Below are 55,754 nucleotides of genomic sequence, written 5' to 3' on the forward strand. Positions count from 1 at the left end.
GGCCGCCCCAAGGCGGCCTGCGGCCCCCTCGGGGGGCAGGGAGCGACACGCAGTGCGCAACCGTGGGGGCCTCAATGTTCTTCGTGGGCGATTTGTTGGCGGCTGGCGTAGCGCTGGGCCAGCACGGCACACACCATCAGCTGCATCTGGTGGAACAGCATCAGCGGCAGCACGATGGCCCCCACCGTGCCCGAGGCGAACAGCACCTTGGCCATGGGCACGCCGCTGGCCAGGCTCTTCTTGGAGCCGCAGAACACGATGGTGATCTCGTCTTCTTTCGAAAAGCCCAGCTTGCGCGCCAGCAAGGTGGTGCAGACCAGGGCCAGCGCCAGGATCACGGCACACACCAGCAGCAGACCCAGGAGCGAGGTGATGGGCATGTCCTTCCAGAGGCCCTGGATCACGGCTGCGCTGAAGGCCGTGTAGACCACCAGCAGGATGGAACCCTGGTCCACGTACTTGAGCAGGGCGGCGCGCCGCTTCACGAAGTCGCCGATCCAGGGGCGCAGCAGGTGGCCGGCCAGAAAAGGCACCAGCAGTTGCAGCATGATGTGGCCGATGGCGGCCAGCGGATCGCCGCCCGCCGCGTGGCGCTGCAGCAGCAGACCCACCAGCAGCGGGGTGATGAAAATGCCCATCAAGGTGGAGGCCGAGGCGCTGCAGATGGCGGCCGGCATGTTGCCGCGCGCCACCGCCGTGAAGGCGATGGCCGACTGCACGGTGGCCGGCAGGGCGCACAGGAACAGCACGCCCAGGTACAGATCAGGGGTCACCAGCGGCTGCAGCACGGGCCGCAGGGCCCAGCCCAGCAGCGGAAACAGCACGAAGGTGCTGGCCACCACCACCAGGTGCAGGCGCCAGTGGCTGATGCCGGCCAGCACCGCATCGCGCGAAAGCTTGGCCCCGTGCAGAAAGAACAGCAGGCTGACGGCGGCCACGGTGAGCCACTCGAAGCCCTGGGCCACCTGGCCCGAGGCGGGCAGCACGCTGGCCAGCACCACGGTGCCCAGGATGGCGAAGGTGTAGTTGTCGGGAATGAATCGGGAACGCGCCATGCGGCCTCCAAAGGGGTGGGCCCCGCGCCATGCCGGGCCCAGGTGGGCGATTAAGCCTCAGCCCGATTCAAAAGTGAAATGCATTTCACTGATGGATTTATTATTCGACCTCATGAATGTCACCCTGCGCCAACTGGAGGTGTTCCGCTCCGTGGCCCTCACCCGCAACTTCAGCCGCAGCGGCCAGCTGATCGGCCTGACCCAGCCCGCGGTGAGCCGCTGCATCACCGAACTGGAGGGCCAGCTCGGCCTGAAGTTGCTCAACCGCACCACGCGCGAGGTCGAACTGACCGAGGCCGGCCGCAAGCTGGCCGCCCGCCTGGAACGCGTGCTGGAGGAGCTGGACAACACCTTGCTCGACGTGCAGGGCATGGCCACCGAACGCCGGGGCCGGGTGCGCGTGGCCAGCAGCCCCACGCTGTCGGCCAACCTGATGCCAGAATGCATCGCGCTGTGCCGGCGCCAGTGGCCCGGCCTGCAACTGACCCTGCTGGACCGCATCCAGCACGACGTGCTGGACAGCGTGCGCTCGGGCGAGGTCGACTTCGGGGTGGTGATCGACCCCGGCGAGCGCGAAGACCTGCATTGCGAGCCCATCCTGTCCGAGCCCTTCTGCCTGGTGTGCCCGCCCGGGCACGCCCTGGCGCAGCAGGCCCAGGTGCACTGGCGCGATCTGGCGGGCGAATCCCTGGTGTTGCTGGACCACGCCTCGGGCAGCCGGCGCCTGATCGACCGGGCCCTGGAGGCCCAGGGGGTGGTGGCCGAAAACGCGCAGGACGTGGGCCACCCCACCACCATCTTCCGCATGGTCGAGGCCGGCCTGGGCCTGTCGGTGGTGCCCGACCTGGCCCTGCCCCCCGAGGGCCTGAACGGCCTGGCCGTGCGCCCTCTGCTGCCCCGGGTGGACCGCGACATCATGCTGGTGCACCGGCGCAACCGGGCCCTGTCGCCCCTGGCCCAGGCCGCCTGGGAGCTGATCCGCGACGTGGCCCGGCAGCGCCAGGCCGACACCGGGGGCTGAGCGGCGATACTTCCGGCATCATTCCCCCAGGCACCGCCCCCCATGCCACGCACCCTCTACCCCGCCATCGAACCCTATGAAACCGGCCTGCTCGACGTGGGCGACGGCCACCGCATCTATTACGAGCGCGTGGGCACGCCGGGCGCCAAGCCAGCGGTGTTTCTGCATGGCGGCCCGGGCGGCGGCATCTCGCCTGAGCACAGGCGCCTGTTCGACCCAACCCGCTACGACCTGCTGCTGTTCGACCAACGCGGCTGCGGCCGCTCCACCCCGCATGCGGGCCTGGAGGCCAACACCACCTGGCACCTGGTGGATGACATCGAGGCCCTGCGGCAGCTGCGGCCCGGTACCAAGCGCTGGCTGGTGTTCGGCGGTTCCTGGGGTTCGACCCTGGCGCTGGCCTATGCACAAAAGCACCCGCAACGCGTGAGCGAGCTGGTGCTGCGCGGCGTCTACACCGTGACCCGGGCCGAGCTGGACTGGTACTACCAATACGGGGTGTCGGAGATGTTTCCCGAGAAGTGGGCGCGCTTCCAGGCCCCGGTGCCCGAGGCCGAGCGCGGCCAGATGATGGCGGCCTACCACCGCCTGCTGACCGGCCCGGACCTGGCCCGCCAACAGGAGGCGGCCCTGGCCTGGAGCCTGTGGGAGGGCGAAACCATCACCTTGCTGCCCAGCCCCGGCAACCACGACCAGCATGCCGACCCCCACTTTGCGCTGGCCTTCGCCCGGCTGGAGAACCACTACTTCATGCACGGCGCCTGGCTGGAAGACGGCCAGTTGCTGCGCGAGGCCCATCGCCTGGCCGGCATTCCGGGCGTGATCGTGCATGGTCGCTACGACATGCCCTGCCCGGTGCGCTACGCGCACGCCCTGCACCAGGCCTGGCCAGGGTCGGAGTTCCACCTGATCGAGGGGGCCGGCCATGCCTGGACCGAGCCCGGCATCCTGGACCAGTTGCTGGCCGCCACCGACCGCTTCGCGGGGCTCTAAAGCCCCAGGCTGGCGGCAATGATCAGGCTGGCTTCCAGGGTGAATTCACCCGCCGCCACCCGCCTGAGCAGCTCTTCGCGGGTGAGCAGGGCAAACTGGGCCACCTCGCCATCCTGGTTCTCGGGCGGCCGACCGTCCGGCACCTCGCAGACAAACCAGTCGATGCGCTCGACCATGTAGCCACAGCCGCCGCCCTCGGCACTGGGGCGGGCAAATTCGACATGGCCGCCATGGCTCAAGGCGGTCATCTGCTCGACGTGCAGGCCGGCCTCTTCCCAGGTTTCGCGGGCCAGGGCTTCGTGCAGGGTGTCGGCCGCCGAGACCATGCCGCCCATCAGCGTGTCCCACAAGCCGGGGTCGTTGGGTTTGTCGTGGGCGCGCTGCTGCACCCAGTGACGCCCATCGGGCGCCAGGCCCACCAGGTGCACCGCCTGGGTGGCCAGGCCCAGCACACGCACCGCGCCGCGCTCGATGGTGCCCAGGCGCTGCCCTTGGGCACCGACCACGGCCAGTTGCTCGTTGCGCCAGGGGCCGCAACGGCCGGCGGCCCGCAAGGCCAGGGCCAGCGGCTGGAAAGCGGCGGTGACGCCCGCCTCGGAGGGGTCGGCCAGCAGGTGCCAGCTCGGGCCCCGCTCATCGAGTTGGCGTGACAAGCCCAGGGCGGATGCGCCGGGCAGGCGGCCCAGCACATCGTCCTCCACCGAGCCCAGGGTATGGCCCGCCACCACCAGCGGCAGGCGCGGACGGCGCGGCGCCTGCCGGGCCTGCGCGCGCAAGGCCGGCAACCAGGCCGTACTCAGGGGGGTGTCGTGGTTCACAGCGTGAGGATGGTGCAGCCCGTGGTCTTGCGGGCTTCCAGGTCGCGGTGCGCCTGCTGCACGTCTTCGAGGCGGTAGCGCTGCTCGATGTGGATCTTCACCTGACCGCTGCGCACCACCTCGAACAGGTCATCGGCCATGGCCTGGTTGCTCTCCCGCGTGGCGATGTGGGTGAACAGGGTCTGGCGCGTGACATACAGCGAGCCCTTGGCGCCCAGCATGCCGGGGGCGAAGGGCGGCACCGGGCCGGAGGCGTTGCCGAAGCTGGCCATCAGGCCGAAGGGGCGCAGGCAGTCGAGGGATTTGTCCCAGGTGTCCTTGCCCACCGAGTCGTACACCACCTTGACGCCCTGGCCGCCGGTGATCTCCTTGACGCGGGCCGCGAAATCCTCGGTGCTGTAGTTGATCACGTGGGCCGCGCCATTCGCCTTGGCCAGCGCGCACTTGGCGTCCGAGCCCGCGGTGCCGATCAGCTGCAGGCCCAGGGCCTTGGCCCATTGGCAGGCGATCAGGCCGACGCCGCCGGCCGCGGCATGGAACAGCACGAAGTCGCCGGGCTGCAGGCCTTCCACCGGGCGGGTCTTCTTGAGCAGGTACTGGGCGGTGAGGCCCTTGAGCATCATGGCCGCGCCGGTCTCGAACGAGATGTCGTCGGGCAGCTTGCACACATTGCGCGCCGGCATCACGCGCACTTCAGAGTAGCTGCCCGGCGGGTTGGCGGCATAGGCGGCACGGTCGCCGGCGCGCAGGTGGGTCACGCCCTCGCCCACCGACTCGACCACGCCCGAGCCTTCCATGCCCAGCTGCAGCGGCATGGGGAAGGGGTAGAGGCCGGTGCGCTGGTACACGTCGATGTAGTTCAGGCCCACCGCATGGTGGCGGATGCGGATCTCGCCAGGGCCGGGCTGGCCCACTTCCACATCAACGATCTTGAGTTGTTCGGGACCACCAGGCTGGTCAATGCATACGGCGCGGGTCATGTCATGTCTCCGGTTGCGGGGGGCGAAGGGAACGAAGTGGGGGACGGACTCTGCATCCAGCAGCTGCGGCGCAGGCCAAACCGGGCGAAATGGTGCCACGAATTGGCGGGCCGTGCTGGTATCTCGGCGCAAGGCCAGCGGCCGCACTGTAAAGTGCGCCCCCATGCAACACCGACTCAGCCCCTCGACCATCGCCCTGCTCACTCTGCCGCCCCTGCTGTGGGCGGGCAATGCCGTGGTGGGCCGCCTGGTGCATGAGCTGGTGCCACCCATGACGCTGAACTTCCTGCGCTGGGCGATCGCTTTCGCCTTGCTGCTGCCGCTGGCGGGCCGCACCCTGCGCCGCGACAGCCCCCTGTGGGCCCATTGGCGGCGCTACAGCCTGCTGGGCCTGCTGGGCGTGGGCTGCTACAACGCCTTGCAGTACCTGGCGCTGCAGACCTCCACCCCGATCAACGCCACGCTGGTGGGCTCGAGCATGCCGGTGTGGATGCTGAGCGTGGGCGCGCTGTTTTTCGGCGTGCCGGTGGCACGCCAGCAGTTGCTGGGCGCCCTGCTGTCCATCGTGGGCGTGGTGCTGGTGCTGAGCCGCGGCGAATGGGCCCAGCTGATGGCCTTCAAGCTGGTGGCGGGTGACCTGTTCATGCTGCTGGCCACGATCGCCTGGTCGTTCTACAGCTGGCTGCTGGTGCGCACCACCGAGCCCCCGGGCCTGCGCCAGGACTGGTCGGGTTTTCTGATTGCGCAGATGGTGTTCGGCCTGGGCTGGTCGGGCCTGTTCGCCGGCGGCGAATGGCTGTTGACCCCTGCCCACATCAGTTGGGGCTGGCCGCTCCTGGCCGCGCTGGCCTTCATCGCCGTGGGCCCGGCCCTGCTGGCCTACCGCTGCTGGGGCAGCGGCGTGCAGCAGGCCGGCCCTGGGGTGGCGGGCTTCTTCATCAACCTCACGCCCTTGTTTGCCGCGCTGATGTCCACGCTGTTCCTGGGCGAGCACCCGCACCTGTACCACGCGGTGGCGTTTGGCTTCATCGTGGGCGGTATCGTGGTGTCGGCCCGGCGTTGACCCAACAAAAACGCCCTGCAACCGTGGGCTGCAGGGCGTTGGGCAGGCGGGGGCCCGAAGGCCCCCCAACCCTGCGTGGGATCAATGACGGAAGTGGCGTACGCCGCTGAAGACCATGGCCACGCCGCGCTCGTTGGCGGCGTCGATCACCTCCTGGTCGCGCATCGAGCCGCCCGGCTGGATGACGCAGGTGGCACCGGCGTCCACCACCACATCGAGGCCGTCGCGGAACGGGAAGAAGGCATCGCTGGCCACGGCCGTGCCTTGCAGGCTCAGGTTGGCGTGGCCGGCCTTGATGCTGGCGATGCGGGCCGAGTCGAGGCGGCTCATCTGGCCGGCGCCCACACCCATGGTCATGCCGCCCTTGCAGAAGACGATGGCATTGCTCTTGACGAACTTGGCCACCTTCCAGGCAAACAGCAGGTCTTGCAGTTCTTCGGCCGTGGGTTGCTTGGTGGTGACGACCTTGAGGTCGGCCAGTTGCAGCTCGTGGTTGTCGGCGCTCTGGATCAGCAGGCCCGAGCCGATGCGCTTCACGTCCATCAGGTTCTGGCCCTTGTCCCAGGCAGTGGCGCCACCGGCGGGCAGCGCGATCTTCAGGATGCGCACATTGACCTTGGTCTTGAAGACTTCCAGGGCTTCAGGCGTGAAATCGGGCGCCATCAGCACCTCGACGAACTGCTTGCTGACCTGCTGGGCCGCGGCCGCATCCAGCGTGCGGTTGAAGGCGATGATGCCGCCGAAGGCCGAGGTCGGATCGGTCTGGAAGGCCTTGCTGTAGGCCTCGAGCGGGCCGCTGCCCACGGCCACGCCGCAGGGGTTGGCGTGCTTGACGATCACGCAGGCCGGCACGTCGAAGCTCTTGACGCATTCCCAGGCGGCGTCGGCGTCGGCGATGTTGTTGTAGCTGAGCTCCTTGCCCTGCAGTTGCTCGGCCGTGACCAGCGAGCCCGGTGCGGGGTACAGGTCGCGGTAGAAGGCGGCCTGCTGGTGCGGGTTCTCGCCGTAGCGCAGGTCTTGCAGCTTGATGAAGCGGCCATTGCTCTGGGCCGGGAACAGCTGCTTGGAGGGGGTGTTGTTGCCTTCTTCGAAGTTCAGCGCCGACAGGTAGTCGCTGATGGCGCCGTCGTAGTTGCTGATGCGGTTGAAGGCGGCCACCGACAGGCCGAAGCGGGTCTTGTCGCTGAGCTTGTTGCCGTTGGCCTTGAGCTCGGCCACCACGCCAGCGTACTGCGAGGCGTCGGTCAGCACACCCACGTCCTTCCAGTTCTTGGCGGCGCTGCGCACCATGGCCGGGCCGCCGATGTCGATGTTCTCGATCGCGTCTTCCAGGGTGCAGCCGGGCTTGGCCACGGTGGCTTCAAACGGGTACAGGTTGACCACCAGCAGGTCGATGGTGTCGATGCCATGTGCGGCCAGCGCGGCCATGTGCTCGGGCAGGTCGCGGCGGGCCAGCAGGCCGCCGTGCACCTTGGGGTGCAGGGTCTTGACGCGGCCGTCCAGCATCTCGGGGAAGGCCGTGACCTCGGCCACCTCGGTGACCGGCAGGCCTTGTTCGGCCAGCAGCTTGGCGGTGCCGCCGGTGGAGATCAGTTTGATGCCGAGGGCGTGCAGTTCCCGGGCCAATTCGACGATGCCGGTCTTGTCGGAAACAGAAAGAAGTGCGTTCATGCGAGGGTCTTCAGTTTTGGATTTGGATTTGGAAAAGGGGTCGGTCGTCACTTGAGCAGTTCGTGCTCGATCAGCTTCTTGCGCAAGGTGTTGCGGTTCAGGCCCAGCCATTCGGCCGCGCGCGACTGGTTGTGCTCGGCCTGGGCCATCACCACCTCCAGCAGCGGCTTCTCGACCAGGCGGATCAGCATCTCGTGCATGCCGTGGGGCTCTTCGCCGTGCAGGTCGCGGAAATACTCCAGCAGGTTGTCACGGACGCAGTCTTCGATGTTCTTGTTGCTCATGCAGCGGTTTCCAGGGGTTCTTCGTCCTCACCGGCCAGGGGGGCTGCCGGGCTGTCCGGCAAGCGCTCCATGCGGTCTCCCAGGGCGTCGAAATAATCAGCAACAGCGGCCGTCTGGGCGGCGCTGTCTTCCAAGCCGTTGATGCGGGTGCGGAAGGCCTCGCCGTCGGGCAGGCCTTTCACGTACCAGCCGATGTGCTTGCGGGCCGAGCGCACGCCGGTGAACTCACCATACAGCGCGTAGTGGTCTTGCAAGTGCTCCAGCAGCAGTCGGCGCACCTCGGCCACCAGGGGTGGGGCCAACAGGGTGCCGGTGCTCAGGTAGTGGCCGATCTCGCGGAAGATCCAGGGGCGGCCTTGGGCGGCGCGCCCGATCATCAGGGCATCAGCCCCGGTGTAGGCCAGCACCTCGGCGGCCTTGTGTGGGCTGTCGATGTCGCCATTGGCCACCACCGGCACCCGCACCGCGGCCTTGACGGCGGCGATGGTGTCGTACTCGGCCTGGCCCTTGTAGCCCTGCTCGCGGGTGCGGCCGTGCACGGTCAGCATCTGGATGCCGGCCGACTCGAAGGCCCGGGCCAGCACCACGGCGTTCTTGTGCGTCTGGCACCAGCCGGTGCGCATCTTGAGGGTGACCGGCACACGGTGCGGCAGGCAGGCCTGCACCACGGCCTCGGCGATGGACAGGGCCAGGGCTTCATCCTGCATCAGGGCTGAGCCAGCCCATTTGTTGCACACCTTCTTGGCCGGGCAGCCCATGTTGATGTCGATGACCTGGGCGCCACGCTCGATGTTGTAGACCGCGGCATCGGCCATCATCTGCGGCTCGGTGCCCGCGATCTGCACGGCAATCGGCTCTTTCTCGCCCTCGTGATTGGCGCGGCGGGACGTCTTCAGGGAGTTCCACAAATCACGGCGCGAGGTCACCATCTCGCTCACCGCGTAGCCCGCGCCCAGCGATTTGCACAGCTGTCGGAAAGGCCGGTCCGTCACCCCCGCCATGGGGGCGACAAACAGCGTATTTTCAAGCGACAGGTGTCCGATCTGCATGGGGAAAGCAGGGTGGGCGGGTGAGAGGAGGATGGGGGGCCGTCGGCAACGGCATGCTGAAAAATGAGGCACGATTGTAGCTGCTCAAAATTTCAGCAATTGAAATGGGCCTCATTGACGCCCGCTGACACCGGTCTGCCAGGGCCGGTCTGCCTATACTGGGCCACCATGCAAGCCTGGCTCGACTCTCTGCTCGCCCTTCTGGCGTTGCCCCAATACGGACTGGGCACGCTGTTTGTGGTCTCGTTCATCTCGGCCACCTTGCTGCCCCTGGGCTCGGAGCCGGCGCTGTTCGGCCTGCTCAAGCTCAACCCCGATCTGTTCTGGCCCGCCATCGCGGTGGCCACCCTGGGCAACACCCTGGGCGGGGCGCTGGACTGGTGGATGGGCTATGGCGCCCACCGGGTGGCCGACCACTACCACCGATCGCCCCACCACCTGCGCGTGCTGGGCTGGCTGCAGCGCCTGGGCCCCAAGGCCTGCCTGCTGAGCTGGCTGCCCCTGCTGGGTGACCCGCTGTGCGCGGTGGCCGGCTGGCTGCGCCTGCCCTTCTGGCCGTGCGTGGGCTGGATGCTGGTGGGCAAGGGCCTGCGTTACCTGGCCATGACCACGGTGCTGATGAAGCTGTTTCCGGGCTGACATGCAAGCCCCTGCAGAAGCAATCGCCTGGGTTACAGTGCCGATCTGAACTGAACTCTTCTCCCTCCTCCAAGAGCGACCTGTCCATGCTGCGTTTCTTCTCGATCTTCCTGGTGCTGTTGGTGGTGCTGTTCGTGGGCGAACTGACCCCACCGGTGCAACAGTGGCTGATCGTGCCCTGGACGAGCTTTCTGGCCTCTGCCAGCGCCTTTCTGGTACAGGCCGTGGACACCAACGTGGTCTCTTACGGCAAGGTGCTGCAAAACGCCAAGACGGGCATGGGGGTGTCGATCGAGGCCGGCTGCAATGGCGTGGAGGCCTGCCTGATCCTGCTGGCGGCCCTGACGGCCTACCCGGCGCGCTGGCGCTACAAGCTGGTCGGCATCGGCATCGGCTTTGTGGCCATCCAGTTGGTGAACCTGGTGCGCATCATCACCTTGTTCTACCTCGCGGGCTGGAACGCCCAGGCCTTCGAATTTGCCCACCTGTATTTGTGGCAGGCCCTGATCATGCTGGACGTGGTGGTGGTGTGGCTGGTCTGGATGCGCTGGGTGGCGCGCCAGGACTTCCGCCGCGAACACCTGCAGGCCCATGCCGGGACCGCTAGCGGGGCCGCCTCATGAAGCGGGCTTCGCACAGCGTCATCAGCGGCTTTTTTCTGCGCGCCATCCTGTGGCTGGTGCCCTGCCTGGCGCTTTGGTACCTGGGCCGCAACTACGTGGCTGTGGCACCGGCCTGGCTGGCCGAATGGGCCATGAAAGCCGTGTTTCCGTTCTGGGCCCATGGCTCGGAGCTGCATGGCACCCAGCAGGTGCTGCTGACCGGGCTCACGGTGAAGATGCCCGGCGGCCGACTGGCCGATGTGGCGCCCGAGGCCAACGTGCTGACCTATGCCTATGGCATTCCGCTGCTGGCGGCCTTGTTCCTGGCCGTGCGGGCCAAGGGCTGGTGGTGGAAGATCCCGGTGGGCGCTGTGGCCCTGCTGCCCTTTCAGGCCTGGGGGGTGTGCTTCACCTGGCTGCTGCAGGTGGCGGTGCAGGCCGGCGAGGCCACACGCGCCCAGACCCGGTTTGATGCCTTCGATGTGAACCTGATCGGCGCGGCCTACCAGATCGGCTTTCTGCTGCTGCCCACGCTGGCGCCCATCCTGGTCTGGCTGGCGCTGGACCGGCGCCTGATCCAGCAAGTGCTGGTGGAAGGCGCCTTGAGTGCAGGCGACCAGGACTGAAGGCCGCCTGGTCTGCGCCCTTCGTCCTTATTTGGGCAGCAGGCTGAGCTTGTCGTTCTGCATCGATTGGTACAGCGACAGCATGCGCGTGGCGGCCGTCTGACGCACCTGCTCCTGCGAGAAGCTTGAGGCCGCCTGGGCCAGGTCGGCGTCGCTGAGGCTGGCATTGGAAGACGCCAAGGCCCCCGACTGTGCACTGAGCTGATCGAAATTGGCCTGCAGCCCCGACTGAGAGGCGCCCACCCCCGCTTGTTGATCATTCACCTGCTGCATGGCCTGGCTGATGGCCTGCATGGCGCTGGCCTGCCCGCTGCTGCTGGTGAGATCGACGCTGCCCAGCCCCAGGGCGTTGGCCGACACGCTGCCCAGGCTCAGGCTTTGCGTGTCGCCCGCATTGGGCCCCGTCTGCAGACTGGCGCTGAAGCTGCCATCCAGCAGGTTCTGGCCGTTGAACTGGGTGTTGCCCGAAATCTGATTCAGGTTCTGGGTGAGCTGGCTGGCCTGCGCCTGCAAAGCCTGCCGGTCGCTGGCAGAGAGACTGCCATTGCCGGCCTGCACCGCCAGATCATTGAGTTGCTGCAGGTTGGCGCTGACCTCACCCAAGGCCCCCGAGGCCGTCTGCAACAGAGAGCTGCCATCCTGCAAGCCCTGCATGGCCACGGCCGTGCTCGACAGCTGCACGCTGAACGAACTGGACTGGGCCAAGCCTGCCGCGTTGTCCAGCGCCGAGTTGATCGCCCGGCCCGACGACAGCTTCTGCCCCAGCGACTGCAGCCGCGTGAGCGATGAGGCCTGGGCGGCGAGCAAACCGTTGGGGGTGGAGGAATTGATGGAGTAGCTCATGGCGACCTCGCGAAGGACAGCCGGTTTATTTGGCGGAATTATCGGACTTTGCCCCTCAAAACACCACCAGAGCCCCCAAAGTCAGGAGCGAAGCGCCCATCGGACGACCGTCGGACGCCCTAGCGCCCATGAAAAAGCCGCGCCAAGGCGCGGCTTTGAGGGCATTCCCAACGCCTGGTCAATGGACACAGACGCGCAGTGAATGGCCGGGAATGCTCAGACGTTGAACAGGAAGTTCATCACGTCGCCGTCTTTGACCACGTATTCCTTGCCTTCGGCGCGCATCTTGCCGGCATCCTTGGCGCCCTGCTCGCCCTTGAAGGCGATGAAGTCATCAAACGCGATGGTCTGGGCGCGGATGAAGCCGCGCTCGAAGTCGCCGTGGATCACGCCGGCCGCCTGGGGGGCGGTGTCGCCGACGTGGATGGTCCAGGCGCGCACTTCCTTGACGCCGGCGGTGAAGTAGGTCTGCAGACCCAGCAGCCTGAAGCCGGCGCGGATCAGGCGGTTCAGGCCCGGTTCGTCCTGGCCCAGCTCGGCCAGGAACATGGCGCGGTCTTCGTCGCTCATGTCGGCCATGTCGGCTTCCATCTTGGCGCAGATGGCGACCACCGGGGCGTTCTGGCCGGCGGCGTATTCCTTCAGGCGGTCGAGCAGGGGGTTGTTCTCGAAGCCGTCTTCGCTGACGTTGCCCACGAACATGGCCGGCTTGGCGGTGATCAGGCACAGGGGCTTGATCACCAGCAGGTCTTCCTTGCTCAGGTCCAGGGTGCGCACCGGCTTGCCCTCGTCGAGGGTGGCCTGCACGCGGGTCAGCACCTGCACCAGCTTGGCGGCTTCCTTGTCGTTGCCCGACTTGGCGGCCTTGATCGAGCGCTGCAGGGTCTTCTCGACCGTGCCCAGGTCGGCCAGGCACAGCTCGGTCTGGATGACTTCGATGTCGGCGATCGGATCGACGCGGCCGGCCACGTGGATCACGTTGTCGTCTTCAAAGCAACGCACCACGTTGACGATGGCGTCGGTTTCGCGGATGTGGGCCAAAAACTGGTTGCCCAGACCTTCACCCTGGCTGGCACCGGCCACCAGGCCGGCGATGTCGACAAACTCGACGATGGCCGGGACGATGCGCTCGGGGGTGATGATTTCGGCCAGCTGGTCCAGACGCGGATCCGGCACCTCGACCGTGCCCACATTGGGCTCGATGGTGCAGAAGGGGTAGTTCTCGGCCGCGATGCCGGCCTTGGTCAGGGCGTTGAAAAGAGTGGACTTGCCGACGTTGGGCAGGCCCACGATGCCGCATTTGAGGCTCATGGAGGTTGCTTTCTTGGTGATGGTTCCCTGGCACGGCGGTGCGACCGACACGGCCACGCGCGAATCCGGCCCGCTGCGACCTGATCCATCGACCGCTGGCCTTGCCCGGGGAAATTGGCGCTGATTGTACTGATCAGCGCCGGCTCAATCGAAGCGGTAGCGCCCCTGCACCACCTGCCCGACGCGCAACACGCGCTCAGCGCCTTCGATCACGATGGCGTTCATGCCAAAGGTGATGCCGCCGCCCACGCGGTCATCCCGCCGGAAGGTGCGCAAGGTGTCGCCCACTTCGGGGCTGCTGACGGCAGTGGCGGGGTCGATGTCGGGGATGGGGCAGCGGGTGCAGGGCTTGACCGGGCGCAGCACGACGGCACCGTCGTCGGCCCGGATCACGATGTCTTCCAGGCGGTCTTCGTCAAAGGACTCGACCCCGGCCAGCACCACGTTGGCGCGAAAGCGCTCCACGCCCACCGGCGCATGGCCGGCCTGGCCCAGGCGCTGGTTGAGTTCATCCACCGAGGCCTCGCTGCAGACCAGCACGGGAAAGCCGTCACTGAACTGGTTGGGGGCCTCCAGGCCCGACGTCCACTGCAGGCTGGACAGGCGGCGTTGCTCGGGGTCAAAGCGCACCAGTCGCAGGGGGCGCCCCAGAAAGTCGCTGAACCACTGGGCCGCCAGGTTGCCCATGTCATAGGCCTTGACGGTGTCTTTCCAGACCCGGGCGGTGCAAGGCGCCTCGACCCCATCGATGGCCAGGTGCAGGGCCAGCATGCCCGGGGCGCGCAGCACCATCTCGAAGGTTTTGAGCTGGGGGCGGATCAGGGCCATGCGCGGCAGCTCGCGCTGACTCACGAACACGCCCTCGGGGTCGACCACCATCCAGGCCCGGTCCAGATCCAGCCCGGTGTCGGTCAGCACGGCCTCCTGCACCTCGACGGCGGCACAGGATTTGATGGGGTGCACAAACAGGCGCGCCACCGTGCCTTGAACGTCAAAATCAGCCTCTGTGTCCCATGTCATGGCCTGCTCACTCCTGCTTTGCTGCGATACCCACCGACAAAATCACCCCTGCACGGCCGAATGGCGCTTGCGCAAGGTCAGGGCGCGATTGTGCCTGCCTCCTACAATCAGCCCCCATGACGCAAGCCTTTGATGTGTGTATCCGTGGTGCCGGCGTGGTCGGCCAGACCCTGGCCCTGTTGCTGGCCCGTGAACGCCTGCGGGTGGCCCTGGTGACCCCGCCCCGCCCCGCCCAGACCGAGCCCCCCGCCCTGGATGTGCGTGCCTATGCGCTGAACAACGCATCGCAGCAGTTGCTGGACTCGCTGCGTTGCTGGCCCGAGGGCGATGCCGTCACGGCGGTCACCGGCATGCAGGTGCTGGGCGATCAGGGTGGAGAGGTGGTGTTCTCGGCCCGTGAGCAAAACACCCCGGCGCTGACCTGGATCGTCGATGTGCCTGCGCTGGAGGCCCGGCTGACCGAGGCGGTGCGTTACCAACCCCAGATCGAACGGGTTGACAGCCCGCGCGATGCCGCCCTGACGGTGGTCTGCGAAGGCCGCGCCAGCCGCACCCGCGAAGAGTTCGGTGTGCATTACGACACCACGCCTTACCCGCACACGGCCATCGCGGCCCGCCTGCAGGCCAACCAGCCCCATGGGCAACTGGCGCACCAGTGGTTTCTGCCCGGTCAGGTGATGGCTTTTTTGCCTTTGGGTGGCGATCAAGGGAACTCCATCGCGCTGGTTTGGTCTGTGCCTCATGCCGAGGTTGCCGAACTGATGTCCCTGCCCCCCCAAGAATTTGCCGATCGCGTGGCCGCCCAGGCCGGCTGGCCTGCGGGCTCGCTGAGCCTGAGCAGCGAGCGCGCCAGTTGGTCGCTGCAGCAGTCGCGGGCCGACCGCTGGGTGGGTGCCATGCCCGGCCAGCCCCCGGCTGGCCAGGTGCGCAGTTTTGCCTTGGCAGGAGACGCCGCCCATGCGGTGCACCCGCTGGCCGGCCAGGGACTGAACCTGGGCCTGGGCGATGTCGAAGCCCTGGCCCGCGTGCTGCGCGAGCGCGACTACTGGCGCAGCGTGGGTGACCCCAAGCTGTTGCGCCGCTACGAGCGCGAGCGCAAGGCCGGCATCTGGGCCCTGGGCCTGGCCAGCGACGGGCTGCAAAGGCTGTTCGACCACACGCTGCCCACGGTGCAGAACGCCCGCAACTGGGGCATGAACCAGTTCAACCGCAGCGGCCCCCTCAAGAGCTGGGTGACCCGCCTGGCCATGGGCCTGGCCTGATCCCGGCCCTTTTTCACCTTTTGCCCTCACACCCCAGACCCCACACCATGAAAACAGCCATCCTCCCCCGCCTGCTGCTGGCGGCGCTGCCCCTGCTCAGCCTGGGCGCCATCGCCCAGGAGGCGGTGATCAAAAAGGCCCTGGCGGCCCGCATTCCGCAATTGCAGAACATCGACGAAGTGCGCAAGACGCCCATGAACGGCCTGTATGAGGTGCGCGTGGGCAATGACCTGTTCTACACCGACGCCAAGGGCAACTACCTGATCCAGGGCGAACTGATCGACACCGCCCAGCAACGCAACCTGACGGAAGAACGCGTGGCCAAGATCACGGCGGTCGACTTCAGCACCCTGCCCATGGGGGATGCGTTCACCATCGTGCGCGGCAACGGCCAGCGCAAGATCGCGGTCTTCGAAGACCCCAACTGCGGCTACTGCAAGCGCTTCGAGAAAGACCTGTCCAAGGTGGACAACGTGACGGTCTACATGTTCCTGTACCCCATCCTGGGCCCGGATTCGGCCGACAAGGCGCGCAACCACTGGTGCGCCAAGGACAAGAGCGGCGCCTGGCTTGACTGGATGGTGCGCGAGAAGGCCGCCCCCAATGCCAGCTGCGACGTGGCAGCGATTGCCCGAAACGTGGACTTCGGGCGCAAGTACAAGATCACCGGCACGCCGACCATCATCTTCTCGGACGGCAGTCGGGTGCCCGGCGCACTCAACACCCAGCAGATCGAACAGCGCATCGCCCAGGCGGCCAGCCCCGCCAAAGAGTGACGCGACAGCACCGCAGGTGGGCCTGAGTGCGTCGTCCGCGCCACACTCAGACCACCGGATTGCCCTGGCCCGCGGCTGGGGCTCGCAAACCCGGCCACAATCCGGGGCATGAACACCTCCGTCCCGACACCCCATCCGGCTGGGGCCCCTTTGTCCCTCGTGATCGAGCGCCTGGGTTATGCCGGCCTGGCGCCCTTTGTGTTGCTGGCCCTGCTGATGTGGCTGGTCACACCCGACCTGATGCCTTTCGTGGCCCTGGCCCTGATGGCCTATGCGGCCACCGTGGCCTCTTTCTTGGGCGGCATCCATTGGGGCATCGCCTTTCAACAGGGCGAGGCCGCCCCGCGCATCCATCTGGTGTGGGGCGTGATCCCGCCCATCGTGGCCTGGATTGCCGTGGTGATGCCGATCTATGCCGGCCTGCCGTTGCTGGGCCTGCTGCTGGTGGTTTGTTATTTGGTGGACCGCAAGACCTGGACCTCGCCGCAATTGAGGCCCTGGCTCACGCTGCGCTTCAGGCTCACCGTGGTGGCCACCCTGAGCTGCCTGCTGGGCGCCGCCAACACCTGATCGCCGCCGCCAACGCCGCTCACACCCAGCGGCCAAGCACACCGCCTACCGCCCACACCGGCCCGTATGAAGCAACACCCCAGCACACCGCACTACCGCATCGACGCCCGTCAACGCCACGCCCACCTCTACGAGGTGACGCTGACCATCCCCGCCCCAGCCGCCCAGCAAGAGGTCTCGCTGCCGGTGTGGATCCCGGGCAGCTATCTGGTGCGCGAGTTCTCCAAAAACCTGCAGCAACTGCAGGCCCGGCAAAAAGGCCGGCGCGTGGCCATTCAGCAACTGGACAAATGCCGCTGGCAGGTGGCCAGCCAGGCGGGCAGCGCGCTGGAGCTGCGCTATGAGGTCTATGCCTTCGACAATTCGGTGCGCACGGCCTGGCTGGACAGCCAGCGCGGCTTTTTCAATGGCACGAGCCTGTGCCTGCGGGTGCACGGCCAGGAGGATCAGCCCCACCAGATCACGGTGGAATCGCCCGACGACAGCTGGCGCGCAGCCACGGCCCTGACCGCCCTGAAGACCGACCGACGTGGCTTTGGCCTGTACCAGGCGGCCGACTACGACGAGCTGGTGGACAGCCCTTTCGAGTTGGGTGACTTCTGGCAGGCCAGCTTCAGCGCCTGCGCCATTGAACACCAGATCGTGGTGGCCGGGGCCCCGGCGTCCTTTGATTCGGCCCGGCTGCTGCGCGACACCCAGCAGATCTGCGAAACCGCCATCCGCTTCTGGCACCCCGAGGTCGACCCCGCCAAGCCGGCTGCCAGCGGCGTGCCCCATCCGCGCTATGTCTTCATGCTCAATGTGGTGGACGACAACTATGGCGGGCTGGAGCACCGGGCCAGCACTGCGCTGATCTGCGGGCGCCGCGATCTGCCACGCCTGGGCGAAACCCGCACGCCCGAGGGCTACACCACCCTGCTGGGCCTGATCTGCCACGAGTACTTCCACACCTGGAACGTGAAGCGCCTGCGCCCCGCAGAACTGGCCCGCTACGATTACACCCAAGAGAACTACACCCGCCTGCTGTGGTTCTTCGAGGGCTTCACCAGCTACTACGACGACCTGCTGCTGCGCCGCGCCGGCCTGATCGACGATGCCGCCTACCTGCGCCTGCTCAACAAGGCCCTGAACCAGGTGTTGCAGGCCCCGGGGCGCCTGGTGCAGAGCGTGGCTGAAGCCAGCTTTGACGCTTGGGTGAAGTACTACCGGCAAGACGAAAACACCGCCAACGCCACCATCAGCTACTACACCAAGGGCTCGCTGGTGGCCCTGTGCCTGGACCTGACGCTGCGCGCCCAGGGCAAGAGCCTGGACCAGGCCCTGCGTGCCGTGTGGCAGCGCTGCAGCGGCGGCCCCATGAGCGAGGCCGACTTTGCCCAGGTGCTGAACGAGGTCTCGGGCCGCGATTTCGGGCCCGAGCTCAAGGCCTGGGTTCATGGTGTGGCCGACCTGCCCGTGCAGCCCTTGCTGGAGAAGGCCGGCGTGCGCTGGCACGATGACCCGGCCCAGCCGGCACAGGCTCTGGGCCTGCGGGTGACGGAAAACGGCAGCATTCAGATCAAGGCCGTGCTGCGCGGCGGCTTGGCCGAGAAAGCAGGCCTGGCCGCCGGTGATGAATGGCTGGGATTGGAAGTGGGCGAACAGGCCTGGCGCCTGAGCAAGCTGGACGACCTGGCGCTCTACGCCGGCCCGGCCAAACGCGCGACCGCCCTGGTGGCACGCGACCGGCGCCTGCTGCGCCTGCCACTGAAGCTGCCGGCCCAGGCCACCACCGTGCGCCTGGCCATTGAGCAGGCGGCCTTGGTCAAGGCCTGGCTGGGGGGTGACCCGACGCCAGGCCCGGCATCAGGTGCCGTGCCTGCCGTCGCCCCCGAAGCCAAGGCCCAAGGGCCTCAATCGCCTCAGTCGCCCCGGAAAACCGGCGCACGCTTGGCCAAGAAGGCCTCCACGCCCTCAAAGTAATCGTAGGTGCGGCCCATGGCGGACTGGGCATCACGCTCGGCCAGCAACTGGGCGTCCAGCTCACGTGTGGTGGATTCACGCAACAGGCGGCGGGTGGCCACCAAGGCGGCCGTGGGCATGGCCGCCAGACGGCGGGCCAGCGTCAGCGTGGTGTCCAGACAATCGTCGGCCACATCCCAGATCAGGCCCCACTCCCGCGCCTGCTGGGCACCCAGCTTGTCGCCCGTCAGCGCCAGCCCCAGCGCACGTGTCAGCCCCACGCGGCGCGGCAGCAACCAGGTGCTGCCCGCGTCCGGCACCAGCCCGATCTTGCTGAAGGCCTGGATGAAGCTGGCCTGGGGCGCGGCAATCGCCAGATCACAACTCATCACCAGCGACATGCCGGCCCCGGCGGCCACGCCATTCACAGCCGCCAGCACCGGCATGCGCAAGGCCTGCAGACGGCGAGCGGTGGGGTTGAAGGCCTGATCGATCACCGGCCCCGGGTCGGCACGGCGTACTCGGTCGGCTCCGGGCGCAAAGTCGAAGGCCGACAGATCGGCCCCCGCGCAAAAACCTCGACCCGCCCCGGTCAGCACCACGGCACGCACCTTCTCGTCGGCCTCGGCGGCATCCAGGGCCGCCCACAGGGCGCGGTGCATGGTCAGGTCAAAACTGTTGAGCGTCTGCGGCCGGTTGAAGGTGATCAAGGCCACCGCACCGGCGCTGGCGTCGTCGGTGGCATACAGAACAGCGGGCTGGGCGTCATCGGTCATGGCGTGTCTCCTTGTGGGCATCTGGGATGGGAACTGGCATTCTGCCCAAGCCCCTCAGCACGCATTGCAACCCGTTTGACAGCCTGGCGACAAATCGCTTGGGTATAGTCCCGGCAACCCCTACTGACGGAGATAAAGGCTTATGGCTTACGAAACCATCGAAGTGCGCGTCGAGGCTGACCAGGTCGGCATCATCACCCTGAACCGCCCCAAACAGCTCAACGCCCTGAACGACCAACTGATGACCGAACTGGGCAGCGCCCTGCGTGAGTTCGATGCCGACGCCAAGATCGGCTGCATCATCGTCACAGGCAGCGAGCGCGCCTTTGCCGCTGGGGCCGACATCGCCGCCATGGCCAAGTTCAGCTTCCAGGATGTGTACAAGGGTGACTTCATCTCGCGCAACTGGGAAACCATCCGCAGCATCCGCAAACCCGTGATTGCCGCCGTGGCCGGTTTTGCCCTGGGCGGCGGTTGTGAGCTGGCGATGATGTGCGACTTCATCATCGCCGCCGACAACGCCAAGTTCGGCCAACCTGAGATCAAGATCGGCGTCATCCCCGGTGCGGGCGGCACCCAGCGGCTGCCACGGGCCGTCGGCAAGTCCAAGGCCATGGACATGGCCCTGACGGCACGGATGATGGACGTGACCGAAGCCGAACGCTCGGGCCTGGTGAGCCGGGTCGTTCCGGTGGACAAATTGATGGAAGAGGCCCTGGGTGCTGCGCTGGTGATCTGCTCTTACTCGCAGATCGCGGTCATGGCCGCCAAGGAGTCAGTCAACCGCGCCTTCGAAGGCACGCTGTCTGACGGCGTGATGTTCGAGCGCCGACTGTTCCACTCGCTGTTCGCAACCCAGGACCAGAAGGAAGGCATGGACGCGTTTTTGAACAAGCGCAGCCCAAATTTCACGCACCAGTGATTGCGCCCCAAATTTTGTGTCTATAATTGAGGGCTCAGACGAAATGAGTCTGAAACAAAAGCCTCAATCGCAAGGCTTTTGAAAAGTTGGCGCTTTAGCTCAGTCGGTTAGAGCGATGGAATCATAATCCACAGGTCCGCGGTTCGAATCCGTGAAGCGCCACCAAAATTTCTTCAAGTGCGACAAGCACTTGAGCGCAGAAGCCACCTTCGGGTGGCTTTTTTGTTTGCACTGCGGCAACAAAAACACCGCACACTCCCTGATCTCTCGACAAGCACCGGCGTCCAACGACCTGCAAGTCGGCCGTTGCCCACATTCAGGTTCACCCCAGGAGGGCCCCATGAACCCACTGACCCAACTGGGCATCGAACTGCCCAGCCTCAGCTACCTGATCGGATCGGTGATCTTTGGCCTGGTGGGCCTGGTGGCCTGGCGCCATGGCCGACGCACCGAGCGCCCTGTCGTCAAATGGAGCGGGCTTGCCCTGATGCTCTACCCCTACGCGGTCTCGGAGACCTGGATGCTGTGGGCCATCGGCGCCATTCTGTGCGCCTGGCTTTGGATACAGTGGAACGACTGAGGACCAGATCCCCTCGCCTCACGGGGGCACATGTCCCGCCAATCAAGCACCACGCTCACAAACGTGGCGACAGCACGGCCGCCGAATCGACAGCACTTTCAGGCTCCAGGCTTTCGGCCTCCGGATGGGCCAGAGCATGCAACTCATAGCCGATCCACAACAGGGCGAGCACCTGGACCATCCTCAGGACACGATCAAACACTTTGTTCTCCAGTTCGAAGCTGGCCACATTGGAACAGAACGCGGGCATCGCTCGATTCCGGGTCGCCAGCCAACGGCTTCATTCCTGGTTTTTATGAAAAATAGGTCCGGAATCTGGCAGATATGTCACGCAGATCAAGACATCCAGGGGCAAGGGTGATTGACAATCCGGACTCCACCACGCCCGCCAGCATCATGGAAGTCTTTGTCAACAGCGTACTCGAGCGAGCCAAGGGCCCGTCCTTCGACCTGAGCACGGCCATTCACCTCATCGAAGAGCACGACAGCCTGCTGGCCTTGGAGTTCCTGGATTCGGCTTTTCAGCAGTTGGGGCCAGCCGAGATACCACCACCCTTGCTCGATGCCCTGGATACCAGGCGATCGACGCTGTTGCTGGAGTTCTACAGGCGCTCTGTGGCCTTTCTGAAATCGTTCGAGCATCTGGAGCAGGCGCTCAGGAACGGTTTTCCAGGGCTGACCATGGTTGACCGCTACAAGCTCAAGGATGCGATACAACATCACATCGCACGAATGAAGGCAGACTTGACGAAGCCTCACGCCTCAGATCCGTCGAGCGCCTGAGCCCGGCACGGGCGCCCTATCCCTGCGGGCGCAGGGTCAGGTGCTGCAAGACCAGATCGAGCACCTGCGTCAACGCAGCAGGCTCTTCCAGGCAATACATGGCACGGCTGAGAGCTTCTGCCGTGCCGATGCGCACCGTCAACCAATCCGGACGGGCACGCTCGAAGACAGGCTCATCATTCACGTCATCCCCGGCAAACAACAGGCTTTCGCAAGCACTGAGTTCCAGCAGGCGCAACACCGCATCAGCCTTGTCGGGCGCAGCGCGCTGCAGCACGTTGACCACAGCCTTGCCCCCCATCGTCGACAGATCGGCCGGCAGCGGGTGCAACCAGGCACGGATGGCCCGCAACGCCTCCTGCGGATCGGCCGCAAGGCGGTAGTGCAAGGCAAGCGACAGGCCCTTGTCCTCGAACACGACGCCGGCCGATCGCAACCCGACATCGCTGTGACGCCAACGCTGCCGCAGTCTGGCCAGCCCGCTGGACTCGGCGAGGCAGCCCAGGCCCTCTGCACCGTGGTTGCCAATCAGATAGTGCGGCTGAAATCCCAGCCTTGTACGGGCATCCTCCACACTGCGGCCGGTGACCACCGCCACCGGTGACAGCAGGGCCAGGCGTTGAAGGCGCCAGGCCACGGCCTCAGGCACCCGGGCATCGGCCGGATGATCGACGATGGGGGCCAACGTCCCATCAAGATCGAATGCAAACAGAACTCGTCTGCGCATCAGACGTGACAGGGCCCGCAGCCCCTCGATAGCCAACAAATCTTGCATGACGCGTCTCAAGCTCCATTGTGGCGTTGCATGCGGGCTTCAATGCGCTCGCGCAGGCGCCAACGCGCTGCATCCGTGAGCATGCGTCCGGCCCATCGGTACACATTGTCGTCACGCACCGTGGTGCGCAGATTGGCCATGCGTTCTCGTTGTTCGGCCTCGGGCATGGTCAGGGCGCGGTGCAAGGTATCGGCCCCTTCCTCCACATGGTAGGGGTTGATGATCAGGGCCTCATTGAGCTCGGCGGCCGCGCCGGCAAAGCGACTCAGCACCAGCACGCCCTGTTCGTCATCGCGTGCGGCAACGAACTCCTTGCACACCAGGTTCATGCCGTCGTGCAAGCTGGTGACCAGACAGATGTCGCTGGCCCGATAGAGTTCGTTGACCGCCTCGAACTCATGGTGCTCTGCCAACAAATGCACCGGCAGGTAGCCCGGCAGACCAAACCGGGTGTTGAGCCTTTCGGTTGTCTGATGGATGCGCTGTTGAAAAGCCTGGTACTCATCGAGCGTGCTGCGGGAGGGCGCGGCCACCTGGATCAGGCTGAACTGCCCCACCCACTGCGGGTACTTCTCCAGCAAGCGCTCCACCGCGTGCAAGCGCTCCAGAATGCCCTTGGTGTAGTCAAATCGGTCCACCCCAACCGCCAGCCTGTGGCCCTCCGACAGACCGAGGCGCCGGCGCACCGCATCCCGGCAGTCCGCAATGGCAGGCCAACGCTGACGCTCCTGTTCGTCGGGCCAGGCGATCGAAATCGGGTAGCTCTCGATCAGCGTGGTCTGCTTGTTGACGGTGATGGTCGAGTGCTCGTGCTCAATGCGGGCTTCCAGGTGACGGTCCACGGTCTCCATGAAGTTCTTGCAGTGGTAGCGCGTATGAAAACCGACGATGGTGCTGCCCAGCAGGCCTTGCAGCAGTTCCTCGCGCCAGGGGCAGATGCCAAAGGACTCCGGATTGGGCCAGGGGATGTGCCAGAAGGTGAGAATCGTGGCACGCGGCAGACGCTGACGAATCAGGGCGGGCAACAAGGCCAGGTGGTAGTCCTGCACCAGCACCACGGGATCCGCACTGCGCGCCTCAGCCACCACAGCATCGGCAAAGCGCTCATTCACGGCACGGTAGGCCACCCAATCGGATTCGCGAAACACAGGACGTACATGGGCGACGTGGCACAGCGGCCACAGGCCTTCATTGGAGAAACCGCTGTAATAGCCCTGCTCTTCCTCCGCACTGAGCCAGAGACGCCGCAGCGTGTAGTCATTGCTGCCTGGCGGCACCATCACCCGGTCATGCGCGTCGACGACGCTTCGGTCTGCACTGCCCCCACCGTGGGCAATCCAGGTCCCTGAGCAGGCACGCATGACCGGCTCGACCGCCGTGACCAGTCCACTGGCCGGTCGTTTGCACACGACGCCGTCACCGCGCTGCTCATGGATGTAAGGCTCGCGATTGGACACCACCATCAACTCATCGCCACGCAGCTGGGAGCGCAACAAGGCACGCAGACGTTCCGGCCCCCAATGGTCATCGCGATCGAGCGAACGCCGATAGCTGTCCTCAAGATCGCGCAGGCGCTCGCGGAAATCAGCGGCAAGAGGTGCCAATTCACCACGGGTGCTGATCAGCGGGCTCAGCAAACCTTCTCCACGCAACAGCGCGCGGGCGCCGGACACCCATCCACGCCAGCTCAGCTGAGCCACCACCACGGTGATGACAGAGATGACCAGCCCCAAGCCGGCCATGAATGCGATCAGGTACTTTTGCGTATCCTGGCTGCGCCGCTCCACAAAGCTGAGGTCATGCAACAGCACCAGATTGGCCACCCGCTCACCATCGACCACCACCGGATGCATGCCCACATGCACCGCGCCACTGGCAAGAGGCAACTGGGCCAGTGTTTGGGCCGAGAGGCTGCGCGCCTGGGCACACCCCAGATCCGCAGGATAGGTCCCCGACTTGTGGACGATGGTGTCGTCAGAACCGCACAAAGCCATGGCAAACAGGCGCTCGTCCTGCACGGCACGGTTGAACAAAGCCTGAAGCCGCGCGGTGCGCTGCCGCATTGGCTCAGGCAAGGCCTCTGCAATGGGCTCGGTCAGCGCACGGGTCACCAGCTCACCGCGCAACGACAGGTCCCGTGAAGACCAGCGCAGCGTGAGCTTGTCCATCAAGGGCAAAGCCAGGTAAGCCGCAGCCACCAGGGTCAAAACCAGTGGCAGCAGGAATCGGAATTGCAACCGCAAGGTATTCAGGATCATGGTTTCAGCCTTCCCTTCATGCCCTCCCTCCCCTCTTCACCCTGACGCCATCCTGGTTCGGGCTTCGTTTGCAGATCGAATTGCCAGATCATGTGCCCGATGGACTTTGATGCGTCAGGCCGTCAAAATACATTTGCACAAATATACATGACTGCATTTCACAACCCGATGTCAGGAGGTGTGCCTTGCCCCAGCGACAGCCCAATCCCAACCTTGAACTGGCCCTGATCGGGAACTGCGCCGTCAACGCACTCATTGATCGGCAGGCCCGCATCGTCTGGTGCTGCATGCCCCGCCCCGATGCGGATCCGCTGTTCCATGCCTTGCTCGACTCCAGCGATGGCATTGGGCTGGACGGCACCTTGGCCGTCGAGCTGGAAGACCTGTGTCGATCCGAGCAGTCTTACGATGAAAACACCGCCATTGTGCGGACACGGCTTTTCAACACCGCCGGTGCGGGTATCGAGGTGATTGATTTCGCGCCGCGCTACCGCAGTCGCGATCGCATGTTCCGGCCAGCCCAATTGGTGCGCCGGGTCCGGCCGCTCTCGGGTCATCCAAGGGTTCGCTTCGTGCTGCGACCGCGCGCCAACTGGGGCAACACCCGCCCCGAACTGACCCGGGGAAGCAACCATGTCCGATACGTGACGCCAGATTGGACCTGGCGGGTCAACACCAATGTGCCCATCACCTACCTGGTGGACGAGACCTGGTTCTCCTTGTCAGGGCCCGTGAGCCTGTTGCTGGGCCCTGATGAATCGCTCAACGGAGGAATCGAGGAGACTGCGCGCCTGTTTGAAGAGGAGACCCACGCCTATTGGCGTCACTGGACTTCACGCTTGGCACTCCCGCTGGAATGGCAGGACGCCGTCATTCGCGCAGCCATCACGCTCAAACTCTGCCAGTTCGAGGAAACCGGCGCGATCCTTGCCGCCGTGACCACCAGCCTGCCCGAAGCCCCCCACAGCCAACGCAACTGGGACTACCGTTACTGCTGGCTGCGCGATGCCTTTTTTGTGGTGCGTGCACTGAATAGCCTGGCCGAGGTGGGCACCATGGAAGACTATCTGCGCTGGTTGCACGATGTGGTGCGTGCCAGCCCTGGTCACGTTCAGCCCCTGTATGGCGTCGGACTGGAATCGCAACTGCCTGAACGTCTGCAGGCTGGGCCAGCCGGCTACCGTGGCATGGGTCCGGTGCGGGTGGGCAACCAGGCCTACGAACACTTCCAGCACGACGTCTACGGCAACATCGTGCTGGGCGCCGCACAGTCCTTTCACGATCATCGGCTGCAACGACGGGCAGATGCCGAAGATTTCAGGCTGCTCGAACGCATGGGAGAGCAGGCCTGGCAACTGCACGACGTCCCCGACGCCGGGATGTGGGAACTGCGCACCCGGGCACGGGTGCACACCTCGTCATCGCTCATGTGCTGGGCCGCGTGCGACCGTTTGGCCAAGATCGCCCGCACGCTGGCACTGCATGAGCGCGAGATATTCTGGGCGGAGCGCGCCACATTGATCCGCGCCAAGATCCTGGAGCGGGCATGGAGCGACAAGCGTCAGGCCTTTGTCGAGAGTTTCGAGGGCGAACATCTTGACGCCAGCGTGCTGCTGATGTGCGAGGTAGGCTTCATCGATGCACTGGACCCCCGCTTCGTGAGCACAGTGCGGGTGCTGGACAACGAGTTGTGCGATGGCCCCTTCATGCGCCGTTACGAGGCACCCGATGACTTCGGCCTGCCTGAAACCGCGTTCAATGTCTGTTCCTTCTGGAGGGTCGACGCCTTGGCCAGAGTGGGCCGCCTGGACGAGGCACGTGCCAGTTTCGAACGGCTGCTCAGCCATCGCAACCACGTGGGATTGCTCTCAGAGGATCTGGCACCGAAAACCGGCGAACTCTGGGGCAACTTTCCGCAAACCTACTCCATGGTGGGGATCATCCATGGCGCCATGCGCCTCTCGCGGCCTTGGGATCAAGTGGTTTGATCGGATCGGCGCAGCCCCGTGCATCGGGGGCCTGCCATGCAGGACGGCTGCAGGCTGATCGCGACAGCTCGCAAGATGAAAAAAAGCGCTGACACCTTGCGGTGTCAGCGCTTTCTGATGGGCAGACGTCTCAGTCAAACAGCCGAATCGGCCGTGACCTGAGCATCAAGCTCAACGAACGGGACGCTTGCGTGCGTCGTGCGGAACGAAAGGACGGGCCGGACCGGGGCCGGCGTGACGCGGAGCACCACCGGGCTTGCGGGCAGCGAAATCACCACGGGGCGCAGCGCCACCGCCGAAATCACCGAAACCCGACTTGCGGCCGTAACCCTGACCATCGCGCTGGGGCTCACGGCGGCCACCGCCGAAGTTGTCGGCACCTTGGAAGCCTTCGCCACGGGCCGGGCGCTGGCCGCGATCGCCTTGACCGCCAAAGCCACCACCGAAACCACCGCGGTCACCGCCGCCGAAGCCGCCACGGTCACCACCACCAAAGCCACCGCGATCGCCGCCGGCAAAACCGCCACGACCACCGCCGCCGAACTTGCGGTCACGCGGACCGTAGTCACGGCCTTCGCTGCCACGGCCACGGCCACCGAAGTCGCCACGCGGACGTGCATCGAAGCGCTGCTGCGGCTCCATGCCGGGGATGACTTCGGCCTTGAAGGTCTGCTTGCTGTAGCCCTCGATGTCGAAGATCTTGCGACGATCGCGGAACTCGGCGAAGGTCACAGCAAGGCCATCGCGGCCGGCACGCCCAGTACGGCCAATTCGGTGGGTGTAGTCTTCGGCCTTCATCGGCAGACCAAAGTTGAACACGTGGGTGATGGTGGGCACGTCAATGCCACGGGCTGCCACGTCGGTGGCCACCAGAATCTGCACCTGGCCGCTGCGCAGGGCCATCAGACGACGGTTGCGCAGACCTTGGCTCAGGGCACCGTGCAACGCGACGGCCGAGAAGCCTTCTTGTTGCAGATCGGTGGCCAGGCCATCACATTCCACCTGGGTGCTGGCAAACACGATGGCCTGGTCGATGCTGGTGTCACGCAGCCAGTGGTCCAGCATCTTGCGCTTGTGCTGGGCGTTGTCAGCCCAAAACAGCACCTGCTTGATGTTGGCGTGCTTCTCCTGCGGGGAGTCGATCTGGATGCGTTGCGGCTCGCGCATCACGCGGGCAGCCAGTTGCTGGATGCGCGGCGCGAAGGTGGCGCTGAACATCATGGTCTGCTGACGTTGGATGGTGAGCTGGTTGATTTCAGCCAGATCGTCCGAGAAGCCCAGATCCAGCATGCGGTCGGCTTCGTCGACCACCAGGAACTGAACCTGGTCCAGCTTGATCTGCTGCGAGCGCTGCAGGTCGAGCAGGCGGCCCGGGGTGGCCACTACCAGATTGGCGTTTTGCAGCTTGGCGATCTGCACTTGGTACGGCATGCCGCCCACCACGTTGGCCACACGCAGGCCACGGCAATGCTTGACCAGATCGATGGCGTCATGGGCCACCTGCTGAGCCAGTTCGCGGGTCGGGCACAGAATCAAGGCGCCAGGAACGGCGGCCTTGAAGTTGCGGGCGTTGGTGGGGTCTTTGCGCTTGGGGCGCTTGGGGGCAGGCTCGCCACGGGCAGCGGCTTCGGCCACCGCGCGGTCGAATTCGGCGCGGGCATCGGCCTCGGCCTGGGCTTGTTGTTGGATCAGCGTGTGCAGCACGGGCAGCAGGAAGGCGGCGGTCTTGCCGCTGCCGGTCTGGCTGGAGACCATCAAATCGATGTAGCGGGCGGTTTCGCCAGCTTGCACGTCGGCGGGCAGGGCCAGGGGGATGGCCTTCAACTGCACGGAGGTGGGTTCGGTGTAGCCCAGGTCGGCCACGGCCTGAACCAGTTCGGGCGCCAGGCCCAGCTTCACGAAGCCATTGGGGAGAGCGGGTTCTGCGGGCTGGCTGGCAGCGTCAGAGTCGGTACCCAGCACTTGGGCGGCGACTTGGGCCACCACGGCGGCGGTGGAAACAAAGGATTCGGCAGGCGCGATGTCGCCCTGCACTGCAAGAGTGTCGGTCATGGTTTTCTCACACGAAATGCGCCGCCGGCGTGGCCAGCGGACGCTTCGTCAATGGTTAAACAACATCAACCATCAAACGAAGCCTGAGCCATCTGGTGTCTGGGAGACGATGGCGCGGGTGGGCGTTTCAGCGAATCTGGAAGACCGACATTCATCGATCCGGACGAGACCTGCTTTTCTGGAAAGCTCTGGGTCATCATCCACAGCCGCAAGCCCGGGAGTGAAGGGAGATGCACAAGAAGCACCCGTTTCCGAGTGCAGCCTGCGATTGTGACAGGTTCAGGGTTTTCCCGCAAGAGAAAGCCCAAAAATGACCTTTATTCGCTGTCGATGACAGCAGAGCACCGGGCACTTACAGCTTGAGAAAGTGCTCGCGGTAATGCGCCAACTCGTCGATCGACTCATGCACATCGGCCAGGGCGGTGTGCTTCTGTGCCTTTTTGAAGCTGGCATAGACCTCCGGCTTCCAACGCCTGGAAAGCTCCTTGAGGGTGCTGACATCCAGGTTGCGGTAATGGAAGAAAGCCTCCAACTTGGGCATGTACTTGACCAGGAAGCGCCGGTCCTGACCGATCGAATTGCCACACATGGGGGCTTTGCCCTTGGGCACGTATTGGCGGATGAACTCGATCAAGCCAGCTTCGGCTTCGGCTTCGGTGGTGGTGGACGCCTTCACCTTGTCAATCAAGCCGCTGCGCCCATGGGTGCCCTTGTTCCAGGCGTCCATCTTGTCGAGCTGCGCATCGCTTTGGTGGATCACGAAGACAGGGCCTTCAACGCGGGGCTCCAGATTCGGTCCGGTCACGACCACGGCGATCTCGATCAGGCGGTCCACCTCGGGGTCGAGTCCGGTCATTTCGCAATCCAGCCACACCAGGTTGAGGTCGGATTTGCTCAGGGGAGAAATGGTTTCTGACATGGGCCGATTGTCGCTGATGGCCTAAACTCCGCCACCATGCCTGAAGCCTCCTCGACCCTGAACCCCGCGCTGCTGCTCACCAGCGTTTTTGCCATCGCCCTGGTGGCCAGCGTGTTGCTGCGCCTGTGGCTGTCGTCACGTCAGATCCGCCATGTGGCCCTGCACCGCGCCTCGGTGCCCATGCCATTCGCCCAGAGCATTCCTCTGGCAGCCCATCAGAAAGCCGCCGACTACACCATCGCCAAAAGCCAGTTCGGCATGCTGGAGTTGGCCTGGAGCACGGCCACCCTCATGGCCTGGACGCTGCTGGGGGGCCTGGATGCCCTGAACCAGGCCCTGCTCGGTTGGCTGGGTGCTGGCATGGTGCAGCAACTGGCCTTGCTGGGCGGCTTCGTGCTCATCGGGGGCCTGCTGGACCTGCCGTTTTCGCTGTATCAGACCTTTGTGATCGAAGAACGCTTCGGTTTCAACAAGATCACCTGGCGTCTGTGGTTGGGCGACCTTGTGAAGTCCAGCCTGCTCGGCCTGCTGATCGGCCTGCCCCTGGCCAGCCTGATCCTCTGGCTGATGGGCAGCACGGGGCGTTTCTGGTGGCTTTGGGCGTGGAGCACCTGGATGGGCTTCAGCCTGCTGATGATGGTCGTCTTCCCCACCTTCATAGCGCCGCTGTTCAACAAGTTCCAGCCCCTGGAAGACGAAACGCTCAAGGCCAGGGTGACAGCGCTGATGCAGCGCTGCGGCTTCTCGGCCAAAGGCCTGTTCGTGATGGATGGCAGCCGGCGCAGCGCCCATGGCAATGCCTATTTCACCGGCTTTGGCGCCGCCAAGCGGGTGGTGTTTTTCGACACCCTGCTGAGCAAACTCTCACCCGCCGAAGTCGATGCCGTGCTGGCCCATGAACTGGGGCACTTCAAGCACAAGCACATCCTGAAGCGCCTGATCGGCGTGTTTGCCTTCAGCCTGGCCGGCTTTGCCTTGCTGGGCTGGGTCAGTGGCCAGGTGTGGTTCTTTGCCGGCTTGGGGGTACAGCCCTCCTTGAGCGGCGCCAACGATGCCCTGGCCCTGCTGTTGTTCATGCTGGTGGTGCCGGTCTTCAGCTTTTTTGTCTCACCCCTGATGGCGCGCATGTCGCGACGCCACGAGTTCGAGGCCGACGCCTATGCCGTGGCGCAGACCGACGGGCAGGCCCTGGCCAGCGCGCTGCTCAAGCTTTACGAGGACAATGCCTCCACGCTGACGCCCGATCCGGTGTTTGCCAATTTTTACTATTCCCACCCGCCGGCCTCTGAAAGGCTGGTCCGCCTGGGCACTTGAAACGGTTTGGCCCCTGGCCCACACGCCCCCTCCATGAACGCCCAGCAATCCCCCTCCAAGCCAGAGCGCCCGGTGCGCGCTCTGAGCCCGACCGAAATCGTGACCCGCCTGGCCCGCCACCCCGGCTGGCGGCTCAACGGCGATGGTGCCGACATCTGCATCGAAAAGAGCTATGCCTTCACCAGCTATGGCGACACCATGGCCTTCGTCAATGCCGTGGCCTTCGTGGCCCGTCGGCGTGATCACCACCCTGAATTGGTGGTGCGGCCACACAGTTGCGTGGTTCGCTTCAATACCCATGATGTGAAAGGCCTGTCGGAGCGTGACTTCGATGCGGCCACCCAGGTCGATGCCCTGCTCGACACCGACCCAGCAGGCAACGCCCGTGAGTGAGCGCCGCACCTTGCAAGAGGGCCTGGTGGTGGCCAGCCATGGGCGCCACTGTGTCGTCGAAAGCCCCGACGGCGTGAGGCGCATCTGCCACCCCCGTGGCAAGAAGAGCCAGGCTGTGGTGGGTGACCGGGTGAGCTGGTTGTCGGCCACACCGGGTCAAGGCGAAGAAGGCACCATCGAGAAGGTGCTGCCGCGCAAGAATCTTTTCTACCGGCAAGACGAGATCCGCACCAAGTCGTTTGCCGCCAACCTCGATCAGGTGCTGATCCTGGTGGCCGCCGAGCCCGAGTTTTCGGCGCACCAGCTCTCGCGCGCCCTGATCGCGGCCGAAGCCGAGCACATCACTCCGATCATCGGTCTCAACAAAAGCGACCTGGTCGAGCCCTTCGCCCGCGCCTGGGCCCGGCTGGCCCCCTACCGGCACATGCATTACGGCGTCATGCCCTTGTCGCTCAAGAAGTCGGGCGAGGTCGACCGCGAGCACCTGCTGCGGCTGCTGAGCCACAAGAACACCCTGGTGCTGGGCCCTTCAGGCTCGGGCAAAAGCACGCTGATCAACCTGCTGGTGCCTGGCGCCCTGGTCGAAACACAGGAGATTTCACAGGCCTTGAACTCGGGCAAGCACACGACCACCAGCACCTCCTGGTACTGGGTGGACGCCGAGCGCCAGACGGGGCTGATCGACTCGCCGGGCTTTCAGGAGTTCGGGCTGCACCACATCGACCCCGCCCAATTGGCGGCCTACATGCCCGACCTCAAGCCCCATGTGGCGAACTGCAAGTTCTACAACTGCACCCATCTGCACGAGCCGGGCTGCGGGGTCATGGCCGCGGTGAGCGCCGAAGACCGACCAGACGCCATCAGCGAGCAACGCTACCGCATCTATGCCGACCTGTTTGCCGAGCTGAGCCAAAGCCGCTATTGAGGCCATACCGGCCTCGCCAGCCTCAGGCTGGCAGCAAGGGGCGCAGCGCCTCGATCAACGCCAGGCACTGGTCCGGGGTGCCCACCGTGATGCGCAGGTATTGCTCGATGCGCGGCAGTCGGAAGTGCCGCACCAGCACCGCGCGTTCACGCAGCCCGGCGGCCAGCAAACCCGCATCACAAGCCGGGTGGCGCACAAACAGGAAGTTGGCCTGCGAGGGCAGCACCTCAAAGCCCAGGTCTTCAAGCTGCAAGGCCAGGCCTTCGCGGCTGTGCATCACGGCCTGTCGGGTCTGATCGAAGTAGACCTGGTCCTCATAGGCCGCCTGCGCTCCAGCCTGGGCCAATTTGTCGAGGGGGTAGGAATTGAAGCTGTTCTTGACCCGTTCCAGGGCGTCGATGAGGTGACGCTGCCCCATGGCCACCCCGACCCGCAGGCCTGCGAGCGAACGCGACTTGGACAGCGTGTGCACCACCAGCAAATTGGGATGCTGCTCGATCAAGGACACAGCGCTTTGAGCGCCAAAATCAACATAGGCCTCATCCACCAGCACCACCCTGTCGGGATGCAGAAGCAGCAGACGCTGGATCTCGGCCAAGGGCAAGCCGATGCCGGTGGGCGCATTGGGATTGGCCACCACCACCCCCGCCGCCACGGTGGCCGGCGGTGCGACCAGGTCGGAAACCTCAAGACGCAGGCCCTCGCGCAAGGGGACCTTCAGAGCCGGAATGCCATACAGATCGCAATAGACGCTGTAGAAACTGTAGGTGATGTCCGGCATCAGCAGGGGGGCTCCGCCCTGCTGGAAAAAGGCTTGGAATGCATGGGCCAGCACCTCATCCGAGCCATTGCCCACAAACACCTCACCCCATTGCAGACCATGGTGGGCCGCAATGGTGCGACGCAATTCAACGGACTCCGGATCGGGGTAACGCTCCAGGCCCGTGCGCGTGGCGGCATTGATCGCAGCCAGCACCTGAGGCGATGGGGGGTAAGGGTTCTCGTTGGTGTTGAGCTTGACCAGACCGGCCATGCGTGGCTGCTCACCCGGAACATAGGGCTTGAGCTTGCCGACCAGAGGGCTCCAGTAACTCGGATTCATGACAGAGATCTCGCTTGAATGAGTGCCCCGGGACGCAGGGCAGGATCAGGGGGGGGTGCAGGGTCGGTGGGCGGGCGGACAAGCCCAAGGCAGTCAGAAGTGCGGCACCCCGAAGGGCGCCCTCAACCCAGCAGGCGCGCCAGCGTCAACAAGGCCAACAACACCATCCATACCACGACCGAGCGCCACACCAGGCCCACGATCTGGGCCAGATGCGCCACTTCGGGCTCACGGCCTGGCGTGCTGTCGCTGTCTGCGGACTCAGCATCGGCCTCGCCCGCCGAAAACTCGGGCAGTTGCGAAGGCAAGGCCGTCACCTTCAAGGCTTCGCCCCCCAGCCGCACATTGATGGCACCGGCCGTCGCAGCCAACACCACACCGTCGTTGTCATTGGGGAAGCGTTGGGCGTGGTAGCGCCACCCATCAATGGCTTCCTCGAAGTTGCCGACCACGGCAAACACCAACGCCGTCAGGCGGGCGGGCAGCCAGTCGATCACCGTCCAAGTCTGGGCCGCGGCGCGCTGAAGCGCTTCGCTGACGGCCTGCTGCCCCACCCGGTTGCGATAGCGCCAGTACCGCGAGACAAACTCGGCCAGCCGGTAGATCACGGCCCCCGCAGGCCCCAGGCCCACGGCAGCCAACACGGAGTACCAGGCCAGCACACCGAACACATGGCGGTGCGCCGCCAGCACTGAATACTCGATCACATGGCGAACGATCTCACTGCGCGGCAACTCGCTCGCGTCCACCTGTTGCCACTGGGCCAGCAACTCGCGCGCACGCGCCTCGTCACCATCTTCCAGGGCATCACGGATATCGGTGAAGTGGTGGCTGAACTGCCTGAACCCCAGGGTGACGTACAACACGGCCACGTTCCAGAGCATGGCCACCGGCCACCCCACGAACACCCACAGCAACCAGTGGATCGCCAGTGCCACCAGTGCCGGAAACAGCACCGCCAGGCCCCAGGTGATCCAGCCATGCTGAGGTTTGCCGGCATCAAAATTACGGCTGGCGGTGCGCGCCCAGGCACGCAATCCCGCATGAATCGGGTTGCTGCGCCCCAAGGGTCGGGCCTGCTCGATCAACAAAGCCAAAAGAATGGCGAAAAAGCTCATGCTGCGATGATACCGGGGGCTGTTACCGCTTCTGCGTCGCGGCCCTCAAGCCGCCAGAAATCGGTAGAAATTGCGCAACATGCCTGCCGTGGCACCCCAGATGAAGCGCTCCTGCCCGCCATCCATCCAGGGCATCGAAAACCATTCGCGCCGCACGCCTTCGGCCTCATAGGCATGCCGCCGATGGTTTGCCGGGTTCATCAAAAAAGCCAGCGGAACCTCAAAGGCCGAGGCCACCTCATCGGGGTTGAGTTGCAGGCTGAATCCCGGGCTGACCAAGCCCACCACAGGGGTGACGATGTAGGCCGTGCCCGTGGTGTAGATCGGCAGGCTGCCCAGCACCCGGACATGCTCGGGCGCGAGCCCGACCTCTTCCTGGGCTTCACGCAAGGCCGTGGCCGCAGGCGTGGCGTCGGTGTCATCCATGCGCCCCCCCGGAAACGCCACTTGCCCGGAGTGCGTCGACAGATGCTCGGTGCGCTGGGTGAGCAACACCGTCGGCTCATCGCGCAACACGATGGGCACCAGCACCGAGGCCTGAGCAGGCTGCCGATTGGCAAAGCGCCGCTCCATCGTCACCTCCGGCTGCCAGCTCGGTGGCAGGGCAAACCGCTGTGCCAAGGCCTCAGGGCGCAGGCGATCGGCGCTGACAGCAGGCAAATCGGCATCGGTGCGCAGCACAGGCACCGCGCGCGGGTCAAAGTTCGGCAGACGGGACAAGGGCGTGAGGGCAGAGGTGTCGTTGCTCAAGGGAGTGCCCCTGGGGGGAGGAAAACAAGGGTGCGATCCACAAGATCGAGTACCGCAGAAACAAAAAAGCCGCTGACAGCGAGGGCTGCAGCGGCTTTCCCGGATGAAGCTGTCAAGCTCAGGCGGCAGCAGCCACCTTGTTGACACGCGCCGGCAGCTTTTCCTTGATGCGGGCCGACTTGCCGCTGCGCGAACGCAGGTAGTACAGCTTGGCACGACGGACATCGCCACGACGCTTGACTTCGATGCTGGCGATCAGCGGGCTGTAGGTTTGGAACGTGCGTTCCACGCCTTCGCCGCTGGAGATCTTGCGCACGATGAAGCCACTGTTGAGGCCACGGTTGCGCTTGGCGATCACCACGCCTTCGAAAGCCTGAACACGCTTGCGGTTGCCTTCAACCACGTTCACGCTGACGATCACGGTGTCGCCAGGGGCGAACTCGGGAATGGTCTTGTTCAGGCGAGCAATTTCTTCTTGCTCAAGAGTTTGGATCAGATTCATGAGGACCTCATACGATCTTGCCCGCGCCATGATTGGCAGTGTCGGAATGACTTGCACCTTGCTGCACAGGCCTGAAGCGAGACACCGTGCTTGCGCACGACGCCCGCCCCATGCCTCGTGGACAATTTCCGAAGAGAACTTCGAAGAATTTGCAAAGTGGCTCGCTCTAAAAAATCACAGAGCAAGCGGCCGGCCAGAGGATCGAAAAGCCTTTGATTATAACCAATCAGGAATTTCTGACCAGTGCAGCCTCATCCTTGGCATTCAGCAGGCCGGCCTCACGTGCGGCGACGATCAGCTCCGGGCGGTGTTGTGCTGTGATGCGCAGGCGCTCATCCCGCCGCCAGCGCTCGATGTGGGCATGGTGGCCCGACAGCAGCACGTCCGGCACGGGCATCGGGGCGGCGCCCTCAGCGGGCTGCCAAACCTCCGGTCGGGTGTAGTGCGGACAGTCCAGCAAGCCATCCAGCGCTGGATTGAAACTGTCGAACTGATGACTGCCCTCGTCATTGAGCACACCAGGCTGCAACCGAGTGACAGCATCGATCAGGGCCATCGCAGCAATTTCGCCCCCCGACAGGACGAAGTCACCCAGGCTGATCTGGGCATCCACATGGGCATCGATGAAGCGCTGGTCAATGCCCTCGTAGCGACCGCACAGCAAAATCGCACCCGGGCTTTGCGCCCACTGCTCCACCGCTGGGTGGTTGAGCACCTGCCCGATGGGCGAGAACAGCACCACAGGGGCCTGCTGGGGCTCCGCCAGATTGGCGCGGTCAGCACGAATGGCCTGCAGACAACGCTCCAAGGGCTCGATCATCATGACCATGCCAGGCCCACCACCGAAGGGGCGATCGTCCACACGCCGGTAATTGCCCTGCGCAAAATCGCGTGGATTCCAGAGACGAACGCTCACCTGACCCGAGGCATAGGCCCGGCGCGTCACACCAGCCGCAAGAAACGGCTCGAACAACTCGGGAAACAAGGTGATGACGTCAAATCGCATGGGGTGCAGCCGACTCGGCTCAGTAATCAGGCTGCCAATCGACAGTGATGCAGCGGCCCGCCAGGTCCACCTTGTCCACATAGGCCGACACGAACGGCACCATGCGTTCCAGGGTCTTGCCATCCTGCTCGTAGGCAATCACCAGCACGGTCTGGGGCCCGGTATGCATCAGATCGCGCACCACACCGAGGGCCAGGCCTTCGCGGTTCACCACGCTCAAGCCCAACAGGTCAACCCAGTAGTACTCATCGGTGTCAGCGGTCGGAAAGCTGGATCGGGGCACGAAAATACGTGCGCCCTTCAGGGCTTCCGCGGCATTTCGATCGAGCACATCGTGCGCCGTGGCCACCACGGAGTCTGAGTGCTCCTTGGCCTCCTTGACCGCGAGGCGCACCGTGCCCGTGAAGGTCTTGGCCCCTTTTTCAGCAGGCTGCAGGTACCAGCGCTTGGATGAAAACAAGGCTTCTGGCGTTGCGCTGTAAGGCAACACGCGGAACCAGCCTTTGATGCCCCAGGCATCGGCAATGCGACCCACCTCGATGGCATCGGCCGGAAGTTCAGCCGCCTCGAGCGGGGGAAAGTTCTGTGACATGAAAATGCAGGCCCCAAAAAAATTCAGGCCGGCGGTGCGAACACTGCCGGCCTGTCTGTGCGCTCAATCAGCAAAGCGAAGAGCGTGCGGATTGAGCGCGTGGCGCGATCAGGCAGCCTTCTTGGCGAGTTGCTTGATCAGGCGTTCCACGGTGTCGGAAGCCTGGGCACCAACGCCCTTCCAATAGGTCAGACGGTCTTGCGCGATGCGCAGGCCTTCTTCCGATTCCTTGGCGCTGGGGTTGTAAAAACCCAGACGTTCAATGAAGCGGCCATCGCGACGTTCGCGCTTGTCTGCGACGACGATGTTGTAAAACGGACGGGCCTTGGAGCCGCCGCGGGAGAGTCGAATGACGACCATGATTTATCCTTGGGTGGTGGAATTTCTTCCGAAATTTCTTCCAGCGTTGAGACACGCGACATAGCCACCCGGCCAGCGACACGCTGAAAAGCTCACGATTATAACCGTTTCACATTTTCATGCCCATCATCCGACCCAGCACCGAGGCCGACGTGCCCGCCATCACCGCTATTTATGCCCACCACGTGCTGCATGGCACAGGCACTTTCGAGGTCGATCCACCCAGTGAGGCCGACATGGTCACCCGGCGTGCCGACGTGCTGGCCAAGGGCCTGCCCTACCTCGTGATGGAGCACGAGGGTCGGGTGGTCGGCTTCTCGTATTGCAACTGGTTCAAGCCCAGGCCAGCGTACCGCTTCTCTGCCGAAGACTCGATCTACATGGCCGCCGAGGCCAAGGGCCAGGGTTGGGGCCGAGCCCTGCTCGCCGAACTGGGCGCACGGGCCGAGGCCGTGGGCGTGCGCAAGCTGATTGCTGTGATCGGCGACTCGGCCAACGCTGGCTCGATTGGCGTGCACCGCAGCGTCGGCTTCACCCCGGTCGGGGTGCTCAAGGCCTGCGGCTGGAAGTTCAACCGTTGGCTTGACATCGTTCTGATGGAAAAAAGCCTGGGCCAGGGCGACAGCAGCTCCCCCGAGTAAAGTCGGCGCATGAAAAACAAAACCCTGGCGGCGTGGCTGGCCTTTCTGGGCGGGCCACTCGGCCTGCATCGCTTCTACCTCAAGGGCTGGGGCGACTGGCTGGGCTGGGCTCTGTGGGTTCCGACCCTGTTGGGCCTGTGGGGCCTGGAGCGCGTGCAGGCACTGGGCCTGGACGACACCCTGAGCTGGGTGCTGCTGCCCGTGCTGGGCTTCAACATCGCAGCCTGCGCCCTGTGTGCCATCGTCTACGGGCTGATGACGCCCGAGAAGTGGAACCGTCGCTACAACCCGGGCCTGGCCGAAGACGCGGCCCCAGGGCGTACCCACTGGGGCACGATTGCAGTGCTGGCGGCAGCACTGCTGATCGGCACTGGCGTGCTGATGACCAGCCTGGTCTACAGCTTTCAGCGCTACTTCGAGTACCAGATCGACGAGGCGCGCAAGATCTCCCAACCCGCCGACTGACGTCCACGCCTCAATCGCGCGAGGGCAGGGGATTGAGCGGATCGCCCCCGTACAGCCAGGGCACATCCAGCAGCCGGTCCCCAAGAATCTGCATGCCCAGGTCGCGCCCCCAGCGCAGCAAGCCGCTGGAATGGAAAATGCGCCCATTGCGCTCGGCCCGGGCCTGCACACGCGCACAGCGTTGCCAACGGTTCAGGGCGTAACGCTGCAATCGGGTGGGCAGATCGATCTCGGTCATGGCCAAGGATTGCGCCAGGGCATGGGCATCTTCGATGGCCATGCCGGCCCCCTGGGCCAGGTAGGGGCGCATCGGGTGCGCCGCGTCGCCCAACAGGGCCACCCGCCCGCGCGCCATCTGATCGGCACCCGCCACTGGCGGCCTGTCGCACAGTGCCCACAGACGCCATTCAGGAACCGCCTTGATCAGATCCTGCAAGCCGGCACAAGTGCCGGCCATGGCGGCCTGCAACTGCTGCGCGTTGGTGCTGTGGTCCCAGTGGCTGAGGTCGCCCTCCACTTCGCCGTGGACGATGGCCACCACGTTCTGCCAATCCCCCCCTCGCACAGGGTAGGCCACCACGTGCAAGCGTGGCCCCAACCAGGCCGTCACCGATTGGGTGCGCAAGCCGGCCGGCAGCGACGATTGCGGCAGCATGGCGCGGAAGGCCAGATGGCCTGTGGCGCGCGGCTGGGTGTCACCCCAGACCACACGCCGCACCTGGCTCCACAAGCCATCAGCCCCCACCAGCACATCGCCTTCGATGCGTTTGCTACCCGCCAACTCCAGCGCCACCCCCTCCCCGGCCGCCGCTGCATGCACACCCTGCACCGGAGCAGCCTGGTGCAGCGTGACCTGACCATGTGCCCGGACAGCCTCCAGCAACAGGTGGTGCAGATCGGCACGGTGGATGGTGGCATACGGCGCCCCATACCGCCCCTCGGCACGCCCGCGCAAGGGCAGCCCCCCCAGAACAGCCCCGGACAGTGCAGAACGCACCTGCAGCCGATCCGGAAAAGCAGCCACGGTCTCCAACGCGGTCTCCAGACCCCAGTGGTGCAGCACGCGGACCACGTTCGGACTGATCTGGATTCCCGCCCCCACCTCGCTGAAGACAGGGGCGCGTTCAAACAGGCGCACCACCCAACCGGCTTGCGCACAGGCCAGGGCGGCGGCCAATCCACCAATACCGCCACCGGCCACCAAAACTTCGATCTGCTGACTCATCCGAGGATTGTGCCGCGCTCAGCGGGCTCGTTTTCGGCCAAGCCTTGCGCTCGCTCAAGCACATCGACCGGCGACGGGCGCCCGAAGAGATAACCCTGAAAGGCCCGACACCCACTTTGGTAGAGAAATTCAAGCTGCCCCAGCGTCTCCACCCCTTCGGCCACCACGGCCAGATCCAGGCTGTTGGCCAAGGCCAGGATGGTGCGGACGATGGCGGCATCGTTGGGGTCGACCAGCACATCCCGCACGAATGACTGGTCAATCTTCAACTGGTCCAGCGGCAGGCGTTTGAGGTAGCTCAGACTTGAATACCCGGTCCCAAAATCATCCAGCGAAAAGCGCACGCCTTCCATGCGCAACTCGGTCATCTTGGCGATCATGTCCTCCACGTCGGTGAGGAGCAGACTCTCGGTCAACTCCAGCTGCAAGCAGCGTGCCCGCGCCCCCGAGCGCGACAGACTCTGCCGCACCCAGGCCACGAAATCAGGGTGCCTGAACTGCCGGGCGCTGACGTTGACGGAGATGGTCAGATCACGTGTGGCCTCCCGCTCGGACCACCGCACGAGTTGGGAGCAGGCCTGATCCAGCACCCACTGTCCCAAGGGCAGGATCAGCCCGGTCTGCTCGGCCAGCGGGATGAACTCTGCTGGCGAGACCATGCCACGCTGCGGATGCGCCCAGCGCACCAGGGCTTCTGCACCGGTGATGCGCCGTGCGTCATCGACCACGGCCTGGTAGTAAAGCAGCAACTCATGACGCAGCAGGCCCTGGCGCAGATCCCCCTCCAGCACCGACCGCGCCGTGACCGCAGCCTGCATCTGCGGATCAAAGAACCGCAGCGTGTTGCGCCCGTTCGCCTTGGCCTGGTACATGGCGAGATCGGCGCGCTTGAGCAACTCGTCAATCGGGGTGTCATCGCCCTGGAACAGGGTGATGCCGATGCTGGGCGTGCTGTAGTACTCCAGACCATTGAGGTCGAAGGGCTTGTTCATGCTGGCCAGCAGCTTCTCGGCCACTCGCTCGGCCTGCTCGGCCGCAGCGGACCGCTCACTGGCCAGGTCTTCCAGCATCAGGACGAATTCATCGCCCCCGAAGCGCGCCACCGTGTCGCACTGGCGCATGCACTTGACCAGTCGGCGACCGACCTGCACCAGCAACTGGTCTCCTTTGGCGTGACCCAAGGTGTCATTGAGGTCTTTGAAGTTGTCCAGGTCCAGAAACAGCAAGGCACCGTGGTGCCCCATGCGCTCGCTGGACAGGCAGGCCTGGTGCAGTCGATCGATCAGCAAGCGGCGATTGGGCAACTCGGTCAGCGCATCGTAGAAAGCCAGTCGCTCAATCTCGCGCTCGGCGCGCTTGCGATCCGTGATGTCACGCGCCACCCCCAGAATGCCGGTGATCTGGCCTTCGTTGTCCCTGATAGGGGTCTTGATGGTTTCGAACAAGCCATGGTGGCCGTCCGCAAACACCATGTCCTCCTCGTAGATCGTCGGCTGCTTCAACTTCAGCAATTCCAGGTCACGGGCCCGGTAATGTTGGGCAGCCGCCAAAGGGAACAACTGCTCATCGGTACGCCCGATGATGCCCGCCTCGCCGCGTCCGGCAAAACGCTCGAAAACCGGGTTGCAATACTGGTAACTGCCCTCGATGTCCTTCAGGAACACCATGTCCGGCAGAGCGTTGACCAAGGCCCGCAAGCGGGTCTGGTTCTGCTCCAGAGCCAACTCCATCGTTTTGCGTTCGGTGGTGTCGACAGCGAAAGCGATGAAACCGATGACCGTGCCATCCGCCCCCCGCTCGGGGGCCAGGGTCGTGTGCCGGTAACGCACCTGGCCCGAAGGCAATTCAACACGGTTCTCAAACACCACCAGTTCACCGGCCAGCGCGCGTTGCACAAAGGGCAGCATGCGCTGCAGGCGGTCCGGCGAGACGATCGCAGACAAGGGCTGTCCCCGCATCGCATCCACCGACCGACCAAACCAGGAGGCATGGGCTTCGTTGACAAACTGGAACCGCAGATCGCGATCCAGCCGAGACACGCCACCCGGCATCTGCATGAGGATGCTGGCCAGTTGCGCATCCTTCTCGTGGGCCCGGCGCTCCGCCTCCTTGCGCGGCGTCACATCGATGTTGAAACCGACCAGCCCCCTGACCGCCTCGCCCTGCCGGAGCGGTGCCACGATGCACAGGAATGAACGCATCCGCCCCTGCACCAAGGTGTCCATCTCGTACTCGATCACTTCACCTTGCCAGGCCCGCGCGTTGTAGCGCGCCCAACGCTCCTGCTCCTCCAGGCGGTCGGTGCATTGGGCTGGTGTCAGCCCCAGTTGCGAGCCGAAATGAGCCACACGAGCCGGGTTTTCGAGGACCAGACGCTCCTGCTCGTCCCGCACCCAGGCCTCGAACGGCATGTTGTCGACCATGGTGCGCAACACGGCCTCATTGCTGCGCTGCACCTGCTCGTCCAGCTTTTCACGCGTGATGTCCAGCACCAGACCGTCCCACATCACACGACCATCGTCCAAATGCCTGGGCGCGGAGCACACCCGCAGCCAGCGCATGGCACCATTTCTGACCGGCATCCGAACCACCACGTCCAGCACGGACATCGAGCGCGCCGACTCGGTCTCAGCCGACCGAAGCAACTCCAGATCCTCAGGCAGCAGGCGTCCGTACAACAGCATCGGATCCCGCAGGACATCAGCCATGTTCATGCCGCCCACGCGTTGCACTGCATCGCTCACATACACAAAACGGTTTTGCCCCTCCTGATCGCGCTCAGCCTGAAACAGCAGCCCATTGGGAATGTTCCTGGCCAATGCGGCCAATTGCACTTCACGGTCACGCAAAGAGGCTTCGGTCCGCCTGATCAGCTCATAGGGCTGACGGATATTGATGGCAAAAACAGCTCGGAAGATGAGCCAATCCGCGACCACCTTGAACACATGCCCCAGCACATTCAGAGAGTCTTCGGGCGCGTGGTAGCTGGCAAAAACAACTTCGCCCAGCGCCATCACGAAACAGGCTCCTGCCAGCCAGAACCCACGAGACCGCCCGGTGCGCTGAGCCGAGCCCCAGAAAGTCACGGCTATGGCCAGATTGGCCAGACACAGGGCATATTCAACAAATACCTTGAACGTGGTCAGACCGTAGTCAGGCACGTAGACAGATGGCAAACCATTCGGATGCCATGTGAACAACCAGAACAAGCCCAACGAGACAGCTATGGCCCCCCAAAACCAGCGCCCGGCCGACCCTGGCAAGCGCAGGTTCAAGGCCAGCATGGCCAAGGCCAGGGTCTCGAAAATACGGGCCGCCAACCAGAAATAAATGGCTTTCGAGGTACTCGACTCTGACAACAAGGGCGGCATCCCTGCATAGGAAAGGGCATGCAGCAGATCGCAAACCGCCGTCACCGTGAATCCGAAAATCAGGGCGTTGGACTGCCGGCGCTGCGCCCGCTCCAGCGAATACCAGGACACCGCCACCACCAAGGCCGCCACCACCACAGCGGAGACCTCCAGCATCAAATGCAAGCCCAACCAAAGGCCCTCACCCCGCTCGAACAAGCGCACCGGGGGTGAGAGCAGCAACACCGATAAAAGCACACCCGCAGCCATGCCCAGACGGGTGGTGATTGTTCGCGCCTGAAGACTGGCGTCTTGGTCCTTCATTCTGCAAGCCTGTCGATTTCGTTACAGCCTTTATCAGGCAAAAACGACCAATCGACAATAAGAATGTGGAGCACTGCAGCCGAAATACCTCACCGCCATCAGACACATGCACGAGAACGGTCTCCGTCAGCCCGCTGCAAGATCGGACTGGTCGATCTGCGCAGGCACCCAGGTCTGATGTGGCCCCGCCCAGAACCACATTTGGCGGCCCCGGCCCCTGGAAAGCCCACTCGGCGCCCCTTCGCGCAGCGCTGAATTCAACCGACGACGAAATCAGATCCGGCAGAACCGAATGCCGGAGAGACAGGCCAGACCCTCTGCATGGGAGCGACGCCGTCGGAATCAAATGCGCGTATCGATCAAGGCGTCTGAAGTTTCAAGCTCATTTCACCGGCGATTCGATCCAAGCAAGAATGAACAGTCGCATCGCAGCAAATCGACAAGCCCTACCCGTCTGGATCGCCAATAGCTGGCTCAGCTTCACAAAATGAAAATCAAAAACAACTGATTTTCACAATATCAATTCAATGCATCTGTCAGATGGAGGCAAGAGACCCCGCCGGGAGCACCAGCCATAAATACATTTAGACACAACTTTGTCAGCCAGACGCGGGGCCGGTGTTCGCATTTCTGACCAACAAGACAGCAAAAAGCCCGCACAGAAACAAGTCTGTCCGGGCTCTTTGTGTCATGCGCCAACCAGCGCAGAACAGGGTTCAATCAATCGGGCTGCGATCAGGCGGCAATCAAAAATTGTGCACGGTCCTGGTCTTGAATCCACTTCGGTGCCTTACCACGGCCCGTCCAGGTTTCACCGGTGGCGGGATTGCGGTATTTGGCAGCAACCTTGCCGCCCTTGGCAGCAGAACTGCTGCGAGCGCGCGGTGCCTGGAAAATATCTTCGGCCGTCAGACCAAAATCAGCCACCAAGGTACGCACTTGCGCCACCGCATCAGCGGTTTCACGCTTGCGAGCTTCTTGAATCTGCTGCTCCAGGGCTTCGCGTTGCTTCAGTAGATCTTTGTACGTCGTGCTCATGATTTGATCAACCCATTCGTGTTTAAAAGCTCATTATAGAAATAATTTCAAGCCACACCAAGGTCAGACCTGAACGCCCCCTGGAAATTGAGGATTATCTTCACAGAGCAGACATGTACGTCCGATTATTGAAGCACCAGCCCGTCGCGAAATACCACACAGCTCAGAGGTGGGAGCCCACCGGCCAAGCCAGAACTTTGTCAATTCTTCGCCCATCGAGGTCCACCACTTCAAAAATCCAGCCGGCACATTCGATCCGCTCGCCTGTCGCGGGTAAATGACCCGATTCAAACATCAGCAAGCCCGCCAAGGTGTTGTAGCGACCGCGCTCCTCGTCGGGCAATTCGCGAATATCCAGTCGCGCCCGCAATTCATCCACGGGCATCAAACCATCCAGCAGCCACGATCCACCCTCGCGCCGCACCGCCCAGGCATCGGCCTGCGCCAGGGGTTGCAATTCACCGGTGATGGCTTCAAGCACATCGTGCGGTGTCATCAAGCCCTGCACCACACCATATTCATCCACCACCAGCACCATGCGGGCGGCGCGAGCCCGGAATTGTTCCAGCAACTCCATACCACTGAGGGTTTCAGGCAGAAATGCGGCCGGCAAAACATGGGCCTCAATGGGCCCGGCATGGTCAGGCCCCAGCTCCAGCAGCGAAGCGACGCTGATCAGCCCCACCACGTCATCGAGCGAGCCTCGACAGACCGGGTACCAGGAATGGCTGTTGAGCGCGCCAGCGGCGCGAATCCGCTGCAGGCACTGCGCCGCGGAATCTTGGGCCTCAAGCCAGTCGATCTCAGCCCGGGGCAGCATCATCGACGTCAGCGGCCGGTCATCCAGGCGAAACACGTTCTGCACCATCTGGTGCTCATGCTCTTCGATCACCCCGGCGTCCAGACCTTCCTCGAGACTGGCCACGATTTCCTCTTCGGTCACCGAGCGGCCACCCGAATCATCGACCCGCAGCAGCCGCAAGACCGCATGGGTGCTGATCGACAGCAGCCGCACAAAGGGCTTGGCCCCCACCGCCACCCAGGACATGGGGCGCGAGATCCAGCGGGCCACCGTCTCGGGGTACAACTGCCCGATGCGCTTGGGCACCAGTTCACCGAACACGATGGTGATGAAGGTGATGGCCGTCACCACCACCGCGGTCGCCGTGACGCCAGCCACGCCTTCGGGCATGTTCCAGCTCACGAGCCAATGGGCCAGACGATCGCTGAATGCGGCCTCGCCCAAAATGCCGTTGAGCATGCCGATCGAGGTGATGCCGACCTGGACCGAGGACAGGAATTGGGTGGGGTTGTCGAGCAAGGCCAGTGCCGTGGCCGCCCCCTTGTCGCCGGCCTCCGCCATGGCGGTCAAACGGGCTTTGCGGCTCGATGCCAGCGACATCTCGGACATGGCAAACACTGCATTGAGCAGGGTCAGCAGGGCAATCAGCAGGAAATCCATGCAGGGGAGTAGAGAATCAACACCATGGCAATGTACTTGATTGGTGATGTCCAGGGCTGCAACGATGCCCTGGGCCGGCTGCTGGACACGCTGGGTTTCTCACCCAGCCGTGACACGATTTACCTGCTGGGCGACCTGGTCAACCGGGGCCCGGACTCCGCCGGGGTGCTCAGGCGGCTGATGAAGCTGGAGGACGCGGCCCGCTGTCTGCTGGGCAACCACGACCTGCACCTGCTGGCCGCGGCCGAAGGTCTGCGCCCCCCAGGACGCAAGGACACCCTGCAGGGCATCCTGCTGGCCGACGACCGCTCCACCCTGATCGAGTGGGTGCGACGCCAGCCCCTGGCGCGACATGAGAACGGTGTGCTGATGTTCCACGCAGGCGTGCTGCCCAGTTGGACACCCAGCCAGGTCATGGCCTTGGCCCAGGAGGTGCAGGATGTGCTGAGCGGCCCCGACTGGCTCGATTTCCTGCGCAACATGTACGGCAACCTGCCCTTGGGATGGCGCCATGGCCTGCGTGGGCACGAGCGCCTGCGCGTCATCGTCAACGCCCTCACGCGACTGCGTTTTTGCACGCCTCAAGGAGAAATGGAGTTCGCCAGCACGGAGAGTGCCGATGGCGGGCCACCAGGCTATCTGCCTTGGTTCGATGTGCCGGGACGGGCCACCGCCGACACGCTGGTGGCCTTTGGCCACTGGTCCACACTGGGTTGGCAGAACCGCCCCAAGCTGCTGTCGCTGGACACAGGCTGCGTCTGGGGCGGCTGCCTGAGCGCCGTGCGCCTGGGCCAAAACCTTGCCGAGCGGGAATTGATTCAGGTGAAATGCCCGCCCGCCCAGAAGCCCGGGCGCTGACGGGATCAAGACCGGGCCTCGACCTTGCCACAGGCCGGCCGCCCGGGAGGACGATCAGGAAACGACCGGATCCGCTGCCTTGAACAGCGCAGCGACCTTGCGTTTGGGCTTGATGTTCGAGGAAATCGCCCGGGCAGGCGCCTTGGCCGCAGCCTCCCAAGCGGGGGCGGCATCCACGGCCGGGGCCTGGTAGGGCTGATCGAAGAAAGGATCCCGGGGCGCCGAATGGGTGCGGTAGGAGCGGCGCTCACGCCCGTAACCTTCTGCCGTGGCCTCGGTGCGCTCACGCTCACGTTCACGCGGGGCCGGACGGCCTTCACCCTGCTGGTACATGCGGCGGCCTTCGTTGATGCGCTCGCGAGGACGGTCTTCGTCGTATTCGAGGGCTTCGACTTCGATCTTCTTCTTGATCAGCTTCTCGATGTCGGCCACCAGGCGGGCATCGTTGTTGCCGCCCACAAAGCTCACCGCCAGGCCCGATGCGCCCGCGCGGCCTGTCCGGCCGATGCGGTGCACATAGTCTTCGGCGTTGAAGGGGATGTCCATGTTGAACACCGCCGGCACATCCTTGATGTCCAGGCCGCGGGCCGCCACGTCGGTGCACACCAGCAGGTCGACTTCGCCCTTCTTGAAGGCATCGAGCGCCTTCAGGCGCTCGTCCTGGCTCTTGTCGCCATGCAATGCGGCCGTCTTGAGGCCATCGCGGTCCAGCGAGCGCGCCAGCCGGGCACAGCCCAGCTTGCTGTTCACAAACACAAAGGCCTGCTTGATGCCTTGCCGACGAAGCACCTGGTGCAGGGCACGGCGCTTGTCGTCATCGTTCACACCGTAGAAGTGCTGCTCCACGGTGGACGCCGTGGCGTTCGAGCGGGCCACTTCGATGGTGACCGGGTCTTGCAGGTAGCTGCCGGCCAGGCGCTTGATCTCAGGCGAGAACGTGGCCGAGAACAGCAAGGTGGTGCGCTGCTTGGGCAGGTAGCTCAGAATGCGCTGCAGATCAGGCAGGAAGCCGATGTCGAGCATGCGGTCTGCCTCGTCGAGCACCACGTACTCAACCTGGTTCAGCACCGCGTTCTTGGCCTCGATGTGATCGAGCAGACGCCCCGGCGTGGCCACCAGCACCTCGACACCGCGCTTGAGTTCTGCCGTCTGGGGCTTCATGTCCATGCCACCAAACACCACGGCGCTGCGCAACTGGGTGTACTTGGCATAGAGCTTGACCTGTTGCGCCACCTGGTCCGCGAGTTCGCGTGTGGGCAGCAGCACCAGGGCTCGCACGGGGTGGCGGGCTGGCGACGTCGAGCTGTTTTCGTGCTTGAGCAGTCGCTGCAGCAAAGGCAGCGAAAACGCAGCCGTCTTGCCGGTGCCGGTCTGTGCGGCCCCCATCACGTCTTTGCCCGTGAGCACCACCGGAATGGCCTGGGCCTGGATGGGGGTCATGGACTCGTAGCCCATCTCGGCCACGGCGCGAGCCAGGGGCTCAGCGAGCGATAAATGTGAGAATGATGTCGTCATGAAGCCTTGTATTGTCGCACCGGCGGGGAAAACCCGGTAATGCGGCGTATTTTGGCGGCCACAAAAAGCGGCCCCACCGCCTTGAACGCCATGAATTTGATAGCTGCCTGTTCAAGCATGGCAAGGCCTGCCGGCCAATGGATCAGAGATTTCGGGTGTTGAAAGTGTCGCAAGCGCGAACCGTGCCCTCACGCAACCCGGTGGCAAACCAGCGCTGGCGCTGAGCGCTGCTGCCATGCGTGAAGCTCTCCGGCACCACCGCGCGCCCTGCTGCCTTTTGCAAGGCGTCGTCCCCGATGTGCGCCGCCGCGTTCATCGCCGACTCGATGTCGCCACTCTCCAGGATGTGCCGGCTCTGATCGGCATGCTGGGCCCAGACACCGGCCAGACAATCGGCCTCAAGTTCCAGTCGCACACTCAGCGCGTTGTAGCGCTCCTGGCTGACCCGGCCACGGGCCTCGTCCAGCTTTTGGCTGATGCCCAGCAAATGCTGCACATGGTGCCCCACCTCGTGGGCGATCACATAGGCCTGGGCAAAATCGCCCGGCGAGCCCAGGCGGGTGCGCAACACTTCATAGAAATCAAGGTCGATGTAGACCTTCTGATCCGCCGCACAATAAAACGGGCCCATGGCCGACTGCCCCTGACCACACGAGGTGGGGGTGCTGCCCCGGAACAGCACCAGACGAGGCTCGCGGTACTGACCACCGGAGCGCTGGAAGATGTCTTTCCAGACATCCTCGGTATCGGCCAGCACCACCGAGACGAAACGGGCCAGGCGATCTTCTGCGGGGGGAGCGTGGCTGCTCACCGGCGCCGCCGGTGCGGGGCCACCACCCTCGAGCAGCCCCAGCAAGGTCAGGGGGTTGATGCCCATGAACCAACCCACGGCCAACACCACCAGCACGGTGCCCAGCCCCAGGCGCCCTCCTCCCAACGAAAAACCACCGCCGCCGGCAGCGGGCTCGTCTCGGCGGTCTTCAACGTTGCTGGAACTTCTCTGGTCTTCCCATTTCATGTGGCGCTCCCAAGCCGACAAACGGCGGTCAGCGCGGATGCTACCCGGGAGCGATGCTCAAAAGTGGCCGGTCTGCGTGAAATATGACACGGCACGAGGCTGCCAGCGCAGGGGGGCGATCTGGCGGGGCTGGGTGAAGGTCTGAAGTCAGGGCTCGCGGCGCTGGCTGCCCGGGCTTTCGCAGGCCGGGTGCACAGGGCGCCCTGGCACGGTGCCGCACATGGCCGACAGTTCACGCTGTGCACCCAGGCCGCAGGCACCGAAGCAAAGGCATCGCCCTCTTGCGGGCTGGCGCTGTACAGCAGGCCGCCACGGCTCAGGATTTCAATCATGACGAGGACAGCCAGCACGCCACCCAGGGCAATCAGCATGGGAAGGTCCAGCCATTGCGTCCAGCGGTTCGTTCGACTGGAAGAGATTTTCATGACACTGCGCTCCTGTGGGGTGACAGGAAATCGTAGGTAAGCAGATATTTCGGGGCTGTAGGACGGAAGCCCATCGCCCCGTGCGAAATGTCCAGCAGATGACACAAATACCGCTGACACCCGCTCAGACACCGGCCAAAAACCAGTCGCCCCGGTCCAGACCGCGTCAGAGATCAGTCGAGGATCACCCAGGCTTTGGTGACAGTTTCCAGCACTTCGAAAGCCCCCAGAAACCCCGCTGGAATGTGCAGGCTGTCGCCCGGGCCGGCTTCGCGCCAAGCGCCGTGCCGGTCATGCACGCGGCAGCGGCCCGACAGCACGGTGAACACCTCTTGCTGGGTGGGGCCGAACTCGATGCGCCAGCGGCCCGGCTCGCAGCGCCAAAGGCCGCTGCTCAAGGCCGTGGCCTGGCCCACCGGGGCGGTCACGGCCGTCCAGGTTTCGCGCAAAGGGTTGCCCACCTCCAGGCGCTCGGGCCGGGGCCGGGAGAGTTCGGGCGCGCCTGCAGACTCCAACGTGTAGCCGGTGGTCTGCACCGGCGACAGCGCGGGGGTGCTCAAGCGCGCGGCAGGGTCACGCCGTGCTGACCCTGGTACTTGCCGCCGCGGTCCTTGTAGCTGACCTCGCAGACCTCGTCGCTCTCGAAGAACAGCACCTGGGCGCAACCTTCGCCGGCGTAGATGCGGGCCGGCAGCGGGGTGGTGTTGGAGAACTCCAGCGTGACATAGCCCTCCCATTCGGGCTCGAACGGCGTCACGTTGACGATGATGCCGCAGCGGGCATAGGTGCTCTTGCCCAGGCAGATGGTCAGCACATTGCGCGGGATGCGGAAGTACTCGACGGTGCGGGCCAGGGCGAAGCTGTTGGGCGGGATGATGCAGGAGTCGCCCTCGAAATCGACAAAGCTCTTCTCATCGAAGTTCTTCGGGTCGACCACGGTGCTGTGGATGTTGGTGAACACCTTGAATTCAGGTGCGCAGCGGATGTCGTAGCCGTAGCTGCTGGTGCCGTAGCTGATGATCTTGCGACCCTCCTGCTCACGGATCTGCCCCGGCTCGAAGGGGTCGATCATGCCGTGCTGCTCGGCCATGCGCCGAATCCATTTATCGCTCTTGATGCTCATGGGAATGCTCCGTTGCCCGCCCTGGCGCAGGCCGGGCGTTGGGCGGCCCATTGTAGGGCAGCCCGCCAGCGCTCAAGTGGGGATGACAGCGGCCTGGCCGGCCACAAAGGTCTGCTCGATGAGGCGGTCGTCACCCAGCACGATCAAGGCGAACAACAGCTCGTCCAGGTTGCGCGCCTGGGCCGTCTTGCGCGCCAGCAGGGGCGTGGCCTGGGGGTTCAACAACACGAAGTCGGCTTCGCTGCCGGGCTGCAGGTTGCCAATCGTTGGCCCACCCGCCACCCCGCCCAGGCCCAGCGCCTGGGCTGCACCCGCCGTGTGCTGCCACCACAGCTGCTGCGGGCTCAGCGACAGCCCGGGCTTGGTCTGCCCCTCACGGCCCACGTAGTAGGCAGCCAGCATGGTGTGGAAGGGGCTGAACGAGGTCCCGCCGCCCACATCGCTGGCCAGGCCGTAGCGGTAGCCCACACGATCGGCCCCCTCGTAGTCAAAGAAACCGCTGCCCAGAAACAGGTTGCTGGTGGGGCTGACGGCGGCGGCGGCCCCGGTTTCACGCATCAGGGCCCGGTCGTCGTCATCGAAGTGGATGCAATGGGCGTAGATGGCGCGCTCGCGCATCAGCCCGAAGTCGGCGTAGGTGCCCAGGTAGCTGCGCGACTCAGGGAACAGCTCACGCGCCCAGGCGATCTCGGCCTTGTTCTCGGCCACGTGCGACTGCACCCACACCTCGGGGTAGCGGGCCGCCAGCTCGCCGGCACCGCGCAACTGGGCGGGGGTGCTGGTCGGGGCAAAGCGCGGCGTGATGGCGTAGCCCAGCCGGTCCACCCCATGCCAGCGGCGGATCAGATCTTCGGTGTCGATCAGGCTTTGCTCGGTCTGATCGCGCACGCCATCGGGCGAGAAACGGTCTTGCAGCACCTTGCCGGTGATGAAGCGCATCTGACGCTGGCGGGCCTGCTCGAACAAGGCATCGACCGACGCGGGGTGCGAGGTGGCAAAGGCCAATGCCGTGGTCACGCCATGGCGCAGCAGCTCGTCCAGGAAGAAGCCCGCCACCTCAGTGGCGTAGTCGCCATCGTGAAAGCGCGATTCGTGGGGAAAGGTGTAGTTCTCCAGCCAGGGCAGCAGGCCTTCGGCGGGCGAACCGATCACATCGGTCTGCGGGCAGTGGATGTGCAGATCGACAAAACCCGGCGCCAGGATGCGGCCCGGGTGATGCGTCACCGCCACGCCCGGGTAGCGGTCGATCAGCTCGCGGTACGGGCCCACGGCCCGCACCACCGGTTGGCCCTGGGCGTCGGGTCCGATCACCAGCAGGCCGTCTTCTTCATAGACGGCAGAACGGTCATCGGCAAATCGGAGGATGGCGGCGCGGTGTGCTTTCATGGGGCCGCAGCATACCTGCCCTCACCTGGGCACCCATATGCCGTGCGCCATAAGCACTATCGCGACATTGGCATGCCGGCGGCGCCCGCCAGGGCCACCAGCCCGCCGGCCAGCTGGCCGACATGGGCATGGCCGCCGGCCAGCGCCTGCGCCGCCGCACGCTGGCTGCGTGCCCCGCTGCGGCAGAAGAACAGCAAGGGCTGCGGCTCAGCCAGCCAACGCGGCAGCACGTGCATCAGGTCGGCCAAGGGCACCGATTGCACCGGGTGCCCTCCCAGGCGGGTCAGGCCACTGGCCAGATGCTCATGCGGGTCACGCACATCCACCAACCGGGCCTGCGGGTGGCGGGCCAGCCAGCCAGCCAGCGCTTCGGGCGTGATGCCCGGGGCCTCGGCAAGCTCTGTCTGGGCGGGCTCCAGCGCTGCAGACTCAGCCCCTTGCGCCTTTTTCAAGGCCGCTCCACAGGCGAGCAGGCGCTCACAAACCTGATCCACAAAAGCCTCGTCCACCAGCAGCCCCAGCGACAGGCGCACCGAGGCCGTGCTGCGCGACGCCGGCCAGCCCATCGCGGCCAGCACGGCGCTGGGCTTGGCCTGCGCCGCCGAGCAGGCGCTGCCGGCGCTCACCATCAGGCCGGCCGCCTCCAGGGCGCTCATCAGGCGCTGCGCAGGCACGCCGGGCCAGGAGAAATTGAGCGTGGTGGGCAGGCTGTCTTCCAGGGCCGCGTTGAACACCACCCCGGGGAAGGCCGCCTCCAGGGCCTCATGCAGGCGCAGACGATAGGCCTGCAGCCGCGCCGGCGGGCAGAAGGTGTCGCCGCGCTGCAAGGCCGCCAGCACGGCGCCCAGGGCGGCAATGCCGGGCATGTTCTCGGTGCCCGAGCGGGCGCCGCCCTCCTGACCGCCCCCGGCGATCAAGGGGGTGAAGGGGCTGCCCTCACGCACGTACAGCAGGCCCACCCCTTTGGGGGCATGCAGCTTGTGGCCGGAAAACGGGGCGTAATCGATGCGGCTGGCACTCAGGGTCAGGCTGAGCTTGCCCAGGGCCTGCACCCCGTCCACCAGCCAGAGCGCGGGGCTGCCGAGTTCGCACAACAGGGCCTCGATGCCCGCCAGGTCGCTCACCACGCCGGTCTCGTTGTTGGCCGCCATGGTGCACAGCAGCCCCACCTGGGGCAAGGCGGCGCACAAGGCGGCCAGATCGTGCCGCCCCCGAGCGTCCACGGGCAAGGCGCGCACTTCACAGCCCAGGCCCAGCACCTGGTTCCAGTGCGCCAGGGCCTCGGGCACGGCCTTGTGTTCGGTGGCGCCGTACAACAGCACCCGCCCCGCCGGCAGGCCCTGACGGCGGCGTTCACGCAGACCGCACAGGGCCGACAGCACGGCGGTCTGGATGCCCTCGGTGGCACCGCTGGTGAACAGCAACTGGCCCGTGCTCGCCCCCAGCACCTCGCGCGCCCGTTGCCGGGTCTGGCTGAGCAGGGCCTGCGCCCTCAAGCCCAGCGCGTGGGTGCTGCTGGGGTTGCCATAGGCGCTGAGCATGGCGGCCTGGGCCGCGGCCGCGGCCTCGGGCAGCACGGCACTGGTGGCGTTGAAATCGAGGTAGAGCTCGGCGGGCAGGTCCAGGTTCATGGCGGTTCGTCAGGGTGTTCAAGCACTGGCCGGCGGCCAGGCAAGCCCCAAAGTCTAGGGAGCCAGGACTTGAAAAACATTCCAAAAACCCCCCATTCAGCGCTTATTGAGAGAAAATTTTCCCAATTTCAAGCCAAATCAAAACATGAACCCACTGGACCGCATCGATCTGCAACTGCTGGACGCCCTGCAACACGATGGCAGCCTGTCCATCGCCCAGCTCGGGGAGCGGGTGGGTCTGTCGTCTACGCCGTGCTGGAAGCGCGTCAAACGGCTGGAGGACGAGGGCTACCTGGAGCGGCGCGTGGCCATCGTCAACCGCAAGAAGGTGGGCCTGCCGATCACGGTCTTCGTCAGCCTGCGCATCGCCCGACACGACGAACGCTGGCTGGCGCAGTTTGCTGCCGCCGTGACCGCCCTGCCCGAGGTGCAGGAGTTCCACCGCATGAGTGGTGATGTCGACTACCTGCTGAAGGTGGTCACGACCAGCATCGAGGGCTATGACGCCTTCTACAAAAAGCTGATCCGGGTGGGAGAGCTCAGCGGGGTCTCCTCGGCGTTCTCGATGGAGCAGATCAAGAGCAGCACGGCCTTGCCGCTGGCCCTGCCGGGTCGCCAGGACGGCGCTTGAGGCGGCCCGACTCAGGGCCCACAATCGCGTTCACCATGCCCATCCGACCTTGCACCCACGGGTTGCCGCGCATGCTGCGGGCCCTGAGCCTGCTGCTGATGCTGGCAGCGCTGTCCGCCTGCTCCAGCCTGCCCAAGCCGCCGCCGGTGGCCCCGACCCACGCCATCGCCGGGTTCGAGGACACGCCGCTGGCCCACATCACCCAGCCGCAGTTGCCTGCCGACGGTCGCTCAGGCTTTCTGCTGCAGCCCTTCGGGCCCAACTCCTTCGCCACCCGGCTGGCCCTGTGCCGGCTGGCCACACGCAGCCTCGATGTGCAGTACTACCTGCTGCAGTCCGACCACACGGGCCGCACCCTGATGCGCGCGCTGCGTGACGCAGCGGCCCGCGGGGTGCGCGTGCGCGTGCTGGTGGACGACCTGCACACGGCCGGCTCGGATGACTTGCTGCTGGGCCTGGCCGCCCACCCCAACGTGGAACTGAGGCTGTTCAACCCCTTCCCGGGTGGGCGCGGGCACCTGCTGACGCGCTTCATCAGCTCGGGGCTGGATATCGGCCGGGTGGATCGGCGCATGCACAACAAGCTGTTCGTGGCCGACAACGTGGCGGCGGTGGCGGGCGGGCGCAACATCGCCGACGAATACATGGTCAATGCCGAGGGCAGCAACTTCATCGACATGGACACCTTTGTCGCCGGCCCGGCGGTGCGCGAACTCTCGCGCGCCTTCGACCTGTACTGGAACAGCGAACACGTCTACCCGGTGGGCCAGATCGCCTTCAGCCCGCTGAACCCTGAACAGCGCCGCGCCCAGTTCGAGCGCCTGAGCGCCAGCACCCACCCGCCCACCGACACCGGGCGGATACCGGACGATGGGCAGGTCCAGGGCTCGGGGCTGGATCTGCCTTTTGATCACCTGCCGCCCGCCCTGGTGCGCATGCTCAACCTGCCCTACGAGTTGGCCGAGGGCCGGCTGGGCCCGCTGCTGCCGGCCCAGGCCCGCGTGCTGGTCGACCCGCTGAGCA

The 55,754-nt window shown here is 64.9% G+C and carries 54 protein-coding genes, 1 tRNA gene and 1 pseudogene (1 of these 56 cut by a window edge); 23 read left to right on the top strand and 33 right to left on the bottom strand.

Annotation, left to right across the window (positions count from 1 at the left end; all coding sequences use genetic code 11):
* Positions 1-71: 71 nt before the first annotated feature.
* Positions 72-1,055, bottom strand: a complete 984-nt coding sequence (locus L880_RS0125900; protein ID WP_027478071.1) for a bile acid:sodium symporter family protein — start codon at positions 1,053-1,055, stop codon at positions 72-74.
* Positions 1,056-1,167: 112 nt separating this feature from the next.
* Between L880_RS0125900 and L880_RS0125905 the strand changes: the two genes are divergently transcribed.
* The gene (locus L880_RS0125905) at positions 1,168-2,076 is read left to right on the top strand and encodes a LysR family transcriptional regulator (protein WP_027478072.1); all 909 of its coding nucleotides are present in this window, start codon (positions 1,168-1,170) and stop codon (positions 2,074-2,076) included.
* A gap of 42 nt (positions 2,077-2,118) precedes the next feature.
* Entirely contained in the window at positions 2,119-3,069 is a 951-nt protein-coding gene (pip, locus tag L880_RS0125910; RefSeq protein ID WP_027478073.1) for a prolyl aminopeptidase, read from the top strand.
* Here pip and L880_RS0125915 read toward each other — a convergent pair.
* Together L880_RS0125915 and L880_RS0125920 are read right to left on the bottom strand one after the other, a co-directional pair.
* Complete coding sequence (locus L880_RS0125915; RefSeq protein WP_027478074.1) at positions 3,066-3,887, bottom strand: NUDIX hydrolase; 822 nt, start codon at positions 3,885-3,887, stop codon at positions 3,066-3,068. The genes pip and L880_RS0125915 overlap by 4 nt on opposite strands.
* Complete coding sequence (locus L880_RS0125920; RefSeq protein ID WP_027478075.1) at positions 3,884-4,867, bottom strand: quinone oxidoreductase family protein; 984 nt, start codon at positions 4,865-4,867, stop codon at positions 3,884-3,886. Before L880_RS0125920 ends, L880_RS0125915 begins: the two co-directional genes overlap by 4 nt.
* A 163-nt stretch (positions 4,868-5,030) precedes the next feature.
* Between L880_RS0125920 and L880_RS0125925 the strand changes: the two genes are divergently transcribed.
* The gene (locus L880_RS0125925; RefSeq protein WP_027478076.1) at positions 5,031-5,930 is read left to right on the top strand and encodes a DMT family transporter; all 900 of its coding nucleotides are present in this window, start codon (positions 5,031-5,033) and stop codon (positions 5,928-5,930) included.
* Positions 5,931-6,011: 81 nt separating this feature from the next.
* Here L880_RS0125925 and purH read toward each other — a convergent pair whose 3' ends face one another.
* From purH to dusB, 3 genes are read right to left on the bottom strand one after another with little or no spacing between them, the layout of a single operon-like run.
* Positions 6,012-7,601 carry a bifunctional phosphoribosylaminoimidazolecarboxamide formyltransferase/IMP cyclohydrolase gene (gene purH / locus L880_RS0125930; RefSeq protein ID WP_027478077.1) on the bottom strand — a complete coding sequence of 530 codons (1,590 nt, stop codon included), beginning with the start codon at positions 7,599-7,601 and terminating at the stop codon, positions 6,012-6,014.
* A gap of 47 nt (positions 7,602-7,648) precedes the next feature.
* Positions 7,649-7,885, bottom strand: a complete 237-nt coding sequence (locus tag L880_RS0125935) for a Fis family transcriptional regulator (RefSeq protein WP_019574689.1) — start codon at positions 7,883-7,885, stop codon at positions 7,649-7,651.
* Positions 7,882-8,934 (bottom strand): tRNA dihydrouridine synthase DusB, encoded by a 1,053-nt coding sequence (gene dusB / locus L880_RS0125940; RefSeq protein ID WP_027478078.1) that lies wholly within the window; start codon positions 8,932-8,934, stop codon positions 7,882-7,884. Before dusB ends, L880_RS0125935 begins: the two co-directional genes overlap by 4 nt.
* A gap of 168 nt (positions 8,935-9,102) precedes the next feature.
* Here dusB and L880_RS0125945 point away from each other — a divergent pair, with 168 nt between their 5' ends.
* The 3 genes from L880_RS0125945 (at position 9,103) to L880_RS33680 (ending at position 10,801) form a co-directional block, all read left to right on the top strand.
* A complete protein-coding gene (locus tag L880_RS0125945) occupies positions 9,103-9,573 on the top strand; it encodes a YqaA family protein (protein WP_027478079.1) in 471 nt (156 codons plus the stop codon).
* An 86-nt stretch (positions 9,574-9,659) separates the two neighbouring features.
* Positions 9,660-10,196, top strand: coding sequence for an exosortase H (gene xrtH, locus L880_RS33675; protein WP_043330764.1), 537 nt, complete (start codon positions 9,660-9,662; stop codon positions 10,194-10,196).
* Positions 10,193-10,801: an exosortase H-associated membrane protein gene (locus L880_RS33680; RefSeq protein WP_051443610.1), complete on the top strand. Its 609-nt coding sequence runs from the start codon at positions 10,193-10,195 to the stop codon at positions 10,799-10,801. Before xrtH ends, L880_RS33680 begins: the two co-directional genes overlap by 4 nt.
* 27 nt (positions 10,802-10,828) lie before the next feature.
* Here L880_RS33680 and L880_RS33685 read toward each other — a convergent pair whose 3' ends face one another.
* The 3 genes from L880_RS33685 to L880_RS0125970 form a co-directional block, all read right to left on the bottom strand.
* The gene (locus L880_RS33685; RefSeq protein WP_051443611.1) at positions 10,829-11,644 is read right to left on the bottom strand and encodes a flagellin N-terminal helical domain-containing protein; all 816 of its coding nucleotides are present in this window, start codon (positions 11,642-11,644) and stop codon (positions 10,829-10,831) included.
* 216 nt (positions 11,645-11,860) lie between these two features.
* Positions 11,861-12,955 (bottom strand): redox-regulated ATPase YchF, encoded by a 1,095-nt coding sequence (gene ychF / locus L880_RS0125965; protein ID WP_027478080.1) that lies wholly within the window; start codon positions 12,953-12,955, stop codon positions 11,861-11,863.
* A gap of 144 nt (positions 12,956-13,099) precedes the next feature.
* Positions 13,100-13,975 carry an MOSC domain-containing protein gene (locus L880_RS0125970; protein ID WP_027478081.1) on the bottom strand — a complete coding sequence of 292 codons (876 nt, stop codon included), beginning with the start codon at positions 13,973-13,975 and terminating at the stop codon, positions 13,100-13,102.
* A 116-nt stretch (positions 13,976-14,091) separates the two neighbouring features.
* On the opposite strand from L880_RS0125970, the gene L880_RS0125975 reads away from it, so the two are divergent.
* The 4 genes from L880_RS0125975 (at position 14,092) to L880_RS33690 (ending at position 18,545) form a co-directional block, all read left to right on the top strand.
* Entirely contained in the window at positions 14,092-15,237 is a 1,146-nt protein-coding gene (locus L880_RS0125975; RefSeq protein WP_027478082.1) for an FAD-dependent monooxygenase, read from the top strand.
* A gap of 47 nt (positions 15,238-15,284) precedes the next feature.
* Positions 15,285-16,013, top strand: a complete 729-nt coding sequence (locus L880_RS0125980) for a DsbC family protein (RefSeq protein WP_027478083.1) — start codon at positions 15,285-15,287, stop codon at positions 16,011-16,013.
* A 108-nt stretch (positions 16,014-16,121) separates the two neighbouring features.
* Complete coding sequence (locus L880_RS0125985) at positions 16,122-16,583, top strand: DUF3429 domain-containing protein (RefSeq protein ID WP_027478084.1); 462 nt, start codon at positions 16,122-16,124, stop codon at positions 16,581-16,583.
* A 66-nt stretch (positions 16,584-16,649) separates the two neighbouring features.
* A complete protein-coding gene (locus tag L880_RS33690; protein ID WP_043330767.1) occupies positions 16,650-18,545 on the top strand; it encodes a M61 family metallopeptidase in 1,896 nt (631 codons plus the stop codon).
* On the opposite strand, the gene L880_RS0125995 is transcribed toward L880_RS33690, so the two are convergent.
* On the bottom strand, positions 18,485-19,300 hold the full coding sequence (locus L880_RS0125995) for an enoyl-CoA hydratase-related protein (protein ID WP_051443612.1): 816 nt from the start codon (positions 19,298-19,300) through the stop codon (positions 18,485-18,487). The two genes, L880_RS33690 and L880_RS0125995, sit on opposite strands and share 61 nt — an antisense overlap.
* A 142-nt stretch (positions 19,301-19,442) precedes the next feature.
* Between L880_RS0125995 and L880_RS0126000 the strand changes: the two genes are divergently transcribed.
* The 3 genes from L880_RS0126000 (at position 19,443) to L880_RS0126010 (ending at position 20,802) form a co-directional block, all read left to right on the top strand.
* Positions 19,443-20,222, top strand: coding sequence for an enoyl-CoA hydratase (locus tag L880_RS0126000; protein ID WP_027478086.1), 780 nt, complete (start codon positions 19,443-19,445; stop codon positions 20,220-20,222).
* 88 nt (positions 20,223-20,310) lie between these two features.
* A tRNA-Met gene (locus tag L880_RS0126005) sits at positions 20,311-20,387 on the top strand.
* A 175-nt stretch (positions 20,388-20,562) separates the two neighbouring features.
* Positions 20,563-20,802, top strand: a complete 240-nt coding sequence (locus tag L880_RS0126010; protein ID WP_027478087.1) for a hypothetical protein — start codon at positions 20,563-20,565, stop codon at positions 20,800-20,802.
* A 55-nt stretch (positions 20,803-20,857) separates the two neighbouring features.
* Here L880_RS0126010 and L880_RS0126015 read toward each other — a convergent pair whose 3' ends face one another.
* Positions 20,858-21,052 carry a hypothetical protein gene (locus tag L880_RS0126015; RefSeq protein ID WP_027478088.1) on the bottom strand — a complete coding sequence of 65 codons (195 nt, stop codon included), beginning with the start codon at positions 21,050-21,052 and terminating at the stop codon, positions 20,858-20,860.
* 107 nt (positions 21,053-21,159) lie between these two features.
* Here L880_RS0126015 and L880_RS0126020 point away from each other — a divergent pair, with 107 nt between their 5' ends.
* The gene (locus L880_RS0126020) at positions 21,160-21,585 is read left to right on the top strand and encodes a hypothetical protein (protein ID WP_157463077.1); all 426 of its coding nucleotides are present in this window, start codon (positions 21,160-21,162) and stop codon (positions 21,583-21,585) included.
* Positions 21,586-21,601: 16 nt separating this feature from the next.
* Here the strand turns inward: L880_RS0126020 and otsB are convergent, their stop codons facing one another.
* Entirely contained in the window at positions 21,602-22,360 is a 759-nt protein-coding gene (otsB, locus tag L880_RS0126025; RefSeq protein ID WP_027478090.1) for a trehalose-phosphatase, read from the bottom strand.
* Between the two features lie 8 nt (positions 22,361-22,368).
* Positions 22,369-24,618 (bottom strand): alpha,alpha-trehalose-phosphate synthase (UDP-forming), encoded by a 2,250-nt coding sequence (locus tag L880_RS0126030; protein WP_027478091.1) that lies wholly within the window; start codon positions 24,616-24,618, stop codon positions 22,369-22,371.
* Positions 24,619-24,803: 185 nt separating this feature from the next.
* Here L880_RS0126030 and L880_RS0126035 point away from each other — a divergent pair, with 185 nt between their 5' ends.
* Complete coding sequence (locus L880_RS0126035; protein WP_027478092.1) at positions 24,804-26,606, top strand: glycoside hydrolase family 15 protein; 1,803 nt, start codon at positions 24,804-24,806, stop codon at positions 26,604-26,606.
* Positions 26,607-26,777: 171 nt separating this feature from the next.
* On the opposite strand, the gene L880_RS0126040 is transcribed toward L880_RS0126035, so the two are convergent.
* Complete coding sequence (locus tag L880_RS0126040) at positions 26,778-28,658, bottom strand: DEAD/DEAH box helicase (protein ID WP_027478093.1); 1,881 nt, start codon at positions 28,656-28,658, stop codon at positions 26,778-26,780.
* Positions 28,659-29,010: 352 nt separating this feature from the next.
* Positions 29,011-29,577, bottom strand: a complete 567-nt coding sequence (orn, locus tag L880_RS0126045; RefSeq protein ID WP_019574711.1) for an oligoribonuclease — start codon at positions 29,575-29,577, stop codon at positions 29,011-29,013.
* A gap of 36 nt (positions 29,578-29,613) precedes the next feature.
* Between orn and L880_RS0126050 the strand changes: the two genes are divergently transcribed.
* The 3 genes from L880_RS0126050 to rsgA are packed head-to-tail and all read left to right on the top strand — an operon-like array spanning position 29,614 to position 32,209.
* A complete protein-coding gene (locus L880_RS0126050) occupies positions 29,614-30,891 on the top strand; it encodes a M48 family metallopeptidase (RefSeq protein WP_027478094.1) in 1,278 nt (425 codons plus the stop codon).
* Positions 30,892-30,924: 33 nt separating this feature from the next.
* Positions 30,925-31,284, top strand: a complete 360-nt coding sequence (locus L880_RS0126055) for a 4a-hydroxytetrahydrobiopterin dehydratase (protein ID WP_027478095.1) — start codon at positions 30,925-30,927, stop codon at positions 31,282-31,284.
* Positions 31,241-32,209 (top strand): ribosome small subunit-dependent GTPase A, encoded by a 969-nt coding sequence (gene rsgA / locus L880_RS0126060; protein ID WP_211245366.1) that lies wholly within the window; start codon positions 31,241-31,243, stop codon positions 32,207-32,209. The genes L880_RS0126055 and rsgA overlap by 44 nt, the downstream gene beginning before the upstream one ends.
* A 22-nt stretch (positions 32,210-32,231) precedes the next feature.
* Here rsgA and hisC read toward each other — a convergent pair whose 3' ends face one another.
* The 7 genes from hisC to rpsP form a co-directional block, all read right to left on the bottom strand.
* On the bottom strand, positions 32,232-33,311 hold the full coding sequence (hisC, locus tag L880_RS0126065) for a histidinol-phosphate transaminase (protein ID WP_043330770.1): 1,080 nt from the start codon (positions 33,309-33,311) through the stop codon (positions 32,232-32,234).
* A gap of 122 nt (positions 33,312-33,433) precedes the next feature.
* Positions 33,434-34,429, bottom strand: a complete 996-nt coding sequence (locus tag L880_RS0126070) for a CobD/CbiB family protein (RefSeq protein ID WP_027478098.1) — start codon at positions 34,427-34,429, stop codon at positions 33,434-33,436.
* Between the two features lie 45 nt (positions 34,430-34,474).
* Positions 34,475-35,179: a CoA pyrophosphatase gene (locus L880_RS0126075; RefSeq protein ID WP_027478099.1), complete on the bottom strand. Its 705-nt coding sequence runs from the start codon at positions 35,177-35,179 to the stop codon at positions 34,475-34,477.
* 118 nt (positions 35,180-35,297) lie between these two features.
* Positions 35,298-35,681, bottom strand: coding sequence for a 50S ribosomal protein L19 (gene rplS / locus L880_RS0126080; protein ID WP_027478100.1), 384 nt, complete (start codon positions 35,679-35,681; stop codon positions 35,298-35,300).
* 226 nt (positions 35,682-35,907) lie between these two features.
* Positions 35,908-36,687, bottom strand: coding sequence for a tRNA (guanosine(37)-N1)-methyltransferase TrmD (trmD, locus tag L880_RS0126085; RefSeq protein ID WP_027478101.1), 780 nt, complete (start codon positions 36,685-36,687; stop codon positions 35,908-35,910).
* Positions 36,688-36,706: 19 nt separating this feature from the next.
* Entirely contained in the window at positions 36,707-37,279 is a 573-nt protein-coding gene (gene rimM / locus L880_RS0126090; RefSeq protein ID WP_027478102.1) for a ribosome maturation factor RimM, read from the bottom strand.
* A 108-nt stretch (positions 37,280-37,387) separates the two neighbouring features.
* The gene (rpsP, locus tag L880_RS0126095; protein ID WP_019574721.1) at positions 37,388-37,639 is read right to left on the bottom strand and encodes a 30S ribosomal protein S16; all 252 of its coding nucleotides are present in this window, start codon (positions 37,637-37,639) and stop codon (positions 37,388-37,390) included.
* A gap of 119 nt (positions 37,640-37,758) precedes the next feature.
* On the opposite strand from rpsP, the gene L880_RS0126100 reads away from it, so the two are divergent.
* On the top strand, positions 37,759-38,280 hold the full coding sequence (locus tag L880_RS0126100) for a GNAT family N-acetyltransferase (RefSeq protein WP_027478103.1): 522 nt from the start codon (positions 37,759-37,761) through the stop codon (positions 38,278-38,280).
* A gap of 9 nt (positions 38,281-38,289) precedes the next feature.
* Positions 38,290-38,745 (top strand): NINE protein, encoded by a 456-nt coding sequence (locus tag L880_RS0126105; RefSeq protein WP_019574723.1) that lies wholly within the window; start codon positions 38,290-38,292, stop codon positions 38,743-38,745.
* Between the two features lie 10 nt (positions 38,746-38,755).
* Here the strand turns inward: L880_RS0126105 and L880_RS0126110 are convergent, their stop codons facing one another.
* From L880_RS0126110 to L880_RS0126125, 5 genes and pseudogenes are all read right to left on the bottom strand, one after another.
* Positions 38,756-39,970: an FAD-dependent monooxygenase gene (locus L880_RS0126110; protein WP_027478104.1), complete on the bottom strand. Its 1,215-nt coding sequence runs from the start codon at positions 39,968-39,970 to the stop codon at positions 38,756-38,758.
* A complete protein-coding gene (locus L880_RS35300) occupies positions 39,967-42,477 on the bottom strand; it encodes a sensor domain-containing protein (RefSeq protein ID WP_281174791.1) in 2,511 nt (836 codons plus the stop codon). The genes L880_RS0126110 and L880_RS35300 overlap by 4 nt, the downstream gene beginning before the upstream one ends.
* A gap of 9 nt (positions 42,478-42,486) precedes the next feature.
* Positions 42,487-43,644: pseudogene (locus L880_RS36540) on the bottom strand (MASE3 domain-containing protein); the annotation flags it as partial.
* 735 nt (positions 43,645-44,379) lie between these two features.
* Positions 44,380-44,682 (bottom strand): H-NS histone family protein, encoded by a 303-nt coding sequence (locus L880_RS0126120; RefSeq protein WP_019574726.1) that lies wholly within the window; start codon positions 44,680-44,682, stop codon positions 44,380-44,382.
* Positions 44,683-44,845: 163 nt separating this feature from the next.
* Complete coding sequence (locus L880_RS0126125) at positions 44,846-46,144, bottom strand: hemolysin family protein (RefSeq protein ID WP_027478105.1); 1,299 nt, start codon at positions 46,142-46,144, stop codon at positions 44,846-44,848.
* Between the two features lie 24 nt (positions 46,145-46,168).
* On the opposite strand from L880_RS0126125, the gene L880_RS0126130 reads away from it, so the two are divergent.
* Positions 46,169-47,002, top strand: a complete 834-nt coding sequence (locus L880_RS0126130) for a symmetrical bis(5'-nucleosyl)-tetraphosphatase (RefSeq protein WP_027478106.1) — start codon at positions 46,169-46,171, stop codon at positions 47,000-47,002.
* Positions 47,003-47,056: 54 nt separating this feature from the next.
* On the opposite strand, the gene L880_RS0126135 is transcribed toward L880_RS0126130, so the two are convergent.
* From L880_RS0126135 to L880_RS0126160, 6 genes are all read right to left on the bottom strand, one after another.
* A complete protein-coding gene (locus L880_RS0126135) occupies positions 47,057-48,517 on the bottom strand; it encodes a DEAD/DEAH box helicase (RefSeq protein ID WP_027478107.1) in 1,461 nt (486 codons plus the stop codon).
* Between the two features lie 142 nt (positions 48,518-48,659).
* Positions 48,660-49,535, bottom strand: a complete 876-nt coding sequence (ypfJ, locus tag L880_RS0126140) for a KPN_02809 family neutral zinc metallopeptidase (protein WP_027478108.1) — start codon at positions 49,533-49,535, stop codon at positions 48,660-48,662.
* Between the two features lie 598 nt (positions 49,536-50,133).
* Positions 50,134-50,520, bottom strand: a complete 387-nt coding sequence (locus L880_RS0126145) for a cupin domain-containing protein (protein ID WP_245615378.1) — start codon at positions 50,518-50,520, stop codon at positions 50,134-50,136.
* Positions 50,517-51,083, bottom strand: a complete 567-nt coding sequence (gene dcd, locus L880_RS0126150; protein ID WP_027478110.1) for a dCTP deaminase — start codon at positions 51,081-51,083, stop codon at positions 50,517-50,519. Before dcd ends, L880_RS0126145 begins: the two co-directional genes overlap by 4 nt.
* 72 nt (positions 51,084-51,155) lie before the next feature.
* Entirely contained in the window at positions 51,156-52,469 is a 1,314-nt protein-coding gene (gene guaD, locus L880_RS0126155) for a guanine deaminase (protein ID WP_027478111.1), read from the bottom strand.
* Between the two features lie 56 nt (positions 52,470-52,525).
* The gene (locus L880_RS0126160; RefSeq protein ID WP_027478112.1) at positions 52,526-54,100 is read right to left on the bottom strand and encodes an aminotransferase class V-fold PLP-dependent enzyme; all 1,575 of its coding nucleotides are present in this window, start codon (positions 54,098-54,100) and stop codon (positions 52,526-52,528) included.
* 145 nt (positions 54,101-54,245) lie between these two features.
* Here L880_RS0126160 and L880_RS0126165 point away from each other — a divergent pair, with 145 nt between their 5' ends.
* A complete protein-coding gene (locus L880_RS0126165) occupies positions 54,246-54,731 on the top strand; it encodes an Lrp/AsnC family transcriptional regulator (RefSeq protein ID WP_019574736.1) in 486 nt (161 codons plus the stop codon).
* Between the two features lie 35 nt (positions 54,732-54,766).
* A protein-coding gene (locus L880_RS0126170) for a phospholipase D family protein (protein WP_245615380.1) crosses the window boundary here: on the top strand, positions 54,767-55,754 show its 5' portion. Its footprint extends 659 nt past the window's final position; 988 of the gene's 1,647 nt are visible here — the first part of the coding sequence; the start codon lies at positions 54,767-54,769; its stop codon lies off the right edge, out of view.

Source organism: Curvibacter gracilis ATCC BAA-807 (assembly GCF_000518645.1).
Taxonomy (GTDB): domain Bacteria; phylum Pseudomonadota; class Gammaproteobacteria; order Burkholderiales; family Burkholderiaceae_C; genus Curvibacter; species Curvibacter gracilis.

Coding starts and splice junctions, on each gene's coding strand:
- L880_RS0125925 (WP_027478076.1), top strand. CDS start 5,031: ATGCAACACCGACTCAGCCCCTCGACCATCGCCCTGCTCACTCTGCCG.
- purH (WP_027478077.1), bottom strand. CDS start 7,601: ATGAACGCACTTCTTTCTGTTTCCGACAAGACCGGCATCGTCGAATTG.
- L880_RS0125935 (WP_019574689.1), bottom strand. CDS start 7,885: ATGAGCAACAAGAACATCGAAGACTGCGTCCGTGACAACCTGCTGGAG.
- L880_RS0126055 (WP_027478095.1), top strand. CDS start 30,925: ATGAACGCCCAGCAATCCCCCTCCAAGCCAGAGCGCCCGGTGCGCGCT.
- pip (WP_027478073.1), top strand. CDS start 2,119: ATGCCACGCACCCTCTACCCCGCCATCGAACCCTATGAAACCGGCCTG.
- ypfJ (WP_027478108.1), bottom strand. CDS start 49,535: ATGAAATGGGAAGACCAGAGAAGTTCCAGCAACGTTGAAGACCGCCGA.
- L880_RS33690 (WP_043330767.1), top strand. CDS start 16,650: ATGAAGCAACACCCCAGCACACCGCACTACCGCATCGACGCCCGTCAA.
- L880_RS0125995 (WP_051443612.1), bottom strand. CDS start 19,300: ATGACCGATGACGCCCAGCCCGCTGTTCTGTATGCCACCGACGACGCC.
- L880_RS0125900 (WP_027478071.1), bottom strand. CDS start 1,055: ATGGCGCGTTCCCGATTCATTCCCGACAACTACACCTTCGCCATCCTG.
- L880_RS33685 (WP_051443611.1), bottom strand. CDS start 11,644: ATGAGCTACTCCATCAATTCCTCCACCCCCAACGGTTTGCTCGCCGCC.
- L880_RS0126030 (WP_027478091.1), bottom strand. CDS start 24,618: ATGATCCTGAATACCTTGCGGTTGCAATTCCGATTCCTGCTGCCACTG.
- L880_RS0125975 (WP_027478082.1), top strand. CDS start 14,092: ATGACGCAAGCCTTTGATGTGTGTATCCGTGGTGCCGGCGTGGTCGGC.
- rimM (WP_027478102.1), bottom strand. CDS start 37,279: ATGTCACAGAACTTTCCCCCGCTCGAGGCGGCTGAACTTCCGGCCGAT.
- L880_RS0125920 (WP_027478075.1), bottom strand. CDS start 4,867: ATGACCCGCGCCGTATGCATTGACCAGCCTGGTGGTCCCGAACAACTC.
- otsB (WP_027478090.1), bottom strand. CDS start 22,360: ATGCAAGATTTGTTGGCTATCGAGGGGCTGCGGGCCCTGTCACGTCTG.
- dcd (WP_027478110.1), bottom strand. CDS start 51,083: ATGAGCATCAAGAGCGATAAATGGATTCGGCGCATGGCCGAGCAGCAC.
- L880_RS0126010 (WP_027478087.1), top strand. CDS start 20,563: ATGAACCCACTGACCCAACTGGGCATCGAACTGCCCAGCCTCAGCTAC.
- rpsP (WP_019574721.1), bottom strand. CDS start 37,639: ATGGTCGTCATTCGACTCTCCCGCGGCGGCTCCAAGGCCCGTCCGTTT.
- L880_RS0126120 (WP_019574726.1), bottom strand. CDS start 44,682: ATGAGCACGACGTACAAAGATCTACTGAAGCAACGCGAAGCCCTGGAG.
- rsgA (WP_211245366.1), top strand. CDS start 31,241: ATGCCCTGCTCGACACCGACCCAGCAGGCAACGCCCGTGAGTGAGCGC.
- L880_RS0126135 (WP_027478107.1), bottom strand. CDS start 48,517: ATGACGACATCATTCTCACATTTATCGCTCGCTGAGCCCCTGGCTCGC.
- L880_RS0126015 (WP_027478088.1), bottom strand. CDS start 21,052: ATGCCCGCGTTCTGTTCCAATGTGGCCAGCTTCGAACTGGAGAACAAA.
- xrtH (WP_043330764.1), top strand. CDS start 9,660: ATGCTGCGTTTCTTCTCGATCTTCCTGGTGCTGTTGGTGGTGCTGTTC.
- L880_RS0125905 (WP_027478072.1), top strand. CDS start 1,168: ATGAATGTCACCCTGCGCCAACTGGAGGTGTTCCGCTCCGTGGCCCTC.
- L880_RS0126000 (WP_027478086.1), top strand. CDS start 19,443: ATGGCTTACGAAACCATCGAAGTGCGCGTCGAGGCTGACCAGGTCGGC.
- L880_RS0126110 (WP_027478104.1), bottom strand. CDS start 39,970: ATGAGTCAGCAGATCGAAGTTTTGGTGGCCGGTGGCGGTATTGGTGGA.
- L880_RS35300 (WP_281174791.1), bottom strand. CDS start 42,477: ATGTGGGACGGTCTGGTGCTGGACATCACGCGTGAAAAGCTGGACGAG.
- rplS (WP_027478100.1), bottom strand. CDS start 35,681: ATGAATCTGATCCAAACTCTTGAGCAAGAAGAAATTGCTCGCCTGAAC.
- L880_RS0126105 (WP_019574723.1), top strand. CDS start 38,290: ATGAAAAACAAAACCCTGGCGGCGTGGCTGGCCTTTCTGGGCGGGCCA.
- L880_RS0126160 (WP_027478112.1), bottom strand. CDS start 54,100: ATGAACCTGGACCTGCCCGCCGAGCTCTACCTCGATTTCAACGCCACC.
- L880_RS0126125 (WP_027478105.1), bottom strand. CDS start 46,144: ATGGATTTCCTGCTGATTGCCCTGCTGACCCTGCTCAATGCAGTGTTT.
- dusB (WP_027478078.1), bottom strand. CDS start 8,934: ATGCAGATCGGACACCTGTCGCTTGAAAATACGCTGTTTGTCGCCCCC.
- L880_RS0126050 (WP_027478094.1), top strand. CDS start 29,614: ATGCCTGAAGCCTCCTCGACCCTGAACCCCGCGCTGCTGCTCACCAGC.
- L880_RS0125980 (WP_027478083.1), top strand. CDS start 15,285: ATGAAAACAGCCATCCTCCCCCGCCTGCTGCTGGCGGCGCTGCCCCTG.
- L880_RS0125945 (WP_027478079.1), top strand. CDS start 9,103: ATGCAAGCCTGGCTCGACTCTCTGCTCGCCCTTCTGGCGTTGCCCCAA.
- L880_RS0126100 (WP_027478103.1), top strand. CDS start 37,759: ATGCCCATCATCCGACCCAGCACCGAGGCCGACGTGCCCGCCATCACC.
- guaD (WP_027478111.1), bottom strand. CDS start 52,469: ATGAAAGCACACCGCGCCGCCATCCTCCGATTTGCCGATGACCGTTCT.
- hisC (WP_043330770.1), bottom strand. CDS start 33,311: ATGAATCCGAGTTACTGGAGCCCTCTGGTCGGCAAGCTCAAGCCCTAT.
- L880_RS33680 (WP_051443610.1), top strand. CDS start 10,193: ATGAAGCGGGCTTCGCACAGCGTCATCAGCGGCTTTTTTCTGCGCGCC.
- L880_RS0126165 (WP_019574736.1), top strand. CDS start 54,246: ATGAACCCACTGGACCGCATCGATCTGCAACTGCTGGACGCCCTGCAA.
- ychF (WP_027478080.1), bottom strand. CDS start 12,955: ATGAGCCTCAAATGCGGCATCGTGGGCCTGCCCAACGTCGGCAAGTCC.
- trmD (WP_027478101.1), bottom strand. CDS start 36,687: ATGCGATTTGACGTCATCACCTTGTTTCCCGAGTTGTTCGAGCCGTTT.
- L880_RS0126130 (WP_027478106.1), top strand. CDS start 46,169: ATGGCAATGTACTTGATTGGTGATGTCCAGGGCTGCAACGATGCCCTG.
- orn (WP_019574711.1), bottom strand. CDS start 29,577: ATGTCAGAAACCATTTCTCCCCTGAGCAAATCCGACCTCAACCTGGTG.
- L880_RS0126070 (WP_027478098.1), bottom strand. CDS start 34,429: ATGAGCTTTTTCGCCATTCTTTTGGCTTTGTTGATCGAGCAGGCCCGA.
- L880_RS0126040 (WP_027478093.1), bottom strand. CDS start 28,658: ATGACCGACACTCTTGCAGTGCAGGGCGACATCGCGCCTGCCGAATCC.
- L880_RS0125985 (WP_027478084.1), top strand. CDS start 16,122: ATGAACACCTCCGTCCCGACACCCCATCCGGCTGGGGCCCCTTTGTCC.
- L880_RS0125970 (WP_027478081.1), bottom strand. CDS start 13,975: ATGACATGGGACACAGAGGCTGATTTTGACGTTCAAGGCACGGTGGCG.